The 56,802-nt window shown below is 75.5% G+C and carries 48 protein-coding genes, 1 tRNA gene and 4 pseudogenes (1 of these 53 only partly in view); 19 read left to right on the forward strand and 34 right to left on the reverse strand.

What is annotated here, in order from left to right:
- Positions 1-11 precede the first annotated feature (11 nt).
- Positions 12-548 (reverse strand): annotated as a pseudogene (locus GKE82_RS28125) (hypothetical protein); the annotation flags it as partial.
- Positions 549-1,267: 719 nt separating this feature from the next.
- Here GKE82_RS28125 and GKE82_RS08565 point away from each other — a divergent pair.
- Complete coding sequence (locus tag GKE82_RS08565; protein WP_154732995.1) at positions 1,268-1,639, forward strand: hypothetical protein; 372 nt, start codon at positions 1,268-1,270, stop codon at positions 1,637-1,639.
- A gap of 237 nt (positions 1,640-1,876) precedes the next feature.
- On the opposite strand, the gene rplL is transcribed toward GKE82_RS08565, so the two are convergent.
- The 10 genes and pseudogenes from rplL to GKE82_RS08615 all read right to left on the reverse strand — a co-directional run bounded on the left by rplL (position 1,877) and on the right by GKE82_RS08615 (position 8,856).
- Positions 1,877-2,260 (reverse strand): 50S ribosomal protein L7/L12, encoded by a 384-nt coding sequence (rplL, locus tag GKE82_RS08570; protein ID WP_107571232.1) that lies wholly within the window; start codon positions 2,258-2,260, stop codon positions 1,877-1,879.
- Between the two features lie 12 nt (positions 2,261-2,272).
- Complete coding sequence (gene rplJ, locus GKE82_RS08575; protein ID WP_154732996.1) at positions 2,273-2,992, reverse strand: 50S ribosomal protein L10; 720 nt, start codon at positions 2,990-2,992, stop codon at positions 2,273-2,275.
- A 97-nt stretch (positions 2,993-3,089) separates the two neighbouring features.
- Positions 3,090-3,815: a 50S ribosomal protein L1 gene (gene rplA / locus GKE82_RS08580; RefSeq protein WP_107571230.1), complete on the reverse strand. Its 726-nt coding sequence runs from the start codon at positions 3,813-3,815 to the stop codon at positions 3,090-3,092.
- A gap of 2 nt (positions 3,816-3,817) precedes the next feature.
- Entirely contained in the window at positions 3,818-4,240 is a 423-nt protein-coding gene (gene rplK / locus GKE82_RS08585; RefSeq protein ID WP_154732997.1) for a 50S ribosomal protein L11, read from the reverse strand.
- Positions 4,241-4,297: 57 nt separating this feature from the next.
- Positions 4,298-4,819 (reverse strand): transcription termination/antitermination protein NusG, encoded by a 522-nt coding sequence (gene nusG / locus GKE82_RS08590; protein ID WP_107571228.1) that lies wholly within the window; start codon positions 4,817-4,819, stop codon positions 4,298-4,300.
- 27 nt (positions 4,820-4,846) lie between these two features.
- The gene (gene secE / locus GKE82_RS30640) at positions 4,847-5,161 is read right to left on the reverse strand and encodes a preprotein translocase subunit SecE (protein ID WP_107571227.1); all 315 of its coding nucleotides are present in this window, start codon (positions 5,159-5,161) and stop codon (positions 4,847-4,849) included.
- Between the two features lie 15 nt (positions 5,162-5,176).
- A complete protein-coding gene (gene rpmG, locus GKE82_RS08600) occupies positions 5,177-5,341 on the reverse strand; it encodes a 50S ribosomal protein L33 (RefSeq protein ID WP_154732998.1) in 165 nt (54 codons plus the stop codon).
- Positions 5,342-5,468: 127 nt separating this feature from the next.
- The gene (locus GKE82_RS08605) at positions 5,469-6,341 is read right to left on the reverse strand and encodes a transglutaminase family protein (RefSeq protein ID WP_154732999.1); all 873 of its coding nucleotides are present in this window, start codon (positions 6,339-6,341) and stop codon (positions 5,469-5,471) included.
- Positions 6,338-7,303 carry an alpha-E domain-containing protein gene (locus GKE82_RS08610; protein ID WP_107571225.1) on the reverse strand — a complete coding sequence of 322 codons (966 nt, stop codon included), beginning with the start codon at positions 7,301-7,303 and terminating at the stop codon, positions 6,338-6,340. Before GKE82_RS08610 ends, GKE82_RS08605 begins: the two co-directional genes overlap by 4 nt.
- A pseudogene (locus GKE82_RS08615) lies at positions 7,304-8,856 on the reverse strand (circularly permuted type 2 ATP-grasp protein).
- Between the two features lie 171 nt (positions 8,857-9,027).
- Between GKE82_RS08615 and GKE82_RS08620 the strand changes: the two are divergent.
- On the forward strand, positions 9,028-10,209 hold the full coding sequence (locus tag GKE82_RS08620; protein WP_196189122.1) for an MFS transporter: 1,182 nt from the start codon (positions 9,028-9,030) through the stop codon (positions 10,207-10,209).
- On the opposite strand, the gene GKE82_RS08625 is transcribed toward GKE82_RS08620, so the two are convergent.
- The gene (locus GKE82_RS08625) at positions 10,206-11,084 is read right to left on the reverse strand and encodes a hypothetical protein (protein WP_154733001.1); all 879 of its coding nucleotides are present in this window, start codon (positions 11,082-11,084) and stop codon (positions 10,206-10,208) included. The genes GKE82_RS08620 and GKE82_RS08625 overlap by 4 nt on opposite strands.
- Positions 11,081-11,851, reverse strand: coding sequence for a FadR/GntR family transcriptional regulator (locus GKE82_RS08630; RefSeq protein ID WP_233243956.1), 771 nt, complete (start codon positions 11,849-11,851; stop codon positions 11,081-11,083). Before GKE82_RS08630 ends, GKE82_RS08625 begins: the two co-directional genes overlap by 4 nt.
- A gap of 89 nt (positions 11,852-11,940) precedes the next feature.
- On the opposite strand from GKE82_RS08630, the pseudogene GKE82_RS08635 reads away from it, so the two are divergent.
- Positions 11,941-15,529: pseudogene (locus GKE82_RS08635) on the forward strand (indolepyruvate ferredoxin oxidoreductase family protein).
- 21 nt (positions 15,530-15,550) lie between these two features.
- Here GKE82_RS08635 and GKE82_RS08640 read toward each other — a convergent pair.
- The 7 genes from GKE82_RS08640 to GKE82_RS08670 all read right to left on the reverse strand — a co-directional run bounded on the left by GKE82_RS08640 (position 15,551) and on the right by GKE82_RS08670 (position 21,812).
- Complete coding sequence (locus tag GKE82_RS08640; RefSeq protein WP_154733002.1) at positions 15,551-17,002, reverse strand: YdiU family protein; 1,452 nt, start codon at positions 17,000-17,002, stop codon at positions 15,551-15,553.
- Positions 17,003-17,005: 3 nt separating this feature from the next.
- Positions 17,006-17,572: a nuclease gene (locus GKE82_RS08645; RefSeq protein ID WP_154733003.1), complete on the reverse strand. Its 567-nt coding sequence runs from the start codon at positions 17,570-17,572 to the stop codon at positions 17,006-17,008.
- 243 nt (positions 17,573-17,815) lie between these two features.
- Entirely contained in the window at positions 17,816-18,307 is a 492-nt protein-coding gene (locus GKE82_RS08650; protein WP_154733004.1) for a carbonic anhydrase, read from the reverse strand.
- A 30-nt stretch (positions 18,308-18,337) separates the two neighbouring features.
- A tRNA-Cys gene (locus GKE82_RS08655) sits at positions 18,338-18,407 on the reverse strand.
- Between the two features lie 290 nt (positions 18,408-18,697).
- Entirely contained in the window at positions 18,698-19,783 is a 1,086-nt protein-coding gene (locus GKE82_RS08660) for a homoserine O-acetyltransferase (RefSeq protein ID WP_309233502.1), read from the reverse strand.
- Between the two features lie 9 nt (positions 19,784-19,792).
- Positions 19,793-21,100 (reverse strand): O-acetylhomoserine aminocarboxypropyltransferase/cysteine synthase family protein, encoded by a 1,308-nt coding sequence (locus GKE82_RS08665; RefSeq protein WP_154733005.1) that lies wholly within the window; start codon positions 21,098-21,100, stop codon positions 19,793-19,795.
- Positions 21,093-21,812 carry a type 1 glutamine amidotransferase gene (locus GKE82_RS08670; protein ID WP_154733006.1) on the reverse strand — a complete coding sequence of 240 codons (720 nt, stop codon included), beginning with the start codon at positions 21,810-21,812 and terminating at the stop codon, positions 21,093-21,095. The genes GKE82_RS08665 and GKE82_RS08670 overlap by 8 nt, the downstream gene beginning before the upstream one ends.
- Before the next feature lie 260 nt (positions 21,813-22,072).
- Between GKE82_RS08670 and GKE82_RS08675 the strand changes: the two genes are divergently transcribed.
- Positions 22,073-22,894 carry an ABC transporter permease gene (locus tag GKE82_RS08675; RefSeq protein ID WP_309233503.1) on the forward strand — a complete coding sequence of 274 codons (822 nt, stop codon included), beginning with the start codon at positions 22,073-22,075 and terminating at the stop codon, positions 22,892-22,894.
- Between the two features lie 39 nt (positions 22,895-22,933).
- Here the strand turns inward: GKE82_RS08675 and GKE82_RS08680 are convergent, their stop codons facing one another.
- Complete coding sequence (locus GKE82_RS08680; RefSeq protein ID WP_154733007.1) at positions 22,934-25,384, reverse strand: methyl-accepting chemotaxis protein; 2,451 nt, start codon at positions 25,382-25,384, stop codon at positions 22,934-22,936.
- Positions 25,385-25,748: 364 nt separating this feature from the next.
- Between GKE82_RS08680 and GKE82_RS08685 the strand changes: the two genes are divergently transcribed.
- Genes GKE82_RS08685 through GKE82_RS26905 form a run of 7 tightly spaced genes read left to right on the forward strand, consistent with a single transcriptional unit; the run spans position 25,749 to position 34,496 of the window.
- The gene (locus GKE82_RS08685) at positions 25,749-26,552 is read left to right on the forward strand and encodes an ABC transporter permease (RefSeq protein WP_233243954.1); all 804 of its coding nucleotides are present in this window, start codon (positions 25,749-25,751) and stop codon (positions 26,550-26,552) included.
- Positions 26,549-27,808 carry an MlaD family protein gene (locus tag GKE82_RS08690; RefSeq protein WP_154733008.1) on the forward strand — a complete coding sequence of 420 codons (1,260 nt, stop codon included), beginning with the start codon at positions 26,549-26,551 and terminating at the stop codon, positions 27,806-27,808. The genes GKE82_RS08685 and GKE82_RS08690 overlap by 4 nt, the downstream gene beginning before the upstream one ends.
- Positions 27,805-29,235, forward strand: coding sequence for an MlaD family protein (locus tag GKE82_RS08695; protein ID WP_154733009.1), 1,431 nt, complete (start codon positions 27,805-27,807; stop codon positions 29,233-29,235). The genes GKE82_RS08690 and GKE82_RS08695 overlap by 4 nt, the downstream gene beginning before the upstream one ends.
- Positions 29,232-30,512, forward strand: coding sequence for an MlaD family protein (locus GKE82_RS08700; RefSeq protein WP_154733010.1), 1,281 nt, complete (start codon positions 29,232-29,234; stop codon positions 30,510-30,512). Before GKE82_RS08695 ends, GKE82_RS08700 begins: the two co-directional genes overlap by 4 nt.
- Positions 30,503-31,801 (forward strand): MlaD family protein, encoded by a 1,299-nt coding sequence (locus GKE82_RS08705; protein ID WP_154733011.1) that lies wholly within the window; start codon positions 30,503-30,505, stop codon positions 31,799-31,801. The genes GKE82_RS08700 and GKE82_RS08705 overlap by 10 nt, the downstream gene beginning before the upstream one ends.
- Positions 31,798-33,213: an MlaD family protein gene (locus tag GKE82_RS08710; protein WP_154733012.1), complete on the forward strand. Its 1,416-nt coding sequence runs from the start codon at positions 31,798-31,800 to the stop codon at positions 33,211-33,213. The genes GKE82_RS08705 and GKE82_RS08710 overlap by 4 nt, the downstream gene beginning before the upstream one ends.
- Positions 33,210-34,496 carry an MlaD family protein gene (locus GKE82_RS26905; RefSeq protein ID WP_196189123.1) on the forward strand — a complete coding sequence of 429 codons (1,287 nt, stop codon included), beginning with the start codon at positions 33,210-33,212 and terminating at the stop codon, positions 34,494-34,496. The genes GKE82_RS08710 and GKE82_RS26905 overlap by 4 nt, the downstream gene beginning before the upstream one ends.
- A gap of 7 nt (positions 34,497-34,503) precedes the next feature.
- Here the strand turns inward: GKE82_RS26905 and GKE82_RS08720 are convergent, their stop codons facing one another.
- The gene (locus tag GKE82_RS08720) at positions 34,504-35,796 is read right to left on the reverse strand and encodes a calcium-binding protein (RefSeq protein ID WP_154733013.1); all 1,293 of its coding nucleotides are present in this window, start codon (positions 35,794-35,796) and stop codon (positions 34,504-34,506) included.
- A 39-nt stretch (positions 35,797-35,835) separates the two neighbouring features.
- Positions 35,836-36,804: a helix-turn-helix domain-containing protein gene (locus tag GKE82_RS30645; protein WP_154733014.1), complete on the reverse strand. Its 969-nt coding sequence runs from the start codon at positions 36,802-36,804 to the stop codon at positions 35,836-35,838.
- 62 nt (positions 36,805-36,866) lie between these two features.
- Here GKE82_RS30645 and GKE82_RS08730 point away from each other — a divergent pair, with 62 nt between their 5' ends.
- Positions 36,867-38,030, forward strand: a complete 1,164-nt coding sequence (locus GKE82_RS08730; RefSeq protein WP_154733015.1) for an MFS transporter — start codon at positions 36,867-36,869, stop codon at positions 38,028-38,030.
- A 22-nt stretch (positions 38,031-38,052) separates the two neighbouring features.
- Here the strand turns inward: GKE82_RS08730 and GKE82_RS08735 are convergent, their stop codons facing one another.
- The 4 genes from GKE82_RS08735 to GKE82_RS28145 all read right to left on the reverse strand — a co-directional run bounded on the left by GKE82_RS08735 (position 38,053) and on the right by GKE82_RS28145 (position 44,506).
- The gene (locus GKE82_RS08735; RefSeq protein ID WP_154733016.1) at positions 38,053-38,823 is read right to left on the reverse strand and encodes a hypothetical protein; all 771 of its coding nucleotides are present in this window, start codon (positions 38,821-38,823) and stop codon (positions 38,053-38,055) included.
- 24 nt (positions 38,824-38,847) lie between these two features.
- The gene (locus GKE82_RS08740; RefSeq protein WP_154733017.1) at positions 38,848-41,703 is read right to left on the reverse strand and encodes a copper resistance protein CopC; all 2,856 of its coding nucleotides are present in this window, start codon (positions 41,701-41,703) and stop codon (positions 38,848-38,850) included.
- A gap of 16 nt (positions 41,704-41,719) precedes the next feature.
- The gene (locus GKE82_RS08745; protein ID WP_154733018.1) at positions 41,720-44,044 is read right to left on the reverse strand and encodes a hypothetical protein; all 2,325 of its coding nucleotides are present in this window, start codon (positions 44,042-44,044) and stop codon (positions 41,720-41,722) included.
- 183 nt (positions 44,045-44,227) lie between these two features.
- Entirely contained in the window at positions 44,228-44,506 is a 279-nt protein-coding gene (locus tag GKE82_RS28145) for an HU family DNA-binding protein (protein WP_233243953.1), read from the reverse strand.
- Positions 44,507-44,726: 220 nt separating this feature from the next.
- Between GKE82_RS28145 and GKE82_RS08755 the strand changes: the two genes are divergently transcribed.
- The 3 genes from GKE82_RS08755 to GKE82_RS08765 all read left to right on the forward strand — a co-directional run bounded on the left by GKE82_RS08755 (position 44,727) and on the right by GKE82_RS08765 (position 45,967).
- A complete protein-coding gene (locus GKE82_RS08755; RefSeq protein ID WP_154733019.1) occupies positions 44,727-45,116 on the forward strand; it encodes an ATP-binding protein in 390 nt (129 codons plus the stop codon).
- Between the two features lie 62 nt (positions 45,117-45,178).
- The gene (locus GKE82_RS08760) at positions 45,179-45,538 is read left to right on the forward strand and encodes an STAS domain-containing protein (RefSeq protein WP_107571202.1); all 360 of its coding nucleotides are present in this window, start codon (positions 45,179-45,181) and stop codon (positions 45,536-45,538) included.
- 84 nt (positions 45,539-45,622) lie between these two features.
- Complete coding sequence (locus tag GKE82_RS08765) at positions 45,623-45,967, forward strand: STAS domain-containing protein (protein ID WP_154733020.1); 345 nt, start codon at positions 45,623-45,625, stop codon at positions 45,965-45,967.
- 18 nt (positions 45,968-45,985) lie between these two features.
- On the opposite strand, the gene GKE82_RS08770 is transcribed toward GKE82_RS08765, so the two are convergent.
- The gene (locus tag GKE82_RS08770; protein ID WP_154733021.1) at positions 45,986-47,818 is read right to left on the reverse strand and encodes an ATP-binding SpoIIE family protein phosphatase; all 1,833 of its coding nucleotides are present in this window, start codon (positions 47,816-47,818) and stop codon (positions 45,986-45,988) included.
- A gap of 244 nt (positions 47,819-48,062) precedes the next feature.
- Between GKE82_RS08770 and GKE82_RS26910 the strand changes: the two genes are divergently transcribed.
- The 4 genes and pseudogenes from GKE82_RS26910 (at position 48,063) to GKE82_RS29840 (ending at position 49,112) form a co-directional block, all read left to right on the forward strand.
- Positions 48,063-48,320 (forward strand): hypothetical protein, encoded by a 258-nt coding sequence (locus tag GKE82_RS26910; protein WP_107571199.1) that lies wholly within the window; start codon positions 48,063-48,065, stop codon positions 48,318-48,320.
- Positions 48,317-48,661 carry an Hpt domain-containing protein gene (locus tag GKE82_RS28150; RefSeq protein ID WP_107571198.1) on the forward strand — a complete coding sequence of 115 codons (345 nt, stop codon included), beginning with the start codon at positions 48,317-48,319 and terminating at the stop codon, positions 48,659-48,661. Before GKE82_RS26910 ends, GKE82_RS28150 begins: the two co-directional genes overlap by 4 nt.
- Before the next feature lie 9 nt (positions 48,662-48,670).
- Positions 48,671-48,928, forward strand: a pseudogene (locus GKE82_RS31305) (SRPBCC family protein); the annotation flags it as partial.
- Between the two features lie 52 nt (positions 48,929-48,980).
- Positions 48,981-49,112 (forward strand): hypothetical protein, encoded by a 132-nt coding sequence (locus GKE82_RS29840; RefSeq protein WP_255450678.1) that lies wholly within the window; start codon positions 48,981-48,983, stop codon positions 49,110-49,112.
- A gap of 30 nt (positions 49,113-49,142) precedes the next feature.
- Here GKE82_RS29840 and GKE82_RS28155 read toward each other — a convergent pair whose 3' ends face one another.
- The 6 genes in view from GKE82_RS28155 to GKE82_RS08815 are tightly spaced (at most 3 nt apart) and all read right to left on the reverse strand, a layout consistent with a single transcriptional unit that may run on beyond the window.
- Positions 49,143-50,558 (reverse strand): MlaD family protein, encoded by a 1,416-nt coding sequence (locus GKE82_RS28155; RefSeq protein ID WP_154733023.1) that lies wholly within the window; start codon positions 50,556-50,558, stop codon positions 49,143-49,145.
- A gap of 3 nt (positions 50,559-50,561) precedes the next feature.
- On the reverse strand, positions 50,562-51,833 hold the full coding sequence (locus tag GKE82_RS08790) for an MlaD family protein (protein WP_154733024.1): 1,272 nt from the start codon (positions 51,831-51,833) through the stop codon (positions 50,562-50,564).
- Positions 51,830-53,371, reverse strand: a complete 1,542-nt coding sequence (locus GKE82_RS26920; RefSeq protein ID WP_196189125.1) for an MlaD family protein — start codon at positions 53,369-53,371, stop codon at positions 51,830-51,832. Before GKE82_RS26920 ends, GKE82_RS08790 begins: the two co-directional genes overlap by 4 nt.
- The gene (locus tag GKE82_RS08800) at positions 53,368-54,801 is read right to left on the reverse strand and encodes an MlaD family protein (protein ID WP_154733025.1); all 1,434 of its coding nucleotides are present in this window, start codon (positions 54,799-54,801) and stop codon (positions 53,368-53,370) included. The genes GKE82_RS26920 and GKE82_RS08800 overlap by 4 nt, the downstream gene beginning before the upstream one ends.
- On the reverse strand, positions 54,798-56,342 hold the full coding sequence (locus GKE82_RS30370) for an MlaD family protein (protein WP_196189126.1): 1,545 nt from the start codon (positions 56,340-56,342) through the stop codon (positions 54,798-54,800). Before GKE82_RS30370 ends, GKE82_RS08800 begins: the two co-directional genes overlap by 4 nt.
- Positions 56,339-56,802: the final stretch of an MlaD family protein gene (locus tag GKE82_RS08815; protein ID WP_154733027.1), read on the reverse strand. It continues 853 nt past the right edge of the window; the window shows 464 of its 1,317 coding nt (coding positions 854-1,317); its start codon lies beyond the right edge, outside the window; its stop codon occupies positions 56,339-56,341. Before GKE82_RS08815 ends, GKE82_RS30370 begins: the two co-directional genes overlap by 4 nt.

Consider the following 56,802-nt stretch of genomic DNA (forward strand, 5'->3'; position numbering starts at 1 on the left):
CTCGCGGTCGCCGTGTTGTCGATCCGCGTGCCCGCGGGGACCGGGTCGTCCTGCAGCGCGGGGCCGTTGACGCGGACCCGGAAGGTCAGCGAGTAGGTGCGTCCGGGCGCGACGTTGCCGCCCTGCGTGGCGTTCGCGCCCGCACCCAGGCGGGCCACGACGCGGGCGTTCGCCGCGTCGTACTCGCCGCGGTCGTCGCCGGTGGCGTCGGTCGCGGCGCCCGCGGTGCTCGACGTGCCGCCGAGGACGATCGAGCCGGGCACGTAGGTCGTGTTCGCGGGGATCGGGTCGCGCAGGACGAAGTTCGCGGTGCCGTCCTGCCCGGTGTTCGTGCCGGAGACCGTGTACTCGAGCACGTCGCCCTGCTCGACCTGGCCGCCGTTGACGTCGCGGACGGTCTTCGTCTGCTCGATCTTCGGCGCGTAGATCTCGGTCGCGAAGGTGATGACGCCCGGCAGGTACTGGTCGCCGGAGGTCGTGACGCGGATCGTGGCGCTCGTGGCGCTGTTGCCGATGAAGCCGTTGGCGGGCGTGAACGAGGCGTCCATGCCCAGCGTGTTGGCGTACGCCGGGTTGCGGTCGGTGAACAGCGCGCCGTCGCGGCTGATCCGGGAGTTGAAGAAGTTCGTGGCCGGGTGCTGCGCGTCGCTCAGCACGTTGCCGTTCAGCGACGCGGAGTCGCCGACGAGGCCGTGGTCGCCCTCCCAGGTGACGAAGCCGATCTCGGTCTTGACCTGGCCGCTGGGCGGCGTGAGGGAAGCCGGACACCGGGATGTCGGTGGGCGGGTCGGTCGTGCGGATCGTCCGCAGGCCGTCGAAGACCGTGAGGTTGCGCGCCGGGGCGGTGGTGTCGCGGTAGGCGACGATCAGCGTCCAGCCGGCGTAGCGGTCGCCGCCGCGGCCCGCCTGCACGTTCGCGACGCCGTACGTGCCGTTGCCCGCGTTGGGCAGCGGGCGGACGAGCGCGGTGACGTCCTTGAACGCCTGGTAGCGCCCGATGTTCAGCGTCGAGTCGTCGACGGTGTCGGCGGTCAGCGTCTGGTACCCCGTGGCCCCGGGCAGGCGCAGGCGCACCGTGTTGCGGGCGTTGGCGTTGGGCGCCGCCGCCGTCCCCGTGCTGTAGTCGCCGCCCCAGTAGAGCCCGGCGAAGAGGACCTCGGCGCCGGCCGGGAGGCTCTGGTTCGCCGTGGAGGAGTTGAACGTCGTCGGGTCGCTGTCGACGTCGACGTACGTCATGTCGTAGTTGTTGTTGTACGAGACGTTCGCCGTGCTCGTCGGCCCGACGTTCTGGGTCGTCGCGCATGTCGTGCCGTTGGCGTTCGAGCCCGCCGGGCACGTCATCAGCGTGTTGGCGATGCCGGCGATGTCGCCGGTGTCGTTCGTCGAGAACCGCGCGGAGAACCCGCGGTCGGCCGAGGCGACGGACGTGCAGGTGAGCAGGACGGCGACGAGCAGCACCGTCGCGCGCAGGGCAGCGCGGAGCGGGAGGTGGGGAACCATGCCTCCCCCATCGGCACGACGGCTCCCGAACTGGAGTCCGCGGCGGGCGGGCGAGAACCCGGATCCGGACATCTGCGACATCGCTCCTGCCTTTGCTGTGGCCTGTCGGCCGTCTTGGGACGAGCGTCGCCGGGCGTGACTCCGGCGACGGTACGCGCAGCATCGACCGCCCGCGGCCGGCGCGGGATCACGCGGGCGCACGGTCCGCCGGGCGAACGGCGCGTGACCGATCGGACGACCCCCGGTGACCGATCGGAGGAGGGGCGACGCCTGTCGCACGAACGGCGGGACCGGAGGTGGAGCGGGACCGAGAACGACGGAGGGCGCCCACTGGGCGCCCTCCGAGACCTGCTGAAGCGTCGGGTGACGCGTCGGGCTACTTGAGCTCGACGGTCGCGCCGGCCTCCTCGAGCTCGGCCTTGAGCTTCTCGGCCTCGTCGCGCTCAATGCCCTCCTTGACGGCCTTGGGCGCCTCGTCGACGACCGCCTTGGCCTCCTTCAGACCGAGGCCGGTCGCCGCACGGACGACCTTGATGACCTGGATCTTCTTGTCGCCGGCCGCGGTGATGACGACGTCGACGGTGCTGCTCGCCTCGTCCTCGCCGCCCGCGTCACCGCCGCCGCCACCGGCAGCCGGGGCCGCCGCCGCGACGGCCGTCGCCGACACGCCGAACTCCTCCTCCAGCGCCTTGATGCGCTCGGACAGCTCGAGCACCGAGATGCTCTTCAGCTCGTCGATCCACTCCTGAGTCGTGGCCATGTGATGTTCCTCCTATGCGTCGGTGCTGTCGGCGGCAGCCGACGCATCCGTCTGGTCGTTGTCGGTGGTGCTGGTGTCGGCCTCGGCGGCCGGGGTGTCCTCGGTGGCCTCGGCCGCGGGGGCCTCGGTCTCCTCGGGGGGAGCCTCGGCCTCGGCCGGGGCGTCCTCGGCGGCCGGAGCCGCCGCGGCAGGCGCGTCGCCCGCCGGGATCTCGCCGGACTGCTTCTTCTCGAGCACGCCACCCAGCTGGATGGCGACGCCCTGGATGAGGGCGTTGAGCGTGCGCACGACGCCGGAGACCGGCGAGGCGACGACGCCGACGAGCTGCCCGTAGAGCACCTCGCGCGACGGCAGCTTCGAGATAGCGGTGATCTGCGCCGCATCGAGCGGCTCACCGTTCATGATGCCGCCCTTGAACTCGAGCAGCTGCGTCGTCTTCTGCGCGTCGGAGACGGCCTTGGCGGCCGCCGCGACGTCACCGCGGACGAAGGTCAGGGCCGTCGGGCCCGTCAGCAGCTCCTTCAGCTGCGGCGCGTCCACCTTGTCGGCGGCACGCTCCGTCAGCGTGTTCTTGACGACCCGGAACGTGGCGTCGGACTCGCGCAGCTTCCCGCGGAGCTCGGCCACCTGGGCGACCGTGATCCCGCGGTAGTCCACGGCGAAGATCGCCTCGGATTCCTGGATGTCGGCGGCGATCTCGTCGATCACCGCGGCTTTCTGTTCCCTGTTCATGGGCCTCCTGTCCTGGGCTTGTGGACCCCGATCCTCGTCGGGGTCCGGCCAGGGGTCTTCGGTGGCGCGACTGGTAGGTGAGGAGCGTCCGGGTCGCCTAGGCGGCGGTGGGCGCGGCCTCCCCGAGGATGTCGCGGGTACGGGTGGCGTCGACCTTCACGCCCGGGCCCATCGTGGACGCCATGGTGATGGTCTTCAGGTACTTGCCCTTCGCGGCCGACGGCTTCGCGCGGACGAGCTCGTCGATGACGGCCGCGTAGTTCTCGAGCAGGTGCTCGGCGGGGAAGCTCGTCTTGCCGATGACGAGGTGGACGATCGCGGTGCGGTCGGTGCGGTACTCGACCTTGCCCGCCTTCGCCTCCTCGACGGCCTTCGCGACGTCCATCGTCACGGTGCCGACCTTCGGGTTCGGCATCTTGCCGGACGGGCCGAGCACGCGGCCGAGACGGCCGACGAGCGGCATCATGTCCGGGGTCGCGATGGCGACGTCGAAGTCGGTGAAGCCCTCCTCGACGCGCTTGGCGAGGTCGTCGGCGCCGACGATGTCCGCGCCCGCGGCCTCGGCCTCGGCGGCCTTCGGGCCCTGCGCGAAGACGGCGATCGTGACCTCCTTGCCGAGACCGTGCGGCAGCGCGATCGTGCCGCGGAGCTGCTCGTCGGCGTGGCGGACGTTCAGGCCGGTGCGCACGTGGATCTCGACGGACTCGTCGAACTTCGCGCGCTTCAGCTGCTGGACCAGCGCGACGGCCTCGGCCGGCGAGTAGTCCCGCGAGCGGTCGACCTGCGACTTGACGTCGCTGTAGCTCTTGCTGTGCTTGCCCATGGCTAGACGACCTCCACACCCATCGAGCGGGCGGTTCCCGCGATGATCTTCGCCGCCTGGTCCACGTCGTGGGCGTTCAGGTCGGCCAGCTTCTTCTCCGCGATCTCGCGGACCTGCGCCTCGGTCAGCGTCGCGACCTTGACGCGGTGGGGCTCGGCGGAGCCCGAGTCGATCCCGGCGGCCTGCTTGATCAGGATCGCGGCCGGCGGGGTCTTCGTCACGAACGTGAACGAGCGGTCCTCGTACACGGTGATGACGACGGGGATGATCGTCCCCGAGTCCTGCTGCGTCTGGGCGTTGAACGCCTTGCAGAACTCCATGATGTTGATGCCGTGCTGACCCAGGGCGGGGCCGACCGGCGGAGCCGGGCTGGCCTGGCCGCCGACGGCCTGCAGCTTGATCTGGGTGAGGACCTTCTTTGCCATGCGGTGTCTCCTGCCACTGCACCGGCGGCGCCGGTGGGAGTGGTCGTAGCGGATTGCTTAGATCTTCTTCACCTGGTCGAACCCGACCTCGACCGGGGTCTCCCGGCCGAAGATGGAGACCAGGACCTTCAGCTTCTGCGCGTCCTGGTTGATCTCGGAGATCTCGCCCGAGAAGTCCGACAGCGGACCGCTGACGACCTTCACGGACTCCCCGATGCTGAACTGCGCCTTCGTCTGGACCTTCTGCGCGACCTCGCGCTTGAGCAGCCGGTCGACCTCGACCTGCGTGAGCGGGACCGGCTCGTTGGACGCGCCGACGAACCCGGTGACGCCCGGCGTGCCCTTCACGAGCTGCCAGGAGTCCTCGTTGAGCTCCATGTTCACGAGCACGTAGCCCGGCATGGTGCGCTGCTCCTTGGTCTTCTTCTCGCCGTCCTTGACCTCGGAGACCGTCTCCGTGGGCACGACGATCTGGCGCATGAAGCGCTTCTGGCCCAGCGAGACCGAGCGGTGCTCGAGGTTCTGCTTGACCTTGTTCTCGTGCCCGGAATAGGTGTTGACGACGTACCAGCGGAACATGGCGTTACCTGACTGACGGAAAGACGGTTAGAGGACGAGGTCCACGAGGTTCTCGGCGGCGACGTCCGCGAGACCCAGGTAGGCCCCCGCGACGACGACGAAGCCCAGGACCACGGCGGTGGCCTGCCCGACCTGGCGGCGGTCCGGCCACTGCACGCGCTGCAGCTCGGCCCAGGACGCCTTCAGGAACCGGCCGAACCGCGCCGGCCCGCCCTTGGTGGACTGACCCGGCAGGCTTTGCTCCCGCGGGGCACCGCTCGGCGCGGCCGCGAGGGCCTGCTGCTCGAGCTCGCGCTCGTCGGGAGCGTCCTGCTCCTGCTCGTGCTCGTCGTCGCGCGCCACGTCGGCGTCCCGCGGTTAGCGGGTCTCCTTGTGCGACGTCTGCGACCGGCACCACTTGCAGTACTTCCGCAGCGTGATGCGATCGGGGTTGTTGCGCTTGGACTTGTTGGTCTGGTAGTTGCGGCGCTTGCAGTCCTCGCAGGCGAGGGTGATGGCGATGCGCACGTCTCCGCGGGCCATGTGGCGTTCCCCAGAGGAAGAATGTTGGACAGGCTGCGACGGGCTTCCGGGCGAAAAAGAACCCGCCCGGGAGCGAGTCGACCCGGGAGGATAGCGTGCGGCGTCCGCGGGCGCGGCGCCGTGGCGCTCAGGCCCGCGCGCTGGTGGCCGGGTCCAGGCGGGTGAGCTTCACCGACGCCTCGTAGGTCGCCTGCGCGACGCCGCGGTAGACGCCCTTGATCGGCGGCACGTCGACGTAGTGGCGACCGTGCCCGATCTTCACGTGGGTCTCCCCCGCGAGCCGGCGGTTCGTCGGGTCGGCCCCGACCCACACGGGCTCGCCGCGCTCCTCCGTCGGCAGCAGCGCCTCGAGCCACGCGTGCGTGTGGACCTCCATCGAGTCGAGGCTGCCGTCCGCCGGCGCGGCCCAGAGGTACCCGCTGACGTAGCGTGCCGCGATCCCGTGGCGGCGCAGCAGCAGCAGCCCGAGGTGCACGAAGTCCTGGCAGACGCCGCCGCCGACGCGCAGCAGGTCCTCGACCGTGGAGCCGACGTACGTGGCGGTCTGGTCGTAGCGGAAGCGGTCCGGGATCAGCTCGCACAGGAGCTTCAGCGTCGCCAGCGGGGTCGTGGCGCGGGTCGTCTCGACGAGCTCGTCCAGCAGGCCCTCGGGCGGCTCCGCCGGGCCGGGCAGCAGGAACTCCCCGGCCGCCTCCTCGTAGGCGGCCGTCCCGAGCGCCTCCCAGGAGGACTCCGGCGGCTCGGCCGGCTCGGACGTCACGACGCGGGCCCGCACGTCGATCGTCAGGTGGTCGTGGATCTTGGGGATCCCGAACTCGATGACCTCGGTGCCGAAGTAGTCGCGGTGGCTCTGCACGCGCGTCTCCGGATCGGTGCGGAACTGGAAGTCGTCGCAGCGCTGCGTGCTCGTCGTCGCGGGACGCACCCGCAGCGCGTTGAGGTTGTCGGACACCGGCCCGTCGTAGCGGTACTCGGTGAGGTAGCGGATCTGGAAGTTCATGCGTTCACGTGGGTCGCGACGACACCCGGCGCGGCCGCCCCGGCGAAGTAGCGCTCGGCGATGTCCTGGTCGACCTGCGCGAGCTCCGACTGGATGAACTCGAACGTGCCGTGCAGGCCCCCGACGCCGGCGATCTCCGAGCGGCGACGGAACTCGAGGTCCGCCCCCAGGCGCGTGAGGCGCAGGACCGGCTCGCTGTTGCGCGGGTTCAGGTCGGCCTGCTCGATCGACTGCAGCAGCGACTCGACCGAGGCGGCGACGCTGTCCGGGTAGGCGCGCTCGAACAGCAGGAACCGCGCGACCGGCTGCGCGTTGGGCGGGCCCGGCACGGCGCGGCGGAACGCCTGGAAGCCGCCGACCGCCTGCAGCAGCGCGAGCGCCTGGCCGTCGCGCGCGGCGGTGTCGTCGGCGTCGGCGACCGGCAGCGCGACGCGCAGCATCCGCAGCACCATGTCGGCGGCCTCGATCCGACCGCCGGCGATGAGGAACGCGCTCGCGTCGTCGCGCAGCATCGTCCGGCGCGTGAGGCCCCAGAACAGCGCCGAGCGCTCCTTCACGTACTGGTAGAAGGAGTAGGGGCCCGTGCGCAGCCGGGCGGAGAGGTCGCCCTCCAGGAGCGTGAGGTTCGTGGTGTTGACCGCCTCCCACATCTCCGCGCTGATGACGTCGCGGACGGTGCGCGCACCCTCGCGGCCGCGGGCGACGCACGAGACGACGCTCGCCGGGTCGTCGGCGTCGAGCGTCAGCCGCTCGAGCACGTCGTCGCGTCGGGCCGGGAGCCCCTCCGGGTTGGCGCCCATGATCGCGAGGATCGAGCCCCAGCCGAGCGTCACGCCCGCCGGGTCGTCGGGGCGGCCCTGGACGTCGGCCTGGAAGACGCCGTCGAGCATCCGCGCGGTGTGCTCGGCGCGGACGAGGTTGCGCCCCAGCCAGAACAACTCGTGGGCGATGCGCGCGAGCATCTAGGCGTCCTCCCCCGCGGTCGTCGGGGCGGGGGCCTGCTGCTGCTGTTGCTGCTGGGCCTGGCCGGTCCAGCCGCCGTAGCGCAGGTCGGGCATCGTCGGCGGCAGCGGCGCCGGGATCGTCGGCTCCTCGCGCTCGGCGTCGGTACCGTCCTCCAGCACCCAGGTGTCCTTCGAGCCGCCGCCCTGGGAGCTGTTGACGATCATCGACCCCTCGACCATCGCGACGCGGGTCAGCCCCCGGGGATGATCTTGATCGTCTCGCCGAACACGGCGAACGGGCGCAGGTCGACGTGGCGCGGGGCGACGGTGCCGTCGACCCCCGCGGTCGGGACCGTCGAGAGCTTCACGATCTCCTGCGCGATGTAGCGCTCCGGCTCGGCCTGCACGTACTTCGCGACCTTCTCGAGCTCCGCCTTCGGCGTCGACGGCCCGATCACCACGCCCTTGCCGCCGGACTCGCCGGTCGGCTTGACGACGAGCTCGTCGAGGCGCCCGAGCACGTGGTGCAGCTGCTCGGGGTCGGTCAGCAGGTACGTCTTGACGTTCTGGAGGATCGGCTCCTCGGACAGGTAGTAGCGGACCATCTCCGGGACGTAGTGGTAGACCGCCTTGTCGTCCGCGACGCCGGTGCCGAACGCGTTGGCGATCGCGACGCTGCCCGCCCGGTAGGCGCGCACCAGGCCGGGGACCCCGAGCAGCGAGTCGGGCCGGAACTCCAGCGGGTCGACGAAGTCGTCGTCGAGGCGGCGGTAGACGGAGTGCACGCGCTGCAGGCCGCTGGTCGTGCGCATGTAGAGCACGTCGTCGCGCACGACGAGGTCGCTCGCCTCGACGAGCTCGACGCCCATCTGGCGGGCGAGGAACGCGTGCTCGAAGTACGCGCTGTTCATCGGCCCCGGCGTCCAGACGACGACGGTCGCCTCGTCGTCGGTCGACGGGGCCACGGCGCGCAGGGCGGCGAGCAGCAGCTGCGGGTAGTGGTCGACCGGCCGCACGCGGTAGTGCTGGAACAGCTGCGGGACCAGGCGCGTCATCGCGACCCGGTTCTCGAGCACGTAGGAGATGCCCGACGGCGTGCGGACGTTGTCCTCGAGGACCTTCCACGAGCCGTCGCTGTCGCGCACCATGTCGCAGCCCGCGACGTGGCAGTACACGCCACCGGGCGGCCGCACGCCGTGGACCGCGCGCGCGAAGTGCGAGCGGCTGACGATGAGCTTCCACGGCACGATGCCGTCGCGGACGATCTCGCGGCCGTGGTACACGTCGTCGACGAAGTGGTTCAGCGCGCGGATGCGCTGGGCCAGGCCGCGCTTGATGTGGGTCCACTCGGTCGCCGGGATCACCCGCGGGACGAGGTCCAGCGGGAACGGACGGTCCTTGACGGGCCCGTCCTCGCCGGTGGCGTCGAAGGTGATGCCCTGCTGCATGAAGATCGCGTCGCGACGGCGCCCGGCGGCGGCGAGCTGCTCCGGGCCCAGCCGGGCGAGCTCGGCGACGAGCGGCACCAGCTCGGGGTGCGGCACCCCGCCCGGACCGAAGACCTCGTCCATGAAGCCGCCGGACGGGCGGTAGACGGTGGGCTCTCTCAGGATCGTCGGCTCGTTCACGCGCTGACCATCATGCCCGGGAACGGGGTCGCTCACGCTGTGCGTTCGTCGGAACCTCCGCGGGCGCGGTTGTCCACCCGGTCGAGTCCGCGTCCGGAGCCGTACTCTCGCGGCATGCTCGGGTCGCCGCGACGCGCCGCCTTCGCCGGCGTCTTCGCCGCGACGCTCGTGGCGTTCCTCGCGATCGGGGCGGTCCTGCCGATCCTCCCGCGCTACGTGCAGGGGCCGCTGGACGGCGGCGACATCGCCGTCGGCATCGTCACCGGGGCGTTCGCGATCGCCGCGGTCGTCGGCCGCCCCGTCGGCGGCCGGCTCGCCGACCGGTGGGGGCGCAAGCCGGTGATCCTGATCGGGATGGCGCTGTGCACCGCGGCGGCGTGCCTGTACTACCTGCCGTTCGGGGTCGCCGGCATCGTCTTCGCGCGGCTGGTCCTGGGGCTCGGCGACGGCTGGGTGTACACGGCGTCCGCGACCTGGATCGTGGACCTCGCGCCCGAGGAGCGGCGCGGGCAGGCCATCGCGATGTTCGGGATGGCCATCTGGGGCGGGCTGTCGCTCGGTCCGCTGTTCGGCGAGCTGCTGCTCTCGATCGGCTCCTACGAGGCGGTCTGGGCGTTCGCCGCCGCGACGCCGCTGATCGCGGCCGCGATGGTCGCCCGGCTGCCGGAGGTGCAGCGCGCCCCGGCCCCGCCGCCACCGCGGGGCAGCGGGTGGCTGCCGCCCGGCGTCGTGCTGCCCGGCAGCGCCCTGCTGCTCGGCAACATCGGCTACGCCGCGTTCGCCGGGTTCATGGTCCTGCACCTCGACGCGGAGGGCATCGGGCACGGCTCGGCCGCGTTCGTGGCGTTCGCGGTCGCCGTCGTGATCGGTCGCCTGCTCCTGGGCGGCGTCCCGGACCGCTACGGCGCCCGGCCCGCGGCCCTGGGCGCCGGCGGGCTGGAGGCCGCCGGGCTGACGATGATCGCCTTCGCCGGATCGCTGCCGGTGGCGTTCGCGGGCGCCCTGGTGATGGGGCTGGGCTTCTCGCTGCTCTTCCCCGCCCTCGCGCTGGTGGCGATCTCCGCCAACCCGCCGGAGCGGCGCGGGGCCGCGCTCGGCGCGTTCACCGCGTTCTTCGACATCGGCGTGGGTGTCGGCGGCCCGCTCGCGGGCGCCATCGCGTCGCTGACCGGCTACACCGAGGCCTTCCTCGTCGCCGCCGCGTGCGCCGTGATCGCCGCCGGACTCGGCGTCCTCGCCGCCCGCACCCCCGCCCGCGCCCCCGCTCGCGGTCGAACAGGGAGTTCTTCGGCCTAGAGGGGAGAAACTCCCTGTTCGACGGGGTCGGGGGCCGGCGGCGCCCAGGCGCGCAGCACCTCGACGAGGCGCTCGACGGACAGCTCGTAGGCGTCGGCGTCGAGCCGCGCCTCGCGACCGTCGGCGGTCGTGAGGGTCACGCTGGTGCCACGCACGGCGTAGTGCGTGACCTCGGACCAGGGCAGAGGGGCCGCGTCGCCCACGACGAGGCCCGACGGGCCGACCGCGAAGGAGGAACCGCGCCCGCCGCGTACGAGCACCACGACGAGCATCGCGGCCAGCCCGCCGCAGAAGGTCCCGATCACCAGGCGCTCGACGAGCGGTCCGTCGTCGACGATCGCCGCGGCGAGGCCCAACAGCAGGCCCGCAAGGACCAGCAGCCCGGTGAGGGCGTCCCCGTCCCGGTCCTCCCGGTAGGCCGTCGGCCGGCGGTCGGCGACCCGTCCCACGGCGACGAACGGCTCGAGCGGCCCGCGCGGGTCGGCGCTGCCATCCGGCAGCCGGCCGAGGACGGCCCGAACCGCGTCGGTGCCGGACTGCAGCGCCACGAGGACGCCGACGAGCCACACGAGCTGGCCGGCATCCGCGCCGAGGAGCCCCGGCGGCAGGCCGACCGCCGCCTCGACGACGAGGGCACCGCCGATGCCCAGGAGCCACGCCAGTCCGAAGCCCAGCCAGCCGAGCCAGCGCGGTTCGTCCCGGCGGGCGCCGCGCGGGTGGGGCCCGGCGACCACGTCGACATAGGAGCCCGCGAGCACGCCGACGGCGATCAGCAGCAGACCGCTGCCGCCGGCCTGGGCCAGCAGCGTTCCCAGGTACATGGTCAGCAGCGGGGCGGTGACACCGGCCACCAGGATGCGCAGCCGCGCGCTCATCCCCGGTCCGCCACCGGGCGCAGGAACTCCGGGACGGGGCGGACCATCGAGCGGCCCGACTCGCGCTCCCACGTCCGCTCGAGGCCGCCGAGATGCTCGTCCATGACGGCCTCGACGCGGTCGAGGTCGCCGGAGCGGATCGCGGCGAGCGTGCGCTCGTGGACCTCGACCGACCACGCCGGGGCGAGCGGCTCGTGCAGCGTCATGTCGCGGGCGATCTCGAGGTCGCGCAGCAGCGAGCGCATGAGCTTCATGATCGAGCGGTTGCGGGTGGCGCTGGCGATGCCGAGGTGGAACTGGAGGTCGAGCTGCAGGAAGCGGTCCTCCGCGGACTGCGGCATGCGGTCGTCGCGCAGCAGCGCGCGCTGGCGCTCGATCGTCTCCTCCAGGGCGGCGAAGTCGTCCTCGGTCGCGTAGGCGGCGGCGAGCTGCGCGACGCGCGGCTCGAACAGCCGGCGAGCCTCGAGGACGCCGCCGATCTCCCCTAGGCGCAGCTGCTGGGTGCGATGGACGAGCTCGCGCGGGACGACGTCCCCGACGACGAACATCCCGCCCGCCGACCCGGGACGGACCTCCAGGACCCCGGCCTTCACCAGGACCCGGACCGCCTCGCGCAGCGTCGGGCGGCTGATGCCCATCTGCTCGGCGACGAGACGCTCGGAGGGCAGGCGGTCGCCGACCCGCAGCTCGCCGTGGCGGACGCGCTCGGCGATCTGGGCGACGGCCTCCTCGAACGTCTTGCGCGTCTGGACCGGACGGAACTCCACGCCGGTGAGTATCCCTGACCGGAAACCCGTCGGTCATCGCGGGATCGCCCTTGTATGCGGCGTCCCGCCAATGGTAAAAGCACCTGACCATGCTTGGACCGACGATCAGCACGCCGCGGACGCCGACCGGAGTGGCCTCCCGGGCCGTCGGTCGCACGGTCACCCTCGAGGACAAGTACCGGCTCGAGGAGGGCCGCATCGTCCTCAGCGGCGTGCAGGCGCTGATCCGCGCGGCGTTCGACCAGCTGCGCGCCGACCGCCGCGCCGGCCTGCGGACCGGCGGCTTCGTCTCCGGGTACCAGGGCTCCCCGCTCGGCGGCCTGGACCAGGAGCTCGCCCGCCAGCACGCGCTCGCCGCCGAGCTCGACCTGCACCTGCGGCCCGGCCTCAACGAGGAGCTCGGGGCGACCGCCGTCATGGGCTCCCAGCTCGCCACCCAGCTGCCCGGCCCGCGCGTCGACGGGGTCGTGGGCACCTGGTACGGCAAGGCCCCCGGCGTCGACCGGGCCTCCGACGCGATCCGCCACGCGAACCTCGCGGGCACCTCCCCCAGCGGCGGCGTGCTCGCCCTCGCCGGCGACGACCCCGCGTCGAAGTCCTCCACCCTGCCCAGCGCCAGCGAGCCGCTCCCTCGCCGCCCTGCACGTGCCCGTCCTCTACCCCGGCGACGTGCAGGAGACCCTCGACCTCGCGCGGCACGGCTACGAGCTGTCCCGGGCCAGCGGCCTCTGGGCCGGCCTGAAGGTCGTCACGAACGTCGCCGACGGGGCCGGGACCGCCGAGGTCCACCCCGACCGGCTGCGGATCGACCGGCCCGTCGCGGAGGTCGACGGGCGGCCGTACCACCACGTCCCCACCGCGCGGCTGCTGGCCCCCGTCTCCACCGACCTCGAGGCGTCCCTGCACGGGATCCGGCTGCCGCTCGCCGTCGAGTACGCGCGCCGCAACGGGCTCAACCGCATCACCCTCCCGACCGCCGACGCGTGGCTCGGCATCGTCGCCGCGGGCAAGACCTACCACGACGTCCGCCAGGCGCTCACCGACCTCGGGCTGTCCGACCGGGCGCTGATGCAGGCCGGGATCCGGCTGCTGCAGCTCGGCATGGTCTGGCCGCTGGAGCCCGCGATCACGCGCGAGCTCGCCCGCGGCGTCGACGAGGTGCTCGTCGTCGAGGAGAAGCAGGCGTTCCTCGAGCGCGAGGTCAAGGCCGTCCTCTACGGCGCCGGGGCGCCGCGCGTCATCGGCAAGACCGACGAGCGTGGCGCCCCGCTGCTCCCCGCCCACGGCGAGCTCGACGCCGACGACATCGCGCTCGTCGTCGCCGCCCGGCTGCGCGCCCGCGGGATCGAGCCGCCGTCGGTCGCCGCGCGCGTCGCGCGGATCGAGGCCGCCCGCGAGCGCGCCGGCGCCGTCCCCGCGCTCGGGACCGCCGGACGCACGCCGTTCTTCTGCTCCGGCTGCCCGCACAACAGCTCCACCCAGGCACCCGACGGCGCGGTCGTCGGCGGCGGCATCGGCTGCCACACGATGGTCCTGCTGAACCCCGACGGGAAGGGCGAGGTCGCGGGCATCACGCAGATGGGCGGCGAGGGGACCCAGTTCATCGGGATGGCGCCGTTCACCGCGACCGGGCACTTCCTCCAGAACCTCGGCGACGGCACCTTCCACCACTCCGGGTCGCTGGCGATCCGCGCGGCCGTCGCGGCCGGGCTCCCGGTCACCTACAAGCTCCTGTCCAACGGCACGGTCGCGATGACCGGCGCGCAGGACATCGAGGGCCGCATGGCCGTGCCCGAGCTGACGCGCTGGCTCGCGCTCGAGGGCGTCCGGCGGATCGTGATCACCACCGAGGACCCGTCGCGCTTCGCCGACGCGACGCTCGCGCCGATCACGACCGTCCGCCCGCGCGAGGACCTGCTCGCCGTCCAGGAGGAGCTCGCCCGCGAGCCCGGCGTCACCGTGCTGATCCACGACCAGGCGTGCGCGGCCGAGAAGCGCCGCCTGACCAAGCGCGGGAAGCTCGCGCCCGCCCCGTTCCGGGTGGCGATCAACGAGCGGGTCTGCGAGGGCTGCGGCGACTGCGGCAGCAAGAGCTCGTGCCTGAGCGTCCTCCCCGTCGAGACCGAGTACGGCCGCAAGACCCGCATCCACCAGGCCTCCTGCAACACGGACTTCTCCTGCCTGGAGGGCGACTGCCCGTCGTTCGTGACCGTCCGGCCCGCCCGCCGCCGCCGCGCGGCGGCCACGACCGCGCCCGCGCCCGTCGCCGCGCGGGCCGCCGTGCCCGAGCCGCCCGCGCTGCCCGCACCGCCGCCCCGCGCGCGCAGCGGCGCGACGAACGTGCGGCTCGTCGGGGTCGGCGGGACCGGCGTCGTGACCGTCGCGCAGATCATCGGGATGGCCGCGATGCTCGACGGTCTGCACCTCGCCGCGCTCGACATGACCGGGCTCGCGCAGAAGGGCGGCCAGGTCGTCAGCGATCTCGTCCTCTCCCCCGCGCCGGTCGACGGCGTCGGCAAGCTGCGCAGCGGCACCGCCGACGTCCTGCTCGGCCTCGACGTGCTCGGGACCGCCACGCCGAAGAACCTGCTCGTCGCCGCCCCGGACCGGACCACCGCGGTCGTGTCCACCAGCGCCGTGCCGACCGGCCGGATGGTCGTCGACCCCGGCACGCCGTTCCCGCGCCTGACCGGGCTGCTGCGCACGATCGAGACCGCCACGGGCGCCGACGGCAACGCGTACCTCGACGCGCAGGCGCTCGCCCAGGCCCTGTTCGGCGACCACATGCCCGCCAACGCGATCGTCGTCGGCGCCGCCTTCCAGCTCGGGGCGCTGCCGCTCTCGCAGGAGTCGCTGGAGCAGGCCTTCCGGCTCAACGGGGCGGGCGTCGAGCAGAACCTGCGCGCGTTCGCGTGGGGTCGCGCGTGCGTCGCCCACCCCGACGCCGTCGCCGCGCTCGCCGCCGACGCCGACGCGCCGGTCCCGGGGGCGCAGGCCCCGGCGATGCCCACCCCCGAGCGGGTCGACGCGCTCGTCGCCCGCCGCGCCGCCGAGCTCGTCGCCTACCAGTCGCGCCGGCTCGCGCAGCGCTACGAGGCGGCGGTGGCGGAGGTGGCGGCCGCCGAGCGCGCCGCGACCCCGGGCCGGCTCGAGCTGACCGCGGCGTTCGCCGACGGGCTGTTCAAGCTCATGGCCTACAAGGACGAGTACGAGGTCGCCCGGCTGCACCTGCTGCCGCAGGAGCGGGCGCGGATCGAGGCGGAGTTCGGCCCCGGCGCGCGCGTCGCGCTGCAGCTGCACCCGCCCGCGCTGCGCGCGCTCGGCCTGCGCCGCAAGCTGTCGCTCGGCCCGTGGTTCACGCCCGCGCTGCACGGCCTGCGGGCGGGACGGCGGCTGCGTGGCACGCCCCTGGACCCGTTCGGGCGCGCGGCGGTCCGCCGCACCGAGCGGGCGCTCGTCGACGACTACCTCGGCCTCGTCCGCGACGCGCTCGCGCACCTGGCGCCGCACACGCACGCGACGGTCGTGGAGCTCGCGGCGCTGCCGGACGTCGTGCGCGGCTACGAGGACGTGAAGCTCGCGAGCGTCGAGCGGTTCCGCGCGCAGGCGCAGGTGCTGCGCGGCCGGCTCGAGGGCGACCCGGCGGTCCCGGTCGTGCAGGTCCGCCGCTACGTCTGAGGCGCGGCGCCGTGGCGGCGATCAGGTGCCGCAGAAGGTGACGTGGCGGTCCCCGGGGGGCGCGGCGCGCGTGTAGCGCTCCCGGCCCGGGCGCTCGACGAAGGGGTCGGTGACGACCTCCAGCAGCGCCTCGTAGGGTCCGAGGTCCCCGGCGGTGGCGGCGGCGAGCGCCTCCTCGACGAGCGCGTTGCGCGGGATGTACAGCGGGTTGACCGCGTCCATCGCGTCCGCGTCGGGACCCAGCGCCAGCCAGCGGGCGGTCCACGCGTCGAAGGCCTCCCGGTCGAGCACGTGGGCGCGCGCGGCGGTCGCGTCGCCGCGCGCGGTCCGGGCGAGGTCGCGGAACAGGCCTGTCCAGTCGGGGGCGTCGGCGGTCAGGAGCTCGAGCAGGTCCTCGAGCAGGCCGTCCTGCGGCACGGCATCCAGTCCGAGCTTGCGCGCCATCCCCGTCCCCCAGGCGTCGGTGAAGCGGTCGCGGAAGCGGTCCAGGACCGGGGTGGCGAGCGCGACCGCGTCCTGCGGGTCGTCGGCCAGCAGGGGCAGCAGGCCCTCGGCGAGGCGCGCGAGGTTCCACTGGAGGACCTGCGGCTGGCGGCCGTAGGCGTAACGGCCGGCGTGGTCGATCGAGCTGTAGACCGTGCGCGGGTCGTAGCCCTCCATGAACGCGCAGGGGCCGTAGTCGATCGTCTGGCCGGAGATCGTGGTGTTGTCGGTGTTCATCACGCCGTGCACGAAGCCGACGAGCTGCCAGCGGGCGAGCAGGTCGGCCTGCACGTCGGCGACGGCCTCCAGCAGCGCGAGCGCCGGGTTGTCGGCCTGCGCGGCGTGGGGATGGTGGCGGGCGATCGCGTGGTCGACGAGCCGCCGCAGGAGGTCGCGGTCGTCGAGCGTGGTGGTGACGTACTCGAACGTGCCGACGCGCAGGTGGCTCTCGGCGATCCGCACGAGCACGGCCCCCGGGAGCGGGACCTCGCGCGCGATCGTCTCGCCGGTGGCCAGGACCGCGAGCGCCCGTGTCGTCGGGATGCCGAGCGCGTGCATCGCCTCGCCCATCAGGTGCTCGCGCAGCATCGGGCCGACGGCGGCCTTGCCGTCGCCCCCGCGGGAGTACGGCGTCCGCCCGGAGCCCTTGAGGTGCACGTCGTGGCGACGGCCGGTGGGGTCGACGAGCTCGCCGAGCAGGACGGCGCGTCCGTCGCCCAGCCGCGGCGAGAAGCCCCCGAACTGGTGGCCGGCGTACCCCTGGGCGACGCTGCGCAGGCCCTCGGGCAGCGCGCGGCCGCTCAGCGCGGCGAGGCCGTCCGGACCGGCGAGCGCCTCCGCGTCGAGGCCGAGCGCGGCGGCGAGTGCAGTGTTGAGGACGAGCAGCCGCGCGTCGGGGACGGCGTCGGCCTCCCACGGGGTGTAGAGCCCCTCGAGGTCGGCGACGTAGGTGCCGTCGGCGAACGGCAGCGGTGGTGCGGTGGCGGCCATCGGTCAGTCCAGGAGGGTCCAGGGGTCGAAGCGGTCGATCGGCACCACGCGCACGCGCGGCAGCGGGACGGTGAAGGCGCGCACGTCGTCCTCGAGGTCCAGCAGCTCGAGGCCCTCGGCGGTCAGCTCGGCGAGCTGCGTGCTGACGAGCTCGCGGAAGCCGACGACGCCGGTCCGGCGGGTGGGGTCGCGCACGAGCGGCGTGAGCGCGGGCGCGAAGTCGCCGTCGTGGCTGAGCAGCAGGACGTCGCCGCCGTCGCGCTGGGCGAGCGCCTCGAGCGTGCGCTGGATCGCGACGTCGACGACCTTGACGTCCGCGGGACCGGACAGGAGCACCGGCCGGTAGCCGATCGCGGTGACCGCTTGGACGAAGGACATCGGGAGCGTGCCGCTGCCGTTGAGGAAGAAGAGACCGCGCACGGGCTGCTCCCAGAGCGCGCGGGCGTGGTCCAGGACGCGGTCCCAGCGCGGGCGCTCCTCGGGGGTCGGGCGGCGTCCGAGCAGGCTGCCGCCGAGCGTGGCGTCGATGTTCTCGCCGTCGACGAGCAGGAAGGTCTCGCGGGCGGTCATGCCCCGCAGCCTAGCGGGCCGGTCCCGGGGTTCTGTCGACCTGGACGCCACCCGGACCCAACTCTCGACCCTGGATCGAGGGTCGTCGCGGAGCGGCCGACGACCCCGGGATCGCCCACGGGCGCTGACCGTGCGGCCGTCGCACCGACCCTCGATCTCTGGTCGAGGGTCGGTGCACGGGGTCGTCGGCGGAGAACCCCCGCGTCCCCTCCCCGACGAGCGCCGCCCGGGCCCGCCCCGCGCTCAGACGACCTCGCGCAGGCGCCCGGTCTCGACCTCGTAGACGAACCCGCGGACCCGGTCGCGATGCGGGATGAACGGGCTGGTGCGGATCCGGCGGATCGACTGGCGCACGTCGGCCTCGAGGTCGCCGAACGCCTCCGCGGCCCACGCGGGCCGCAGCCCCGTGTCCTCGAGGATCGACTCCTTGAACGCGTCGTCGGTGAACGTGAGCATGCCGCAGTCGGTGTGGTGGATGAGGATGATCTCCTCGGTCCCCAGCAGGCGCTGGCTGATCGCCAGGGAGCGGATCTCGTCCTCGGTCACGACCCCGCCGGCGTTGCGGATCACGTGGGCGTCGCCCTCCTGCAGCCCGAGCGCCCCGTAGACGTTCAGGCGCGCGTCCATGCACGCGACCACGGCGACCTTCTTCGCGGGTGGCAGCGGCAGGTCGCCGCGGTCGAAGCCGGCGGCGTAGGCCTCGTTGTTGGCGAGCAGCTCATCGGTGACGGACATCGGGGACCTCCGGTGGTGGGATGGTGCGGAACGCCCGGGTGGGAGTCGAACCCACGGTTCGCGGTGTTGCAGACCGCTGTACCCCGATGGCCTCCGGGCGAGGTGCAGGAGTCGGTGGTGCGACGGTCCCCTCGACCGTCGCACCACCCGGGCCGGGCGTCGCGCAGGAACGACACGACGTCCGAACACCCCTGCAGGGTCACGGCACGCCAGTCCCGGACGTGCCGCTGCTGGTCACGGGCGGGTGGTCCCGTGACATCGCGGACGACAGGACCGGGCCGCCGCCCGCTGGACGCGGATGGCGGATGCAGCACGGATATGCCGGGTCGTCGTTCGCAATGCGCGGTCAGCGTAGCACAAACTCGATAATCCCGACAAGCTTTATTGACTTTAGGCTGCGAGCGCGTCCGCGAGCTCCCGCGCGTACCCCGGGACGTCGAACAGGAACGCGTTGTGGCCGTGGTCGCTGTCGAGCACCAGCTCGCGGCGCACCCGTCCCCCGCCGGCCCGCAGCGCCGCGGCCAGCCGCCGCGCGTGGTCGGGGCCGAAGCGCCAGTCCGAGGAGAAGCTCAGCACCGTGCACTGCACCTGCGGCGACACCGTCCGCGGCCCCGCCCCGAACGGGTCGAGGTCGTCCATCAGCCGCGACAGGTACAGGTAGCTCCACGGGTCGAAGCGCGCGACGAACGCCGCCGCCTGCCGGTCGAGGTACCGCTCCACCGGGTGTCGCGGCGCGAGCCAGGCGCGCGCGTCCGGGTCGGGCGCGGCCGGACGACGGTGCTCCCCGAAACGGGCCTCCAGGCCCTGCTCGGAGAGGTAGGTCACGTGCCCCAGCCGTCGCGCCACCCCCATCCCGACGTCGGGGTCGCGCGCGGGACGGCCCGCGCGGAACGCCGGGTCCGCGAGGATCGCCGCGCGCGCCACCGCGGAGAGCGCGACGTTCTGCGCCGTCAGCCGCGCGGTCGTCGCCACGAGCAGGGCGCGCGCCAGGCGCCGCGGGTGCTCCAGCAGCAGCTCGAGCACCTGCATCCCGCCGAGCGAGCCGCCGACGGCCGCGTGCAGCCGGTCGATCCCCAGGTGGTCGAGCAGGCGCAGGTGCACCGCGACGAGATCCCCGACGGTCAGCGGCGGGAAGTCCAGGCCGTACGGGCGCCCCGTGCGCGGGTCCGTCGACGACGGCCCCGTCGTCCCGGCGCAGCCGCCCAGGAGGTTCGGCGTGATGACGTGGAAGCGCTCGGTGTCGATCGCCAGCCCGGGCCCGACGTGCTCGCGCCACCAGCCGTCCGGGGCGACCGCGTGGGCGTCCCCGGTCAGCGCGTGGCAGACGAGCACCGCGTTGGAGCGGTCCTGCGCCAGCGGTCCGTGCGTTTCGTAGGCGACCTCCACCGGCGCCAGCCGGCGCCCGCAGGCGAGCACCAGCGGGTCGTCCTCGGTGAAGAGGACGACCCGCCGGGTCGCGGTGAGCGCGGAGCCCACGGTCCCGGGTCAGGCGTGCGTGGGCTGCCGCGCGGCGGCCAGCGCCTGGTCGAGGTCGGCGATGAGGTCCTCGACGTGCTCGATGCCGACCGACAGGCGCACCGTGTCCTGCGTGACGCCTGCGGCGGCGAGCTCCTCCTCGGAGAGCTGCGAGTGCGTGGTCGAGGCGTTGTGGATCGCCAGCGACTTCGCGTCGCCGATGTTCGCCAGGTGGCTGAACAGCCCGAGCGACTCGATGAACGTGCGGCCCGCGTCGTGGCCGCCCTCCACCCCGAAGGTCACGAGGGCCCCGTGGCCGCCGCGCAGCACGCGACCCGCGACCTCGTGGTACGGGTCGTCCTCGAGGCCCGGGTAGAACACCCACGCGACCGCCGGGTGCTCCTTCAGCCAGCGGGCGATCGCCAGCGCGTTGGCGTTGTGGCGCTCGATCCGCAGCGGCAGCGTCTCGATGCCCTGCAGGAACAGGAACGCGTTGAACGGCGACAGCGCCGCCCCGGTGTTGCGCAGCAGGACCGTGCGCACGCGACCGATGTAGGCGGCCGGGCCCAGCGCGTCGGACCAGACCACGCCGTGGTAGCTGGGGTCGGGCTGGGTGAGGCCGGGGAAGCGGGCGCCGTGGGCGACCCAGTCGAAGCGTCCGGCATCGACGACCGCGCCGCCGATCGACGTGCCGTGGCCGCCGATGAACTTCGTCAGCGAGTGGACCGCGACGTCGGCGCCGAGGTCCAGCACGCGCGCGCCGATCGGCGTCGCGACGGTGTTGTCGACGATCAGCGGCAGGCCGTGCTCGTGGGCCGCCTGCGCCCACGCGGGCACGTCCAGGACGTTGAGCCGCGGGTTGCCGATCGTCTCGCCGAACACCAGCCGGGTGCGCTCGTCGACGTGCTGCGCCAGCGACGCCGGGTCGTCGGCGTCGACCCAGCGCACCTCGATGCCGTACTGCGGCAGCGTGTGGGCGAAGAGGTTGTACGTCCCGCCGTAGAGCTGGGAGACCGAGACGATGTTGTCGCCGGCCCGCGCGATGTTCAGGACGCTGTAGGTCACGGCCGCCTGACCGGAGGCGGTGACGACCGCACCGACGCCGCCCTCGAGCTGGGCGAGGCGCTGCTCGAGCACGTCCCAGGTCGGGTTCATGATCCGCGAGTAGATGTTCCCCGGCGTCTTCAGCGCGAAGAGATCGGCGGCGTGATCGGTGTCGTCGAACACGAACGACGAGGTCTGGTAGATCGGGACGGCCCGGGCGTTGGTGGCCGGGTCGGGCGACTGGCCGCCGTGGAGGGCGACGGTCTCGGGACGCAGGGCGGCGGGATCAGACATGGGGCTCCTTCGGGGTGACGGGTCGGGGGGCGGGTCCGCGTCCTGCGCGGGCCAGGAGGAGGTCGAAGAGCGCGCGGCCGGCGGTCGCGCTGGCGGCGGCGCGCTCGCGGGTGAGCGCGCGCAGGACGCCGGCGCGCGGTCCCGGAGCGCCTGGGCGACCGTGCTCGGGGTGCAGCCACCAGTCCACCATCCACGGCAGGATCTCCGGGTGGAACTGGACGCCGAGGTGGCGGCCGTGCGTGTAGGCGAGCGTCCCGCGCAGGCCGCGCGCGCGGATCGTCGCGCCCGGCGGCGGCACGACGAGCTCGTGCTGCCAGCACAGCCACGCCCCGGCCGGGATCGGGGCGTCGGCACCGGTGACGCCGACGCCCCAGGTGATCCAGGGCGTCGCGGCGCGGCGGGTGCGGCCCCCGAGGGCGACGGCGAGCGCCTGGGAGCCGTAGGCGATGCCCAGCAGCGGCAGACGCGGCGCGGCGGCGGCGAGCCAGGCGAGCTCCTGTCGCACCCACGGGACGTGCAGGTCGGCCGCCGAGGCGTCGGCGCCGAGCACGACCGCGGCGTCGTGGCGGGACGGGTCGACGGCGGCGAGCTCGCCGCGGTCGGCGCGCACGACGTGCAGGGCGACGTCGCGGTCGGGCGCCCACTCGCCCAGGAGGCCGGGAGGCAGGCGGTCGTCGTGCTGGACGACGAGGATCGAGGCAGGGGGTCTCACGGGACGCGGTGTCCTTCCGGGGAGCGGGCGACGGGGGCGGGCGGCGCGCGTGGGCGCCGTGTCGGTCCGGCGCTAGGCCGGTCAGGCGGCGGGGAGCCGCGACGGCGCGGGACATCGCGCCGCGCCCGGGAGGGCGGGGCGGGTCCCGATCGTGAGCGAGGTGTCGGTGGGAGCCGGCACGAGCCCACCGTAGCACAAAGCATGTAATGTCTATCTTGTTTGTTGGGATTGCCCGAACGGGTGGTCCGGCACACCACACCGTGACCTCCCCCCTCGCGATCCTCAGCGCCGCCACCGGCCCCGCGCGCCCGCGCCTCGAGCGCCTCGGCGGCATGCTCGCCCTGCTCGCCGCCAGCGTGCGCGTCCTCGCCTCGCCCGCGCGCTTCCCCACCTGGCGGACCGAGTTCGTCCTGCACAGCATCTTCATCCTGCGCGTCGCCGCGCTGCCGATCGCCATCAGCGTGGCGGCCTGGGGCTTCGGCGGCCCGGGCCTGCAGGCGGGCAACTTCCTCGTCACCTTCGGCTCGATCGACCGGGCCGGCGGCTTCATGGTCGTCGCCATCGTCCGCGAGTTCGGGACGTTCGTCACCGCGACCGTCGTCGCCGGCGTCGTCGGCACCACCATCACCGCCGAGCTCGGCGCCCGTCGTGTACGCGGGGAGCTCGACGCACTGCGCACCCTCGGCGTCGACCCGATCGCGTCGATCGTCGCCCCGCGCATCCTCGCCCTCGCGCTGATGATGATGCTGCTGGACGTGCTCGCGCTGCTGTGCGGCGTGCTCGGCGGCTACGTCGCCGCGGTCGGCGTCCTCGGCGGCACCACCGGCGGGTTCGTCACGAGCTTCTTCGCCAACGCCACGTTCCTCGACCTCGCCGCCAGCGTGCTGAAGGTCGGGCTCTTCGGCGTCCTCATCGGCGTCATCTGCAGCTACCGCGGGCTGACCGCCTCCGGCGGCGCCGCGGGCGTCGGCCGCGCCGTCAACGACGCGGTCGTCGGGTCGCTCGTGGCGATCTTCCTCGTGAACCTCCTGTACACGCAGTGGTTCCTCGCGGAGTTCCCCGAGGTCGGCGTGTTCCGCTGAGCCGCCACGGCGGCCCGGCGGACCACGCCGACCGCCGGGTCAGGCGGCGAGCTGGAAGCGCCCGACGACCGCCTCGAGGGCGTCCGCCCGGCCTGCCAGCTGCTGCGCGGCCATCGCGATCTCGTGCGCGGACGCGGTCGTCTGCTCGGTCGACGCCGAGACCTGCTGCGCCCCCGCCGAGGACTGCTCGGCGACGCTCGCGACGTCGGCGATGTCGGTGTGCAGCCGCTGCGAGCCCTCGGCGATGCGCGCCACCTCGTCGGTGATCGCCTCCACGCGCTCCCCGAGCTGCTCGACCGACCGGCCGATCGCCACGAAGCTCTCGCGCGCCTCCTCGACCGTCCCGACCCCGACCTCCGTGCGCCGCGCCCCGTCGAGCACGACCTCGCGCGCCCGCGAGGTCTCGTGCTGGATCTGCTCGATCAGCGAGCCGATCGTGGCGGCGGCGTCCTGCGCCTCCTCGGCGAGCTTGCGGACCTCGTCGGCCACGACCGCGAAGCCGCGGCCCTGCTCACCCGCCCGGGCGGCCTCGATCGCGGCGTTCAGCGCGAGCAGGTTCGTCTGCTCGGCGATCCCGGTGATCGTGTCGACGATCCCGCCGATCTCGCCGGACTTCTGGGTCAGCCCGTCCATCGCCTGCGAGACGTCGGCCGACGCCGCGCGCACCGTCGTCATCGCCTCGGTCGCCTCGACCACGGTCCGGGCGCCCCGCTCGGCGACCTGCCGGGCCTCGACGGCCGCGTCGGACGCCTCCTGGGCGCTGCGGGCGCTCGACTCCCCGGCGCGGGCCATCTCCTCGGTCGCCGCACGTGCGGACTCCACCGCGCGGACCTGCCGCTCGGCGCCGAGCGCGACCTCGCCGATCGCGGTCGCGATCTCGCCGATCGCCCGGCCCGTCTCGTCGGACGAGCCGGCCATCGTCTGGGACGCCACGGTCAGCTCGGAGGCCATCCGGGCGACCTCGCCGACGAGGCCCGAGAGCCGCTCGGTCATCTCCGCGAAGGCGTTGCCGAGCGTGTCCGCCTCGCCCTTGCTCGTCACCTGCACCCGCAGGTCACCGGCCGCGACCGCGGACGCCGTGTCCGCCACGCGGGCGAGGTCCTCGCGCATGTCGTTGTAGGCCGCGATCGACGACTGCGCGCGCGCGAGCATCTCGTTGAAGATGCCGGCGAGCGTGCCCGCCTCGGTGCCCTCCTGCGCGGTCAGCCGGGTCGTGCGCTCGCGGACCTCGACCCCGAGGTCGCCCTGACCGCTCATCGCCTGCAGCCCCGCCTCGAGGTCCGCCAGGCAGTTCGTGCTCAGGCTTCCCAGGCGATCCTCCAGGTCGGCGAGGCAGGAGTGGTCGCCCAGCGCGACGCGCAGGTCCTCCCGCATCGCGTTGTACGCCTCGATCGAGGTCTGGGCCTTGGCGAGCATGGCGTTGAAGATCTCTGCGAGCCGCCCGACGTCGGCGCCGTCGGCAGCGACCAGCGGCGTGGTCACGGGCGTCACCGTCACGGTGAGGTCGCCGCGGGCGCTCATCGCCTGCAGGCCGTCCTCCAGGGCCGTGAGGCAGTGACCGTCGAGGCTCTCCAGACGGGCCCGCAGGTCGGTGAGGCAGGACTGCGTCCCGAGCGCGTCGGCCAGCTCGGCACGCAGCGCGTCGTAGGCGGCGACCGACTCGATCGTGCGGGCGCGGATGTCGTCGACCGCGCGGCAGAGATCGCCGATCTCGTCGCGGGCGTCGGAGTCGATCGGCTGGACGTCGAAGGCGACCTCGTGTGCGTGGTCGCCGCGCTCGAGGGCCCGCAGCCCCTCGGCGAGCCCGTCGACCGCCTGGTCGCGGACGAGGCCGAGCCGCTCGCGGACCTCGCCGACCGAGGAGCTGACGTCACGGCTGATGCGGCGGGAGACGAGCAACGCGACCGCGAACGCGAGCAGGGCCGCGACGAGCCCGGCGATGATGGCGTTGCGGCTGGCGGCGCGCGCCGTGGCGGCGTCCGCGGCGCGCAGCTCCTCGAAGCGCTGCTGCGTGCGGACCGCGGCGGCGAGCACCTGCTCGGCCATGCGCTCGGCCTTCTCGAACGCGGTGCGGATCGCGGCGATGCCGGCGCGCTCGCGGACCGCGGGGAAGAGCTCCGTCCGCACGGAGGCGTCGTGCGCCTGGTCGGCCTTGTTGGCGCCCGCGGCGATCCGCGTCGCCTCGGGGTCGCCGAACGCCTCGACGCGGGCGGCGCCGCGCTCGGCCATGGCGACGCCGCGCTCGAACTCGCGGACGTAGCGCGCGTCGCCGGTCTCGGCGTAGGAGGCCTGCGCGGCCATCTGGCGGCGGGTCCCCTCGGTCTGGGTCTGGGCGGAGGAGAGGGCGCTGGAGGCGCGGTCGGCGTCGGACCACGCCGAGCCCGAGCGGGCGCCGAAGAGGATCGTCGCCGCGATGGCGAGGACGAACAGCACCACGACGGCACCGAACCCGCGGCGCAGCCGCCCGGCGATCGTGTCTGAGGAGAACATGCGCGATTTTCCTTGGTCGTGAACGGGGAAGTCCCCCGGGGTCGTCGGCCACCGGGGAGCGGTCCGCAGGGGGCGAACTACGGAGTCCGCCCCCGGACATCCGTCCATGCTCACCCTCTACCTGAGGGTGAGACAGCCCGGATCGCGACCATCGGGGCGCCGCTGACGCGGCCCTCGACCCAAAAGCATGTAATCTCTACTGGGATTATCGAGTTAGGCGTCCGGGCAGGGGTCCGCGGCGCCGCTCCCCGCGCATGACCACGCCTTCCTCCGGGACCACCACCGCCCGTGGGCACCGCCCCACGACCACGACGCGCGCACCCGCCACGCGCCGGCCGCACGCACCCCGGGCCGCCCGTCCCTCGTGAGCCGCCTCGCCTCCCGCAACCAGCGCCCCGCCGCCCGCGGCCCGCTCGAGCTGCTCGGCGAGCTCGCGTCGTTCGCCCGCGCCCTCGCCCGGGCCACGCCCGACGTGCGGCGCTACCTCGCCGAGGCCGCCCGCCAGGCCGCGATGATCGCCACCGGCTCGACCCTCGTGATCGTCGCGGTCGCGTTCCTCGCCGGCGGCTCCTGCGGCCTGGAGTCCACCGCGCTGGCGCGCAGCTTCGGCTTCGACCCGATCGCCGGCGGCTTCTCGACCTGGTGCTCGCTGCGCGAGGTCGTCCCGTTCGTCTTCGGCTACATCCTCGCCGCCAAGGTCGGCTGCGGCTTCGTCGCCGAGCTCGGCGCCATGCGCGTCCAGGAGGAGATCGACGCGCTCGAGTCGATGGGCGTGCGCTCGCTCGCCTACCTCGGCGTCACGCGGCTGCTCGCGTGCGTCGCCGTGCTGCCCTTCGCCTACCTGCTCAGCATCGGTGCCGCGTACGCCGCCGCCTACCTCATGTCGGTCGTCCGCTTCGGCGACGTGTCCCCCGGCACCTGGTCGCTGTTCTTCTTCACCTTCCAGGACGGCTGGGACCTCGTCTACTCGATGGTCAAGGGCACGGTCATCGCCGCGTGGGTGCTGCTCGTCTCGCTGTACTTCGGCTACGGCGTCCGCGGCGGCCCCGTCGAGGTCGGCGCCGCCACCGCCCGCTCGATGGGCGTCTCGATCATCGGCGTCACCGTCATCTCGATGGCCGGGACGCTCATCTTCTGGTCGGCCAACCCGCGGATCCCGGTGGGATGAGCAGCCGGTCGCTCGCCGCCGCCGCCCTCGGAGCGGCCGTGCTCGCCGTCGCCGTGCTGCTGCTCGGCCCCGGCGGCGGGGCCGACGGCCAGCGCGTCGTCGCGGTGTTCGACGGCGTCAACGGCCTCGTCCGCGGCGCCGAGGTCCGCATGGGCGGACTGCGGGTCGGGCGCGTCCAGGACATCGCGCTGCGCGACGGCCGGCCCCGCGTCACGCTGCGGCTCGACGACGACGTGCGCCTGCGCCGCGGCGCCCGCGCCGACCTGCGGCTCGGCTCGCTCAGCGGCACCGTCAATCGCTACGTCGCCGTGGCCCCCGGCGACGGGCCGCTGCTCGCCGACGGGGCCACCCTCGGCCTCGCCCGCACCGACCAGCCGGTCGAGGTCGACGACGTCCTCTCCACGCTCGACCCCCGCACCCGCGGCGAGGTCCGCGCCGTCCTGACCGGCCTGCGCGGCGCCACCGACGGCCGCGGCGACGCGCTCGCCGGCGCCCTGCGACGCAGCACGCGGGCGCTGCAGGGCACCGCCGACGCGCTCGGCGAGGTCACCGCCGACGGACGCGCCCTGCAGGAGCTCGTCCGCTCCGGCCGGCGCGTCACCGGCGCGCTCGCCGCGGACCCCGGGGCCACCGGCGCCGCCGTCGACGAGGTCGCCGCGCTGCTGGCGGACACCGCCGCCGAGCAGGCCGCCCTCGGGGACGCGCTCGCCGGCCTGCCCGCCGGGCTCGCCGCCCCCCGGCGCGCGCTCGAGCGCGTCCGCACGGCCACCCCGACCCTCCGCGCCCTCGTGCGCGAGCTGCGCCCCGGCACCCGCGAGCTGCGCGACGCGGCCCCCGAGCTCGCCACGGCGCTGCGCGACGCCCGCCCGGTGCTGCGCGACGCCGCCGCGCTGACCCGCACCGCCCCCGGCGACCTCGACGCCCTGCGCGCCGTCCTGCCCACCGCCCGCAAGGTCCTGCCGCGGCTCGACGACGTCCTGCGCGTCGCCGGGCCCGTGCTCGACGAGACCCGCGTGCGGCTCCCCGACTTCTTCTCGTTCTTCTCCGGCTGGGCGGACTTCACGAGCAACTTCGACGCCAACGGGCACGCCGCCCGCGTCGGGCTCGTCCTCCCGCCCGCGCCGCTGAACCAGATCGACGGCAGCACGAACGCCGCCGGCCACCTGCGCGCCCCGTTCGTGCGCGAGCCCGGCGTCCTGCAGGACGAGCCGTGGACCGACTACCGCGACAGCTACGTCGGCGGGGACGGCCGATGAGCCGCCGCGCCGCCACCGCCACCACCCTCCTGCTCCTCGGCGCCGCCGCGGCCGTCGCCGCCGTCCTGCTGCTGCGCGGCGGCCCCGACGTCGACGTCCGCGCCGAGTTCACGAGCTCCCGCGGGCTCGTCCCCCGCGCCGAGGTGCGGCTCGGCGGCGCGCCCGCCGGGTCGGTCGCGGCGATCGAGCTGAGCGACCGCGGCACCGCGCGTGTCGAGCTCGACCTCCACGACGGCCTGCCCGCCCTGCGCGCCGACGCCACCGCGGCGATCCGGCCCGTCGACCTGCTCGGGGACGTGTACGTCGAGCTCACGCCCGGCACCTCGACCGAGCCGCTGCGCGGCCCGATCCCGGTCGCCCGGACGAGCAACGCGCCGCGCCTGGACGAGCTGCTCTCCACCTTCGACGCCCCGGTCCGCGCCGGCCTGCGCGCGCTGCTGGCCGAGTCCGGCCGCGCGCTCGGCGCCCGCGGGGCCGAGCTGGGGCGCGCCGCGATCGAGCTGCGTCCCGCCCTGCGCGCGAGCGACGGCGTCCTGCGCGAGCTCGACGCCCAGAACGCGGCGCTCGGCGCGCTCGTGCAGGACGCCGACCGCGCCGTCGGCTCGCTCGCCGCGCGCCGCGGCGACGTCGCCGGGACCGTCGACGGGCTCGACCGCCTGCTCGCCACCACCGACCGCCGCGGACGCGACCTCGACCGCGGCCTGCGAGACCTGCCCGCCACGCTCACCCGGATCTCCGGCACCGCCCGGCGGCTGGACGCCACCGCGACCGCCGCCGTGCCGCTGGCCCGCGAGCTGCGTGACGCCGCCCCCGGCGTCGCCGGGGCGCTCGCCGAGCTGCCCCCGTTCCTGCGCGGCCTGCGGACCGCCGCGCGCGACCTCACCCCGACGCTCGCCGCCCTGCGCAGCACCCTGCGCGACGGGACCCCCGCGCTGCGCTCGCTCGCCTCCGGGCTCGGCGCGCTGACCACGGTGGCCCCGCAGGTCCGGGAGCTCGCCGCGATCGCGCGCGACGCCGCGCCCGACATCTCCGAGGGGTTCTTCGTGAACTTCGCCGACCAGGGCTCCGAATCCGGGAGGCAGCCGTTCGACCCGTTCGCCGACCCGCGGCGCACCTACTGGCGCGGCGCCGCCGTCCTCTCCTGCGAGGCGTTCGGCGTCAAGGTCGCGCCCGGCTGCCTCACCCGCTTCCTCGGCGGCGCCGCCGGCGACGGGACGCGCACGACGGCCCGGCCGCAGCGCGACCGCACCCCGGCCCCGACCGTCCCCGCGGCCGTGACCCCCACGCCCGCCGACGGCGACCGCCCGGCCTCCGCCCCCGGCCCGCTCCTGCCGTCGCTGCTGCCCGACGTCCGCGAGGCGCTGCAGGACCTGCTCGGCCCGTCGTCGCGGACCGGCTCCACGCTCCAGGAGCTGCTGCGCCCATGAGCCGCCGACGCACCCGCCTGCGCGGCCACCTGGCCGTCAACGACGAGGCCCCCCGCGGCAACGGCCTGCTCGCCCTCGGGCTCGTCGTCGTCACGCTCGTCGCACTCGTCGCGTACCTCTCCACCGTCGCGATCGACGGTGGGCCGCTGGAGCGCGCCTACGAGGTCCAGCTGCGCGTCGACGCCGCCACCCCGGGCGCGCCGCCGCTGAAGGACGGCGACGAGGTCCGCATCGGCGGGCAGCGCGCCGGCGAGGTGCGCCGCGTCGAGGTCGACCGCGCCGACCCGACCGGCGCGCGGCTCACGCTCGCGCTCGACGGCACGGTCGGTCGCGGCGTCGCCCGCGACGCCACCGTGCGCGTGCGCATCCGCGGCCTGGCGGGCGCCACCTACCTCGACCTCGACCCCGGGACCGGACCGGTGCTGCCCTCCCCCGCCCGGCTCCCGGACACCGCCGCCAGCGCCGCACCCGATCTCGCGGACGTCGTCGAGACCTTCGACGCGGCCACCCGTGCGGCCAGCCGCTCGGCGCTGACCGGCTTCGGCGGCGGTCTCGCCGGCCGCGGGCGCGAGCTCGGCGAGACCGTCGCCACCCTCGGTCCCGCCGCCGCGCGCCTGACGCCGCTGGCCCGCGCGATGACGCCGCGCCCGGGCGAGCTCGCCGCGCTGCTCGGCGACCTCGGCACCACGGTCCGGGCGGCCGACGCCGACGGCGCGCTCGCCGACGCCGTGCCCGCCGCCCGCCGCACGCTCGACGCCGTCCCGTCGCCCGCCGTCGACGCGACCCTGCGGACCCTGCCGGCGGCGGAGCGCTCCGTCGCCGCCGTCCTCCCGCAGGCGGACCGGCTCCTGGAGGACCTCCGGGTCGCCGCGGTCGACCTGCGCCCCGCGGCCGTCTCGCTGCGCCGCGCCGTCCCGTCGCTGCGCGCGGCGCTGCGCCGCGACGAGGCGCTCGACGACCTCGCGCGCGTCGGCCGGGCCGCGACGCCCGTGCTCCGCGCCGCCGCCCCGCTGCTGCGCGAGCTGCGCGTCCCGACCGCGCTCCTGCGCCCGCTCGCCACGCCGCTGGGCTCGCTGGCCACCTCCCTCGTCCCGTACCGCCGCGAGATCCTCCTCGCCCCGGAGGGCTTCACCACCTGGGGCGGGTTCCGCTTCGCCGAGGGGCAGGCGTCCGGGGCCCGCGCCGTGCGCTTCAGCATGGTGCTGACCTGCCACCGCGCCCGCGACGCCTACCCGGCTCCCGGCGAGGCGCTCACGCAGGAGGCACCGTGCCGCTGACCCGCACCGCCCTGCGCGGCGCCCTCGTCGCCCTGCTGCTCGTCGCCGGCGTGCTGCTCGCGTGGCTGCGCCCGAACCCGTTCGCCGACCCGACGGAGGTCCGCGCCGTGTTCGCCGACGGCGGGGCGCTCCAGCTCATCGGCGCCGAGGTCCGCATGGCCGGCACGCCCGTCGGCCGGGTGACCGGCAAGCGTCGCGTGGGCTCCGTCGCCGAGGTGACGATGGAGCTCGACGACGCCGCCGGGACCGTCCGGCGCGACGCGACCGCGCAGCTGCGCCCGCGGCTCGCGTTCGAGGGCACCGCCTTCATCGACCTGCAGCCCGGCAGCCCGCGGTCCGCGCCGCTGGGCGACCGCGTCCTGCCGCTCGCGCGGACGACGACCTTCACCTCGCTGGACACGGTCCTGCGGCTCGCCGACGCCCCGACCCGCGCACGCGTCCGCGGGACCGCCGCCGGCCTCGCCCGTGCGCTGGAGCCCGGCGCACGCGCCGCCGTCAACCGCCTGCTCGGCGACGCCCCCGCCCTGCTGCGCGACACCGCCTGGGTGACCGAGGCCGCCCAGGGGCCGCGTCCGGCCGCGCTGCAGCGCACCGTCGCGCAGCTGGCGACCACCACGTCGGCGCTCGCCGCCCGCGAGCGGGACCTCGCCCCGCTGATGCGCGACACCGCCGCCACCGCGGCCGCGCTGCGCGGGCGGGTGGCCACCGGCCGCGCCGCGCTGCGCCGCACGATCGCCGCCCTGCCCGCCACCGCCGTCGCGCTGCGGGACCACGGCCGCCGCCTCGACGCCACCGTCGCGCGGCTGCAGCCCGTCGCCGCCGCGCTGCGGCCCGGCGCCCGGCGGCTGGCCCCGACGCTGCGGACCGCACGCCCGCTGCTGCGCGACGCGTCGAGCGCGCTCGTGGCCGCCCGGCCGCTCGTCGCCGACCTGCGGGTCGCACTGCCCGCCGGTCGCCGCGCCGCCACGCCCACCCGGCGTGTCCTGCGCGCCACGACGCCGACGCTGCGCACGCTCGACGCGACCCTGCTGCCCGCGCTGCTGCGCGAGACCGGCCTGGGCATCCCGGCCTACCGCGCGTTCCTGAACATGTTCGCCGGCGGCGGCGGCGCCTCGCGCGCCTTCCAGACCCCGGCGCAGGGCGGCAGCACCGGGGCCGGGCACTTCATGCGCTTCGGCTTCCGCTTCCTCACCGGGATCGGCCTGCCCGCTGCGCCGTGCACGCTCCTCGAGCGCCTGCGCCCCGAGCTCGCCGGTGCGTTCGCCACCGCGGGAGCGTGCACGCCGTGAGCCGCCGTCGCCGTCCCGTCCCCGCCGGCCGCGCGCTCGCCGGGCCGCGCCCGCGGCTCGGCCGCCTCGCGGTCGTGCTGCAGGCCCTCGTCGCCCTCGCGCTCGCCGCCTTCCTGCTCGCCCAGCAGGACCCGCGGATGCCGTGGGACGACTCCTACGAGGTCCGCGTCGAGCTGCGCGACGCCTCGGGCCTGTCGACCGAGGACCGCAACCGCGTGACCATCGCGGGCGTCCCCGCCGGACGGGTCGACGAGGTCCGCCACGACCCCGAGCGCGGCGTCGCCGTGGCGACCCTGCGCCTCGACGGCGACACCGCCGGCCGCCTGCACGCCGGGACCCGCGCGACCGTGCAGCCGCGCTCGGCGCTCAACGACCTCGTGCTCGACCTCACCCCCGGCCGCCTCGACGCCCCCGCCCTGCTCGACGGGGACCGCATCCCGGTGACCCGGGCCGCCGGCGCCACGCAGCTCGACCAGGTCCTCGAGACGCTCGACGCCGACACCCGCTCGCAGCTGCAGCTGCTCCTCGCCGGGCTCGACGAGGGCCTCGGCGACGCCCGGGGCGGACGCGTCGCCGCCGCCCTGCGCCAGCTCGACCCGGTGCGCGTCTCCGGCGGGCGGGTCGCGCGCACGCTCGCCGAGCGCCGCGTGCTGCTGCGCCGTCTCGTCGGCGGCCTGGACACGCTCACCGGGGCGCTCGCCGCCCGTGCCGACGCGCTCGAGCGCGCGGTCGGCGCCGGCCGCCGGACCGTCGCGGTGAGCGCCGCCCGCGACGCGGAGATCGCCGCCGCCGTCGACCGGCTGCCCGGGACGCTCGCGGACGTCCGGGCGGCGCTCGACGGCATCCAGCGGCTCGCCGAACCGCTCGACCCGGCGCTCGTGCGGCTGCGCCCGGTCGCCCGCGCGCTCCCCGGGGCGCTCGACGCGCTGCGGGACAGCACCCCGGCGACGCGCGCCCTGCTCGGCGAGCTGCGCCGCACCGCCCGGCAGACCCGCACCGCCTCCCGCACGCTGCGCGTGACCCTCCAGCGCCTCGGACCGGCCGCGACCGCCCTGGAGCCCGCCGTCCGCGACGCGGCCCCGACCGTGGCGGCGATCGACCGCAACCGCGACGGGATCGGCCTGCTCGGCGAGCGCTTCACCGGCATCTTCTCGACCAACGACGTCAACGGCCCGATCCTCCGCGGCCTCGGCTTCTTCGAGACGTTCAACCCGGCGAACTTCGGCTTCAGCGCCACGACCCCCGCCGCCCGGCTGCGCGCCGGCACGCAGGTCGTCGCGGCGCTCACGAAGGTCTGCGCCGAGCAGAACCCGCTCGCCTGCCTCGTGCGCTACCTCGTCCCCGGCCTCCCCGGGGCCGTCCGCACCGCCGCCGACCCGCTCGGCGCGCTGCCCCGGAAGGACCGGCCGTGAACCTCGAGATCCCGCGCGGCGGCGCCCTGGCCCTCGTCGCCTTCGTCGTCGCGTCCGTGACGGTCCTGCTGATCCTGACCGCGCGCTTCGGCGGCCCGTCGATCCGGCTCGACGACCCGTACGAGCTGCGCGTGACGCTCGGCGACACCCAGGGGCTCACCGAGCGCAGCGACGTCCTCGTGCGCGGGGTCAAGGTCGGCCGCGTCACCGGGCTGCGCGTGCGCGGCGGCGTCGCCCGCGCGCGCCTCGTCCTCGACGCCGAGCCGGTCGACGTGCACCGCGGCGCCACCGTGCGCGTCGGCAGCAAGACGCTGCTCGGGGAGGCGTACGTCGATCTCGTCCCGGGTCCCGCGGGCGCCGCGCGGCTGCCGTCCGGCGCCACCCTGCCGGCGAGCGCGGTCCGCGACACGGTGCAGGTCGACGAGGCGCTCGCCGCCCTCGGCCCCCGGGCCCGCGAGGACCTCGCCGCCACGGTGCGCGAGGCCGGCCGTGGCGCGGCGGCACCCGAGACCGCCGAGCGGGTCTCGGGCACGCTCGGGGAGCTGCACCGCACGGTGCAGGAGCTGCACGTGCTCGGCACGACGCTGCGCGACCAGACCGGGGACATCGCCGCCTCGGTCGGGGCCGGGCGCCGGGTCGTCGGCGAGCTCGCCGTCCGCGACGGGCAGCTGCGCCGTCTCGTGACCGGCGCCCGCACGACGCTGCAGGCCACCGCGCGGCGCGACCGCGCGCTGCGCGCGACGCTCGCCGAGACGCCGCGGCTGCTCGCCACCACCGACCGGACGCTGCGCACCGCCCGGCCGCTGCTGACGCAGGCGCGCCCGCTCGTCGCCGACCTGCGTGCGACCGCCCGGCCGCTCACCGGGGCGCTCGACGCCCTCCCGGCCGCCGCCCGGGACCTGCGCGTCGTGCTCGACCGGGCCGCGCCCGTGCGCGCCGCAGCACTGCCGCTGCTGCGCGCCGCGGGACCGGTGATCGCCGCCGCCCGGCCGGCCGCCCGTCGGCTCGACCCGACGCTGCGCAACGTCGTCACCGCCGTGCGCTACCTCGAGCCGCGCAAGGATGCGATCGCCGCCTGGTTCGCGAACACCGCGGCGCTCGGGCGCCGCGGCGACGCCAAGGGCCGGTGGGCGCGGTTCTTCATCTTCGCCGACCCGGCGCAGCTGCTGTCGCAGCGGTCCTCGCTGCCGACCAACGCCTACCCGCAGCCCGGGGACGCGGCCGACAACCGCCCCTACGAGCGCGGCCAGACCCCGCGGCTGCGCCCCGCCGAGCTGCCCTGAGCCGCGGTTAGCGGGCGGCGCGGCGCCCGCGCTCGCAGCCGCGGACGACGTCGAGGCGGTCGGCCTCGACGCGGTCGCGTCCCGGGCCGCAGTCGACCACGTCGCGCTCGCCGTCGACGCTGCGCAGGAGGTCGTCGCCGGGGCCGCCGCGGAGCACGTCGGCGCCGTAGCCGCCGGTGAGCGCGTCGCGGCCCGCGCCGCCGTCGAGGCCGTCGTCGCCGCGGGCGCCCGCGAGCCGGTCGTCGCCGTCGCCGCCGAGCAGCACGTCGTCGCCGCGGCGCCCCTCGAGCCGGTCGGCGCCCGGTCCACCGTCGAGCCAGTCCCCGACCGCGGACCCCTCGAGGTGGTCGGCGCCCTCGCGGCCGTGCAGCGGCCCCACGTACCCGGCGGCGCGCAGGGCGGTCATGCTGAGGTAGTCGTCCCCCAGGGTCGCCCAGGGGGTCGAGGTGATGCCGTCGGCCGCCCGGATCGCCTCGAGCGCGGCGAGTGCGGCCGCCGGCGCCCGACGCAGCCCGGCATTGACCCGCGCGCGCACCACGTCGCCGGGCTCGATCCACGGGGCGCCGGCCACCCGCCGGGCGACGAGCCGCTCGCAGTCGGCGAAGCGCGCGCCGTGTGCGCCGAGCACCTCGGCCGGGGTGCCGACGGCGCGAGCGCCGTGGTACGGCCAGTAGACGGTGTCGGTGCCCGGGCCGCACACCACCGTCTGCACGGTGCGGCCGAGCCAGATCGCGTCGTCCCCCGGGCCGCCGTCGAGGACGTCCGCGCCGCTGCCGCCGATCAGGAGGTCCGCTCCCGCGCCCCCCGTCACGCGGTCGGTCCCGGGACCGGCGTCCAGGAGGTCGTCGCCGTCCCCGCCCGCCAGCACGTCCGGGCCGCGCCCGCCGCCGAGGACGTCGTCGCCGGCGCCGCCGAGCAGCAGGGCGTCACCGCCCCGGCCGCCGAGCACGACGTCGTCGCCGGCCCCGCCGTCGAGCCGGCGGTCGTCGCCGAAGCCGCGCTCGAGCAGGAGGTCGTCCCCGTCACCGCCGCCCAGGTCGTCGTCCCCGTCACCGCCGTCGAGCCAGTCGTGCCCGGCCCCGCCGGACAGGCGGTCGTTCCCGGTGCCACCGTCGAGGACGTCGTCGCCCGCCGCACCGCGCAGCACGTCGTCGGCCGACCGACCGTCGAGGCGGTCGGGGCCCGGGCCCCCGGCGAGGGTCTGGCTGCCGTAGCCGCCGACGAGCTCGCGCGCGGGCGCGGCGGCGGGCAGCAGCGCGGCGGCGAGGAGCGCCGCGACGAGCGGGGAGCGGGACGGCACACCTGCCCATCGGCAGCCGGGCGGCGGGGCATGAGCGGCTCACGCCGCGCCGCAGAGCACGTCGCCGCGTCCGGTGCGCGCGTAGATGACGCGGTGCCCCTCGCGGCGGCCGGTCACGAGCCCCGCGCGGCGCAGGACCTGCAGGTGCGCGCTGACGCCGCCGGCGCTGACCTCCAGGCGGCGCGCCAGCTCGTCGGTCGCGGCGGGCCGCTCGAGCGCCAGGAGGATGCGGGCGCGGCCGCGCCCGAGCAGCGCGCCGAGCGCCTCGTCGTCGGTCTGCGCGGGCGCCCAGAGGTCCGCGACCCCGGGCGGCGGGTAGACGAGCGTCGGCTGCCACGGCGCGTCGACGAGCGGCCACACCGCCGGCCAGGAGAAGGCCGCCGGGACGAGCAGCAGGCCGCGGCCGCCGAGCGGCAGGTCGACCGCGCGGCGACGGCCGCTGAGCTCGACGGCCCCGTCGGTCCAGCGGACGGTGTCGTGCAGGCCCGCGAACGCTGCCTGCGGTCCGACGGCCGCCAGTCGCCGGGCGCGCCAGGCGATCTCCGTCTCGACCAGGGCGAGGACGCGCGGCCAGACGTCGGCGAGCGCGAGGTTCCAGAACACGCGCATCTGGTCGGCCAGGCCGGGGATCGCGGTCGACGGGCGGTCGATCAGCGGCCGGGCGTGGGCGGGCACGCCGTCGGGGTAGGCGCGCGCGATCTCGAGCGCGACCTGGGCCGGCGGGGTGCGGCAGACGCGGTCGAGCTCCTCGGCGAGGACGGCGTGCGGGGCGTTGGGCGGCGGGGAGACGAAGTCGGGGTGCCAGTCGCTCTCCAGCGGGACGGCGGCCTCGAGCAGCGACAGGTCGACGCCGGTCAGCCGCGGTGCGACGCGGGCCGCCCACGGGGCGTGGACGGCGTAGCGGCGCGGGTCGCGGACGGCGTCGTAGGCGCCCGCGAGCTCCATCAGCGGGGCGATCGCGAAGCGCGTGCGCAGCAGGTCGTCCTGGCCGAAGCGGTACCGGAACACGTTCGATTCAGTCTAGAGCGAATCACTCACGGGAACCGCGGGCGGTGTCGCACCCTGAGCGCATGCAGGTCATCACCCAGTCCCCGGGCGCGCTGCGCCTCTTCGCCCTCTCCCTCCTGGCCCGGCTGCCGCTCGCGATGATGAGCGTCGGGCTGCTCGTCCACGTCGAGGGGCTCACCGGCTCCCTCGCCCCCGCCGGCCTCGTCGCCGGCACCTTCGCCGCCAGCAACGGCATCGGCGCCCCGCTGCTCGGCCGCGTCATCGACCGCCGCGGCCAGACGCGCGTGCTGCTCGCCGGTGCCGCCGTCGCGGGCGGCGCGCTGCTGACGATCGCCGCGCTGCCCGCCTCCGCCCCGCTCGGCGCCCTGGTGGCGCTCGCCGCCGCGCTCGGCCTCGCGTTCCCGCCGGTCGGCGCCTGCCTGCGCGCGCTGCTGCCCACCGTGCTGCCCGACGAGGCGTCGGTCCGCGCCTCCTACGCCGCCGAGTCCGCGATCCTCGAGGTCACCTGGATCGCCGGCCCGCCGCTGGTCCTGCTGCTGGGCTCCGCCTGGTCCACCGGCGGGGCGATGGCGCTCGCCGGGCTCGTGCTGCTCGCGGGCACCACCCTGTTCGCGGCGCACCCCGCCTCGCGCGGCTGGCGCCCCACCGGGCAGCCGCGGCCCGCGGGCGGGGCCATGCGCAGCCCCGGCATGCAGACGCTCGCGCTCGTGCTCTTCGCCGCCGGCTGGCTGTTCGGCTCCGTCGAGGTGTCGGTCGTCGCCGCCGCCGACGAGCTCGGCCACCCCGGCGTCTCCGGGGTCCTGCTCGGCATCTGGGGTGCGGGCTCGCTGCTCGGCGGCCTCGTCGCCGCCCGGCTCGGCGGCGGCGCGCGCACGGCCGCCGGCCTCGCCGTCATCCTCGCGGTCCTCACCGTCGGGCACCTGGCGCTCGCCGGGGCGTCGGGCAACCTGCTCGCGCTCGGCCTCGTCCTGCCGCTGGGCGGCGCGCTGATCGCCCCGATGTTCGCAACCGTGTTCAGCATGGTCGACGCGGCCACCCCCGCCGGAACCGTCACCGAGGCGTTCGCCTGCCTGAACACCGCGGTCGCGGTCGGCGCCGCGCTCGGCGCCGTCTCCGCGGGCACGGTCGCCGACCAGGCCGGCGCCGGCACCGCGTTCGGCCTCGCGGCGGCCGCCGGGCTCGCTGCCGCGCTCGTCGCGACGGTGCGGGCCCGCACGCTGGCCTGAGCGCGCGGCGCGCTGGCCCGGCTCAGATCAAGCCGAGGTCCGCGGCGGCGTGCTGCGGGCTGAGGCGCCGGGCGCGCTCGCGGGTCGCGCCGCGCCAGTAGCCGCCGCAGGTCGGGCAGCGCCAGATGCGGGCGGTCCCGTCGGTCGTCGGGCCCGCGTCCGCGCTGCGCCACGAGACCTCGACCGTGCACGGGCAGTGGTCCAGTAGCTCCCCGACCAGGGTGGCGGCGACCGCCATCGCGGCGTCCGCAGCCGCCGCCGGGGCCTGCGCGCTGACGACGAGGCCGAACGGGAGGATGTGGTGGCGCTGGCGCCAGGTGGCGCCCTGCGGGTCCGCGTAGGCGAGCTCGAGCCAGTGCGCGCCGCCCGCGTCGCCGCGATCGGCGACCGCCTGCCCCGGGGCGACCATCTGCCCCTCGGCGGGCGGCGGGTCGAACGGGCCCTGCACGAACAGCGACGACCCGTCGGGCCCCCAGAGCTCGAACGGCACCCCGGGCAGCTCCGAGCTGGCCAGGGCGTGGTGGTTGGGCCAGCGCACCGCGAACGACCCGCCGGACGCGGCGCCCGGGATCTCGACGAGCCAGCCGTCGGGCGTCGGGCCGTCGGCGAGCAGCAGCTCCGCCACCGCCTCGAGCTCCGGCGACCCGGGCGCGCGCGGGTCGAGCGTCGCCGCGACGTCCCCGTGCTGGACGGCGACGCGATCGTCGCGGCCGTCCCCGATCCGGCGCAGCACGAACGGCGCTCGTGGGGTGAGGACGAGGCCGTGGCCTCGCAGGCGTGCGGTCGCGTGCACGCCTGCGAGGGTACCCCGCGGCCGTCAGCGGGCCAGCTGCGGGGCCGGCCCGGTCTGCGGGCCGACGCCGAGCAGGCCCGACGTCGCGGTCCACGTGCCGTCCGGGAAGTACGCCGCGGCGCGCGGCGTGCCGCCCGCGGACGGCGGCGTGACGGTCGGCGACAGGAACAGCGGCTGCACCGCCAGCGTGGCCGGCGAGCCGGCCCCGGGCTGCCGTGCGGTCCACGGCGCGAGCAGGGCGCTGGTGAACACGCCCGGGTCGCGCAGGGCGTCGATCACGCCGTCCGCCCCGATCCCGCCGCGGCGGACCGCGTCGCGCAGCGCCAGGCCGCTGACGTAGCCGCGCAGCCCGTCGAGCGAGGCGAGGTCGCCGCGGTACAGCAGCGGCACGGACTGGCGGTAGAGGATCCCGTCGGCGGTCGTCGGCGAGACCTCGCTGACGCCCTGCAGCGCCCCGATCCGGCCGAGCGACCCGGCGGAGCGGATGACGCGCTCGGACAGGACGCGCTCGGAGAGCAGGACCGGGGCGGGCACGATGCCCTCCCGGTCGCGGCCCAGCGCGGTGAGCGCGTCGACGTCGCGGCGCTCGGTCGACGGCACGTCGATCACCGTCGCGAGCACCTCGAGCTGGCTGATCGCGTCCTCGCGGTCGTCGAGCGACCGTCGCGCGAGGTCCCCGGGTCGCCGGACGTCGAGCCGCGCCTCGCTGCCGGCGAGACCGCGGCGCAGGCCGGCCAGGAGCCGCTGCGACGCCTGGTCGCTGCCGAGGATCACCGGGATGCGCCGGACGCCGACCGGGGCGGCGGGCAGCACGCGCTGCGTGACGATCTGCGCGAACGAGATGCCTTGCGCGTACGGGTCGGCGGCGGTGCGGAAGACGCCGGAGCCGGCGACCGGCCCGACGGTCGGGTCGCCGATCACGACCGGGACGCCGGCGCGCTGGAGCACGCGGACGGCCTGCTCGCCGCCGCTGCCGCAGCTGCCGACCGCGGCCAGGGGTCGCCGCCCGTCGGCGACGGCCCCGCGCGCGAGCGCGACGGCCCGGGCGGGATCGCTGCCGCTGTCGAGGACCTTCGACGCCACCTTGCGGCCGCCGTCGAGCCCGCCCTCTCCGTTGAGCCGGGCGATCGCCAGGCCGGCGCCGAGCACGTGCGCGCGGCAGCGCTCGGCGTCGGGACCGCTGAGGTCGGCGACGGCGACGACGTCCAGCGGCGTCGAGCCGGGCGCCTGCGGGACGCCGACCCCGAGCTGGACCGGGGAGGTCGACGCATCCCCGTCGACGGTCACGTACGCGAACCAGGTGCCGTCCTGCGGCAGCTCGACGGGCGCCGACCAGGCCGGCCCGTCACCGCGGCGCAGCGTGACGCGGATGTCCTCGCCGGGAGCCCCGGCGCGCGCCAGGCGGACGCTGATGCGCTGCGGGGTGCGCTCCTCGGGCGGGAGCATCGTCGTGAGCACGTTGCTCCCGCGCCGCGCGGGCGCGAGCGTCAGCTGCGCGCCGCCGTCGGCCAGCAGCGCCGTCCCGAACGCGGGACCGGCGAACAGCGTGCCACGCTCGGCGGGGAGCGGCTGACCGCGGCCCTGGGCGATGCCCGAGAGCGCCGCGGCGAGCCCGACGATCGCCACGACGCCGACGGCCTCGACGCGCACGAGCCGCGAGCCGCGCCCCGTGGGCGCGGCCCCGGCCTCGGCCCCGGCGCGGCGCGCCCGCCAGAAGACGACGGCACCGGCGACCGCGACGAGCGCGACGAGCGCGGACTTCACGAGCACGACGCGCCCGTAGTCCGACCAGCGCAGGAAGTACCAGGCGTCGACCTCGCGCACGGCGGCCAGGACGCCGGTGACGATCGCGACGCCGAGCGCCCCGGCGGCGACCGGGGCGAACGCCCGGGCGGCACTGACGGCGGGGACCGCGTTGCGGACGGTGAGCAGCACGATCGCCAGCACGCCCCCGAGCCACAGGCTCGCGGTCAGCACGTGCACGGTCTGGTCCAGCACGGTCCACGCCGACGGGTCCGACAGGACGTGCCCGGACAGGGCGTAGGTGAGCAGGATCGCGACGGCGCCGCCGGCGAGCAGCCGGCCGCGGAGCGGATCGCGGCGCTCGCCGAGCGCGAGCAGCGCCACGGTGACGAGCGCGAAGAGGACGAGCCGCAGCAGGTCGGCGCGCGCGGTCGGGGCGGCGGTCAGCAGCCCGAGGTCGACCTCGCCGCCCGTGCCGGAGGTGGCGGCGGCCAGGACGCCCTCGACGGCCGCGAAGCCGACGAGGATCCAGGTGAGCGGCGCGGCGGCGCGGACACGCGCCCGGGCCGCGTCGAGGGACGGGTCCTCGCGGCGGCGCAGGAGCGCCAGCAGCACGAAGGCGCCGAGCAGCAGCGCGGCGGCGGCGACGCCGAGCCAGCGGCCGAGGACGGCGACGACGCCGTCGCTGACGGCGTTCTCGCCGCCGCGGCCGCCGGCACCGGTGCCGCCGAGCTTCTCGGCTCCGGGCGGGGCGGCGCCGCCGGCTCCCGCCACGCCGAAGTCGAACGTGCCGCGGACGAGGTGGCCGTCGTTGCCCAGGACGCTCCAGCGGACCGTGTAGACGGCGCTGGGCAGCGTGCGACGGGGGGTGACGGAGAAGGTGCGGTTGCCGGCAGAGGCGACCACCGGCGAGGTGGGGACGCGGCGTCCGCGGGCGTCGAGCAGCTCGATGCGGGAGCCGCGCGCGACGCCGGACTCGCTGAGCGCGAGACGGACCGCGTCGGGAGCCTGGGGGCTCACGAGTCCGGCCTGGGGGGCGGACTGCAGCAGGAGGGGATGCGCCAGCGCCGTCGCCGGCCCGGTGCCCATGAGGGCACCGAGCGCGGCGAGCGTGCCGACGACGAGGCGTCGGACCATCAGGGTGCGACGAGGACTACGCCTTGCGCACGCACGGGTTGTACGTGCGGGTGCGGGTGATCGTCCGGGTCTTGCCGGTCTTCAGGTTGCGGACCTTGATCCGCAGGGTGACCTTGACCTTGTTCTTCGTGAACGAGCGCAGGTCGACAGTGGTCGTGTAGCGACCGGTCTTCGCGTTGCGCTTCGTCGCCTTGGCCTTCTTGCCCGAGACCGTCACGGTGCCGCCGAGGACGCGGTGGCCCTTGACCTTGTCGAGGCGGATCGTGAAGGTCCGGCGGCTGGCGCAGGACTTCGCGGCGGCCACCTGGCGAACGGCCGGCTTGGCGTCCGTCGGGCAGATGCCGGGCGGGCAGACCCAGATCTCCGAGTGCGGCTTGTAGAAGCCCGCGTCGGGGTTGCCGGGCCAGTTGCGGCGGTTGAAGTTGACGCCCAGGGCGCCGGTCTTCTCGTCCCGCCATGCGTCGTCGTAGGAGAGCTTGCCCTCCGGCGAGACGTCCACCGCGTAGAGGCGGTGGTCACCGTCGACGCCCGTCCGCGACACGAAGTAGTTCGAGAACGTGAGACGCCACGGGACGCCGTTCTGGTCGATCGAGTGGTTGTCGAAGGCCGCCCAGTGCGGGCCGCCGGACGTCACGTCGTTGACCTTCAGCGCGTCGACGAACTTCGGGCAGTCGGCGACGACCTCGCCCTTGGCGAGCTTGTTGAACACCTGGATGCCCGTGAGGTTCAGGCGCTTGATGCCCCGCGACAGGTCGCACTCGACGGTGCCGTCCTGCGCGGACTCGATCACCGGCGAGATGTCGATGTCGTAGATGAGCTTGGCCTGGCCCTGGTCGAAGTAGTTGTCCGACGCGGGGTTGCGGCCCTGGACGGCCCGGAACAGCAGCTTGTTGTTCGGGGTCACCTGGTGCCACGCACCGCCGGCGCAGCCGCCGGGCTCGTCGGAGAACTTCTGGTTGCCGCCGTCACCGCTGCGGATGATCGACAGACCGTCGTTCCAGACCTGCACGACCTGGTCGGAGAAGTCGCCCTTCGCCTTGGTGATGTCCGGGACGAAGAACACGCCGCCACCGCACATCGAGCCCGCGAAGAAGCCCTTGGAGTCGATGCCGCCGTACTTCTTCTTGGCGTCGGGGTAGGTCTTGGCGTTCTCCATGATCCCGTACTGCTCGTGCGCGCGGTTGGCGGGCTCGAGCGGGCCGTCCGGCACGTTGGCGACGCCCTTGAGCACCGGCGAGCCGGCCTTCGAGGTGTCCCACGAGCGGATCGTCGGGCGGAACGCGTACTTGTCGACCGTCTTGACCGGGTCGAGCACGATCTCGCGCGGCTCGGCGTAGTCGGAGGTCAGGCCCCAGCCGAGGTCGTTGCGGATCTGGATGCCGTGCGGGTTGGCGCAGGTGCCCAGCGGGCGGGCCTCGCGGACCGAGCAGGGCTCCGGGACGCCACCGGCATTGCCGGAGAGCACGCCGCCGATGTTGCCGGCGGAGACCGCGGACTCGACGACGACGCCCTTCTCCTTGTCGGGCTTGAACGTGACGAGCTGGCCCGGGGAGCCGCCGAAGTTCGCGAGCGGACCGCCCATGAGCGTCAGCAGGAAGCGGCCGTCGGGCCCCTTCTCGTACGCGTCGGCGATCGTGCCGCCCGGGTACTCCGTGGGCGCGATCTCGTTGAGCAGCTTCAGGTTCGGGATGTCGTCGGCGCCGAGGACGTGCGTGGTGCCGATGAACAGCGAGCCGGCGAGGATCGGGTCCCCGTCCTCCCACTCGTACTGCATGTGGTGCGCCTCGTTCTCCAGGCCCCAGGGCAGCGGGAGCTGGACGAAGTTGACGACCTTGCCGTAGTCGGGGTTCTCCGACCCGTCGAGGTTGATCTTGCGGGTGTCGATGACCTGGAAGCCGTCGAGGCCCGGCAGGAACTGCGGGTTGAGCAGGTCGGCGAGGCCCTGCGGGTTGACCGTCGCGTTGGTGACGAGCTTGCTGATGACGTCGGCGTGGACGTCGGCCACGTTCTGCTTGGACGACCAGACGACGTTGTAGGTCGGCTTGGCCAGCGGGCTGGGCTGCTTGCCCTTGCCCTGCTCGAACGCGGTCTGCGCGGCCTTCCACTCGGCCACCGCCTTGTCGCGGCGCTCGATGGCGCCGGGGATCGTGTTGTTCTTGACCTGGCCGATGTTCGTGGCGTTGCCGAGCGTGTTGGCGAGCCACTGGGGGTTGATCGGCAGATCGTTGTCGCCGGTCAGCTGCGAGGACGCAGTCGACGGGACGAGGACGCCGGCGGCGAGGACGGCGGCGGCGGCCGCGGCCCATCGTCTCCCGCGTCGTGCGGGGGTGTTCCCTGCCATGTGCGAACGTCTCCTGGGGGTTCCGAGATGTGGTGAAGCGGTCCCTCCCAGGACCGCGGGCGCAAACTCTACAAAACATGTCGAGTTTGTGTTGTTTTAGCCGGTCGGAACGTCCGGAAACGCGACGGGGCCGCCACGCACGACGGCGTGACGGCCCCGCGGAACCGCGGTACGACGGGGGGACTAGCGCCCGTTGACCGCGTCCTTCAGCGCCTTGGCGGCCGTGAACTTCGGCGCCTTGGAGGCCTTGATCTGGATCTTCTCGCCGGTGGCCGGGTTGACACCCGTGCGGGCACCACGCTCGGCGACGGTGAACTTCCCGAAGCCGGCGATGTTGACCTCGCCACCGCGGGCCAGCGTCTCGGACAGGATCGCGGTCAGGCCGTCGACCGCCGCCTTGGCGTCGCCGGCACCCAGGTCGGTCTTCTCCGCCAGGTGCTGCGCGAGCTCAGTCTTGTTCACGTTTCTTCCTCCTGCTGATGGGTTCCCTGCGCCAGATTGGTGCCCAGGGTGTGTGCGTGGAAATCCCGTCTGGCCGGGACCGGTGGAGCACCCTAGACCGTTCCGCGGACGGACCACGTCCCGGAAAGGCAGGCGCCATCGGCACTTTCGCGGGTTTGGGGCCGCTCGCAGGGGGAATCCCGAGGGTGTGCAACGACCCGTCGGCGACCACGATCTCGAGATGCGGCTCCGTGCCGTGCCCGAGAACGTGCCGGTCGTGCGCCACGCGCTCGGCGGCATGGCCGCCACCCGCGGCGCCGACAAGCGCACCCGCGGCGCGATCGCCCTGGCGGTCACGGAGGCGGTCGCGAACGTCGTCGTGCACGCCTACACGGACCGCACGGACAGCGTCGGCCTCATGGAGGTCCACGCGACCGCCGACGCCGACGAGATCGACGTCGTCATCCGCGACGAGGGCGGCGGGCTGCGCCCGGACTCCCCCGGGGCGGGCCTCGGCGCCGGCCTGCGGCTGATCGGCGCGATGGCCCAGCGGTTCGACATCACCCGCCGGGACGGCGCGACCGAGGTCCACATGGCGTTCAGCCTGCATCCGGCGCAGCTCGCGGCATGAGCGCGCAGCCCGCCGACACCCGGTTTGCCCCTGCCGCCCCTCGGGTAGGTCGGGGCGGTCCGATGTTCGACTTCGCCCTCCGCTCCGAGGTGCTCCCCGACGACGTCCACGTGCTCGCCGTGGCCGGGGAGATCGACCTCTTCACCGCTCCCGACCTCAAGCACGCGGCCGCCGAGGCGATCGAGGGCGGCGCCCGCCGCATCGTCATCGACCTCACCGACACGCGCTTCCTGGACTCCACCGGTCTCGGCGTGCTGATCGGCATCGCCAAGCGCGTCCGGCCCGCCGGTGGTGACGTCGCGATCGTCAACACGGAGCCCACGACCGCGAGCACGTTCGCGATCACCGGCCTCGACGGGGTCCTGTCGGTCGTCCCCACGCGCGACCTCGCGCTCGAGCAGCTGCGCGCCACGCAGGCCTGAGCGCCGTCACCGGCGCGGACCGCCGACCGTCCGGGTCCCCGCTATGCTCGCCCGGCGGGCACCGGACGCCCGCGCGCTCGACCGATGTCCCTGCCGCCGCACGAACCGCCCCCGTTCTCCCTCGAGCAGCGCCGCGCCCAGGATGGAAGTCGCGTCGTCACCGTCCGCGGCGAGATCGACCTCGCGACCGCCCCGGAGGTGCAGCAGGCCCTCGGCGCCCGCCAGGACGGGGAGATCGCCCTCGTGCTCGACCTGCTCGGCACGTCGTTCCTGGACTCCTCGGGGATCCGCGTGCTCGTCGAGGCGCACCGCCACGGGGCCGCGCAGGGCGTCCCGTTCCGCGTCGCCGGGTCGCGCCCGGTCCGCGAGCTGCTCGAGACCACGGGCGTCGCCGCGCACCTCGAGCTCGTCGACGCGCCGCCCGCCTAGGGCACGCGCGCCGGTCGTTCAGCGGTCGAGCTCGAACCAGACCCGCGTGCCGCCGTCGCGGTCGACGCCCCAGCGGGAGGCCAGGCGCGCGACGAGCGCGAGCCCGTAGCCGCCCTCGGTGGGCTCCTCGACCGGCGCGTCGAGGTCGCGGTCGGGCGGCAGGAAGCCGCTCCCCGGGTCGACGACGATCGCCCGGACCGCGCGCGTGTCGCAGCCGAGCGTCAGCTCCGTCGGCCCCCGCCCCCCGTGGCGGACCGCGTTGGACGCCAGCTCGCTGACGAGCAGCCGCACGTCCGCGAGCTCCGCGTCGGTCAGCCGCGGGCCGAGGTGCGCCTCGACCGCGCGCCGGGCCGCCGCGACCGAGCTCGGCGTCCCGTCGAGCACGAGCTGCAGATCGTCGGGCCCGAGCGGCCGCGGGCGCGGCGGCGTCGCGGCCGGCCCCGGCCCGACGACCACGGCGACGACCGCGGTGTCGTCGCGCTGCGTGCCGACCGTGTGGCCGTCGATCGCCGCCCGGACGCGGTCGAGCACCGCGTCGGCGGACGCCGGACGCAGCCCTTCCAGGGCGGCGTGCAGGCGCTCCTCCCCCAGGCGCCCGTCGGCCCCGACCGCGTCGGTCACCCCGTCGGTGCGCAGCACGAGCGCGTCGCCCTCCCGCAGTTCGACCTCCTCCACCCGCCAGCGCGGATCCGGGAACGCGCCGGGCAGCGACCCGGGGTGCCCGACCGGCCGGACCGCCCCGTCGCGCAGGAGCAGCACGGGCGGGTGCCCCGCCAGGAGCACCTCGGCGCGTCGGCGGGCGTCGCAGAGCCGCAGGTGCACGAGCGCGACCGAGCACAGCGACAGCTCCTCCCGGCGCCCGAGGAGCGCATCGAGCCGCGCGACCGCCTCCAGCGCCGAGCCCGTCTGGGTGGCCGCCGCCTCCAGGGCGCCGCGCGCCAGCGCCGTCACGGACGCGGCCGCCGCGCCCTTGCCGGTGACGTCGCCGATGACCAGCAGCCAGCCGTCCTGCAGCGGGTAGGCGTCGTAGAAGTCGCCACCGACCTGCGTCGCGGCCCCGACCGCCCGGTAGTAGGCGCCGACCTGCGCGCCGGGGATGTCCGGCACCTCGGGCGGGCGCAGGCTGTGCTGGAGCGCCTGGGCGACGTGCCGCTGCTCGGCCTCCGCGGCGGTCAGCTGGCCGACGAGGCGGGCGTTCTCGATCACGAGCGCGGCGCGGGCGGCGAGCGCCCGGCCGAACCGCTGGTCGGCGCGGCCGAAGCGCGCGCGGCGGCCGCCGCGCACGAGCTCGAGCGTGCCGACGTGCCTCCCGGCGGCCGACAGCGGCAGCACGAGCGTCGGCCCCGGGTCGTCGGGGCTCCGGCCGCGCTCCACCACCGTGCGGGTCGTGCCGGTCGTCGCGGTCTCCACGAGCGTGACGCGCGCGAGGTCGGCGTAGGACGGGGCGAGCGCCTCGAGCAGCACGCCCGCCGCCGACTGGGGGCCGTCCCCCGGCCGGGCGTCGCCGACCGCCGCCAGCAGCGCGAGCCGCGCGACGTCCCCCTCGAGGCGCATCCGCGCCTGCGACGCGAAGCCGGCGAGCACGCAGACCGCGGTCACGGTCGCCGCCCGGACGACGTTGGAGGCCTCCAGGAACGTGCCGTCGACCGCGCCCCCGAGGAGGATCAGCACGACCGCGATCGCCCCCAGCGCGAACGTCGCGCGCGGGCCGCCGAGCAGGGCCATCACGAGCACCGGGACGCTCGTGACGCCCGTCAGCACCACCGGCGCGTCGATCACCACGTCCGCCGCGAAGACGAGCAGCTGGGCGAGGACGAGCAGGGTGAAGCGCAGGGCGGGGCCGCGGAGCACGGCGCCCATCATCGCGCGTGGTCCGGCGCGGCGCACGCGGGAGGGGGCGGGGCGCCGGCGCACCCGCCGGTCCGGGCGCACACCGTTCCGAGGGCCGCCGGCGCCCCGCCCCCTCGGGCGTATCGGCCGGTCGCTCCGTGGTTTCCCGCTCGCCAGGGCGACCAAACCCGCGTCGCCGGACGCAGTTTCCGGCGGGTGGACGCCCGCGGTTGCACCCGGCGCCCCGGCACGGTTGACTCCCCCCATGACCGAGCATCCGATGAGCGGGGTGTCCGACGCCCTGGAGGCCCGCCGCCGCGAGGAGCGGCGCGCGGTCGAGGAGGCCGGCGGCGGCGAGGCCGAGGGCTTCGAGCTCGCCGAGGCGCTGCTCGTGGAGCACGCCAGCCACGGCGACCAGCACACGACCTCGCAGATCGGCCGGCACGCCGGCCGCAGCGACGAGGCCGCCGCGGCCCTGGACCCCGACGTCTACGGCGAGGCCGACCGCGAGCGCCACGCGTGACCCAGGACATCGCCGGACTCCCGGTCCTCGACGACGGACGCTTCGGCGAGCTCGAGGCGGACTTCGGCCCGGAGGGCGCCCGCGAGATCGTCGACGGCTTCGTGCAGGAGACCGACCGGCAGCTCGGTGCGATCGTGGCCGCCGTCACGGCCGGCACGATCGACGAGACGCTCGTGCGCGAGGCGCACGGCGTGAAGGGCGGGGCGATGCTCGTCGGAGCGACCCGTCTGCAGCAGGCCGCCTACGACCTCGAGCGCACGGCCCGGGCCGGCGTCGATCCCGCGCACGCCGCCGCCGTCCTGCGCGACGCGTGGGCCGCGACCCGCGCCCGCCTGGCGTAGGCTGCGCCCGTGATCACCGGCTCCCGCACGATCGAGATCGCCGCCGACGCGACGGCCGTCTACGAGCACCTCGCCGACGCCGCCGGCTTCCCGGACTGGCAGAGCACCGTCCGCGCCGTGGAGGTCCGCGAGACCGGCCCGGACGGGCGCCCGCTCGCGACCCGTCAGACCATCGACGCGAAGGTCCGCACGGTGTCGGTGAACCTCCGCTACCGCTACGACGCGCCCCGCTCGCTGAGCTGGACCTCCGAGAAGGGCAGCGACGTGAAGAAGCTCGAGGGGGAGCTTCACCGTCGAGCCGACCGAGAGCGGCTGCCGCGTGCGCTACGACCTCGCGGTCGACCCGGGCCGCACGCTCGGGCTGCTCGCCCGCGGACCGGTCGTCGACCAGGTCCGCAACCGCGTGCTCGACGGCACGCTGGACGCGCTCGCGCGCGTCTTCGCCCCCTGACGCGCGGCCGGGTCGCCGGCCCCGCGCGCGCTACTTCGACAGCGGCTCGACCCGCGGGAACTGCGACGTCCGCCCGTCGACCGTCCACGGCTCGGACTGCAGGCACGGCGCGGCCTGCGCACCGGCCGACTGGGCGTTCGCCGGGTTGGACGTGTGCTTGCAGCTGAACGAGGCCAGCGGCCCGTCGATGATCTTCCCGAGCCCACCGGGCACGTGGTACGGGTTGTAGCGGTTGGTCGGCGAGCGCTTCTCGGCCCCGAGCAGCCCCTCGCTCCAGATCGGGGAGAGCACGCGCAGCGCCCGGTTGGGGCGGCCGCCCGGACCGGGGACCGTGTAGTTCGTCGCGGCCGCGACGGTCGCGGCGCCCGCCACGAGGTCCTCGCGGTAGGCGTCGACGAAGCGGATCACCGGCACGAGGTCACGCCCCGCGCGGTCGAGCACCCCGACGAGCGGGCGCGCCGCGTCCACCACCCGGGTCAGGGCGGGCAGGCCGCGCCGGGCGGCGGTCACCACCGGGTCGATGCCGCGCGCGAGGCGCTGCAGGCTCGGCCCGAGGCGGATCGCCTCCTGCAGCGACGGGCGCAGCTGCCGGGCGACCGGGCGCAGGGTCCGCAGCGTCGGCGCCGCCTCCCGCGCCGTGTCCTCCACCGCCCCGGAGAAGCTGCGCACGTCGCGCAGGAACCCCGGGAGCTCGCGGATCGTCGCCGTCAGCTGCGCGTTGCGGTCGGCGGTCGCGTCGAGGACCTCGTCGCCGGCGACGACGAGCTCGCGCAGGTCGCCCTCGCGGTCGGCGATCGTCTGCAGCGTCGTCGCCGAGTCGCGGATCAGGGCGCGCAGCGCGGGACGCTGGGCGTCGAGCACGTCGAGGGTGCGGCGCAGGTCGCGCGCCGCCGGGGCGGCGTTGCCGAGGACCGCGCTGATGTCGTCGGCACGGCCGTCCAGCGCGGTGTCGACGTCCCCCAGGAAGTCCTTGAGCGCCTGCCGGGTCGGGGCGTCGAAGCTCGCCAGGACGTCGTCCAGGCCCTCCGCGGCCTGCACGTTGCCGGCCGGGAGCGTGCCGCCGTCGGGGACCGGCGTGCGGCCCTTCGTGCCCGGGGTCAGCTCGATGAACGTCTCCCCCAGCAGCGTCTTCGCCCGGACGATCGCGCGCGCGTCGGCGGGCAGCGGCGCGTAGCGGCGCTCGAGGTCGATCGTCGCCCGGATCCGGGTCCCGACCGGCTCGGTCCGCACGACGCGGCCGACGGGGACGCCCGCGATCCGCACCGACGCGTTGGACGTCAGCTGCGCGGCGTCGCGGCCGAACAGGACCTGCACCTCGTAGCCCTTGGGCTCCAGCGGCACGGTGCCGCCGAAGCTCTTCCAGACGAACAGCGTGAAGCCGAACACCGAGAGCGCGAAGACGACGGCGACGGCGATCTGCGAGAGGGCTGGCGGTCGGGTTCCCATGGGCTACTTCGGGCAGAAGGGGGCGAGGTCGCCGAGCTGGGACAGCAGCGGCCCGATGCCGTCGAACGCGTAGAGGGTGGCGCAGTCGAACAGCAGCATCCCGCGCCAGGCGGCGCCGTTGGCGTCCTCGTTGCTGATGAACGACATGCCGTTGTGGGCGAACCAGGCGATCCAGAACAGGTAGCCCTCGTCCTTGCCCTCCGGGTTGTGGGCGAGCGTGTTGACGATGTAGTTCAGGCCGCGGAACGCGGTGGTCAGGGACGGCGTGACGGCGCTGAGCGAGCGGGTCGCGGGCGCCAGGTCCCGGGCCAGGGGCTGCGACTCGCGCACGAGCGGGCGCAGCCGGTCGCGCAGGATCGGGACCGCCTCGCGGACGAGCGGCTCGGCGGCCTTCAGCGCCCCCGGGGCGCGCGCCGCCACGGGCCCGAGGGCGCGGGCGGCCGGCTCGAGCTCGGCGCTGAAGTCCCGTGCGGAGTCCAGCGCGCGCCGCGTGGTGCGCAGGGTCGCGGGGAGCTTGCGCACCGAGGCGCGCAGCGCCCGCTCCTCGGCGGCGAGCGCCGTGACCGTCGCGTTGCCGGACTCGACGAGCTTCGCGAGCTCGACGTCGCGCTCGCCGACGCGGCGGGTGAGGATCGCGAGGTTGCCGACCAGGCGGCGCAGCTGGCGGCGCCGCTCGGCGAGCGCGCCGCTGACGGTCCGCAGGTCCTCGGCCGTCGGCCCGAGCGACGCGAACAGCCGGCGCAGGTCCTCCCCGCGGCCCGCGAGCCCCTCGTCTGAGCCGGCGACGAGCACGTTGAAGAAGCGGCGGGTGTCGAGGTCCAGCGCGTTGGTGAGCTCGTCGCTGTCGATCGGCGGGGACGTCCGCGCGATCGGCACGAGACCGCCGTCGGGGAGCTCCTTCGCGGGCGGTCGGCCCGGGAACAGCTCCATCTGCAGGTCCTTCAGCGGCGAGTTCGGGACCATCGTGGCGAACGCGTTGTCCCAGACCCGCGGGAGCTTGTCGCGCTCGATCTCCAGCGCGACGATCGCGCGCCCGTTGCGCAACTCGACGCCCTTGATCATGCCGACGCGCACCCCGGCGACGTTCGCGGGCTGGCCGAGTCCGGGGGCCAGCCCGGGGACGGTCGCCATCTCGACCTTGACCGTGTACGTGTCGCGGAACGGCAGGCTGAGCCGCTGGTTCACGAGGATGTAGCCGGCGCACACCGCGGCGATCGCCATCAGCACGCCGATCGCGATCAGCCAGCGGCCGTAGCGCTCCAGCTGGCGCCTCATCGTCCCGCCTCCCGGCGCGTCTGCGCGGCCCGGCGCAGCCGCTGCTCGGTGCGCCGCAGCTGGGTCGGCGTCGCACGGCGCGTGGCGCGACGGGCGGCCGCGGCCCGGCGCAGCTCGGCCGCGGTGGCGGACCGCGCGGTCATCGCCGTCGGCGCGGAGGCGGGGGCGCGCAGGTCGGGCGCGGGCTGGTCGCGGCAGGGCAGGTCCGGGCGGAACGGCGGGAACTTCCCGGGCCCGTTCCAGCGCGGCCGCACACCCTGGATCGGCTCCGGCCCGACACCCAGCAGCGGCCCGAGGCCGGGGATGTCCCCGCTGCCGATGACCTGGTCGCCGATGCCCGCGAGGTAGCGGACCTGGTGGCCGTTGCCGTCGAAGGTCGACGCCGCGCTGTTGAGGCCGACCATCGCGTGCACGAGGTCCTGCCACAGCGGCCGGCCCGAGCTGAGGGCGCCGTCGTCGAGCTTCGTCTCGAGCACGGGCGTGACGCGCTCGCGGACGCAGTCGCTGACCGGCGTCACCAGCGGGAACAGGGTCTGCAGCCGGTCGGTCAGCCGCGGCAGCTCGGTGAGGGCGGGCCGCAGGGTGGCGATCAGGCCCGGCAGCTCGGCCGGCCGGGTCGCGCGCTCGAGCTGGTCCAGCAGCCGCACGGTGCCGCGCAGGACGGGCGGCGCGACGCGCAGGCCGGGCCGCAGGTCCTGGGCGAGGCGCCCGGTGGGCGGCAGCGCCCGGTCGATCGCGCGCAGCGCGGGCGGCGCCGTGGTCAGGACGGTGTCGAGCTCGCGGATCCCCTCGCCGAGCGCGCGGCTCTCCGCGGCGAGCGCCCCCGACGTGCGGGCGAAGCCGGTGACGAGGCCGCCGAGCGCGTCCTCGTTGGCGGCCAGCGCGCCGGTGATCCGCGACAGCGAGCGGATCGTCGTCGACAGGTCGTGGGTGCGCTCGCCGCGCGCCGCCTTCGACACGATCGCGATGTCGCGCAGGGCGGGCACGGCGGGGCGGAACGAGCGGCCGAGGTCGCGGGCGCCCCCGTCGGCCAGCGCGGTCCCCGCCTCGTCCAGGACGTCGGCGAGCGCGTCGCGCGAGGGCCGGTCGAACGCGCCGCTGAGGATCTGGTCGAACTGCACCGGCAGCTTCGTCGCGCTCAGCGGGATCGTGCCGCCGTCGCGCATCTCCGGGGCGCTCGGACTGCCGGGACTGAGCTCGACGTAGAAGCCGCCCTCCAGGAACAGGCGCGGGCGGATCCGCAGCTCGGCGTCGGTGTGCACCGGGCGGCCGCGGTCCTTGAACTCCATCGTGATGATCGCGGTCGTCCCCGGCCCGTGATCGAGGTCGACGACCTTCGCGACGTCCACGCCCGCGATGCGGACCGGGGAGCCCTTGCGCAGCTCGTTGGAGCTGTGCAGGACGGCCTTGACGCGGTACCCCTCGACGAACGGGACGCGCTTGGTGAAGGCCCCGTACACGCCCGCGAGGAACAGCACGACCGCGATCGCCCCGAGAACGGGCGTCGGGATCCGGTGGTCCGGTCCGTAGCGCCTCACTTCTCGACCTCCAGCAGGCCGGCCGCGCGCGCCCGGTCGGTCGCCTCCTGCGGGGCGGCGGTCAGCTCGGTGCGGGCGGGCTGCCGGCCCTCGGGGTTGCCGATGTGGCGGCCGGGCCGGTAGGGCTCGTTGCCGGACTCGCACTCGGTCGCGTCGTTGATCGGCCGCGGGTTCGCGTTGAGCGTCGCGGCGGGACCGGCGCTCTGCAGCTGCTGGTCGAGCCCGAGCATGAACAGGGCGTTGAGGCCGGAGCCGTCGGCGTTGCCGTTGGCGACGACCTCGCCGAGGTTGCGCAGGACGATCGCGAGCGTGTTGCAGGTCTGCTGGGCGGGCAGCAGCGTCTGCAGCGTGCCGTCGAGCGTCGAGACGGTCGTGGTGAGCTTGCGGACCGCGGAGGGCGTCGACGGGTCGCGCGAGAGCCGGTCCAGCGCGACGAGCGTCGTGCGCAGCCGTCCGGCGAGGTCGGGGACGCCCCGCAGCACGGGGGTGGTGGTGCGCAGCGCCGCCGTCAGGCTGCGGGCGGCGGGGCGCAGCAGCTTCGTGCCGGGACGCAGCGCGGTGCTGATCGCGGCGGCGTCGTCCAGGACGGGACGCGAGACGCGCAGCGCCCGGGTCGCGGCGATCTCGGTGCGGGGCAGCTCGACGATCGCCTGCTCGAGCTGCGGGCCGGCGGCCTCGAGCGCGTCGAGCGTCGTCGCACCGTTCAGCAGCAGCGACACGAACCGCGGCGCGACCGGCTCCAGCGCGCGCGACAGGCCGGACACACCGCGCACGAGGCCCTCGAGGTCGGTGTCGCGCGCGGCGAGCACGCCGAGCACGCGCTGGGCGGGCGGCAGCAGCTCGCCGGTCTCCGCGATCGCCTCGTTCATCGCGGTGCCGCGGCCCGCGAGCGCGTCCCCGAGCACGGTGATCGTGCCGCGGATGCCGCGCGAGGTCTCGTCGTCGAAGACGTTGAACGCCTCGTCGAGCTCGACGATCGGCTGCGCCTGCTGCAACGGGATCTCGCCGCCCGCGGGGATGCCGCGCGCCGAGCGGCCGGGGATGACGTCGAGGTACTTCGCGCCGAGGATCGACCGCGGCCGCACGCGGACCTCGGAGTCGACCGGCAGGCCCTCCTGGTCCTTCTGCAGCTCGAGGTCGAGCTTCGCGCGCGCGGGCAGCCGGCCGTCGGCGGGCAGCGCCTCGATCTTCTTGATGATCCCGATGCGCGCGCCGCCGATCCGGACCTCGCTGCCCCCCGCGGTGAGCTCGGCGGCGTCCGGCACGATCGCGGAGATCTGGTAGGCGGGGACGTACGGCAGGCCCTTGTTGGCGTTGTAGGACAGCAGCACGCCGATGACCGTGACGATGAGGATCATCGACCCGACGAGGATCGGGTTGCCGAACAGGTCGCCCGGGCTGAACGTCGTGTTGGAGGGCTTGCGGGTCATCCCAGCAGGTAGTCCAGGAGGCTCTCGGTGGTCTGCTGGTCGGTCCCGCCGCCGGACCCGGACCCCTTGCCGCCGCCGAGGATGCCCGGGAGCAGCTCGGGCAGCTTCTCGAGACCGGGCACCTGGATCGGCGGCAGGCCGGGCAGCTCGATCGCGGGCGTCGTGGGCTTCGGGGTCGCGGTCGGCTGCGGGGGCGCGGGCGCGGCGGCGGGGGCCTCCCCGGTCTGCGGGCGCGCGGCGGGCCGGCGGGCGCCGTCGCGCGTCGGCGCGGTCTTCGCGGCACGCTGCGGCGTGGTGGTCGTGTACGTCGCGCGGCACGTCTCGGTCGGCGTGGTGGCGAAGAACGCGCAGCTGTTGAAGAACGCGTGCGCGGGCGCGATGTGGCCGTAGGAGTCGTAGCGCCCGGTGAAGCCGACGGCGTTGTACGCGTACTTCGCGAGGAACTCGGTGGCGCCGCGCTCGCGCAGGTTCGTCACGAGGCTCGCGAGCTGCGTCCCGGTCGGTCCGGCGGCGGCCGCGAATGTCCGCAGCAGCCGCACGACGGGCCGGGCGCTGCGGACGGCCGTGCGACCGGTCACCGCGGTCTGCCCGAGCGCGCGCAGCGCGGGCCGCCCGGCCGCGGCCGCGGGGGCGATCTGGTCGAGCAGCCGCACGAGCTCGGGCGCCGTCGTGCGCGCCTCGCGCAGCAGCGGCGTCGTCTCGCGCGCGAAGGTCTCGAAGCGGCGGACGGTCGGCTCGGTCTCGTCCAGCAGCGCGGGCAGGCGGCGGATGCCCTCCTGCAGCTCGCTGCGACGGTTCGCGGTCCGCTGCGTCACCGCCGCGGCGCGGTCGACGAAGTCGCCGACGCGCTCCGGCCGCCGGGCGAGGTCGGCGACCACGCGGTCGGTCGCCGAGACCGCGTCCTGCAGGTCGCGACGGTCGCGGTCGAGCCGGTCGAGCACCTGGCGCAGCAGCCCGAGCGTCGGGTTCGCGCGGCGCAGCACGTCGTTGACGTCGGTGCCGCGGCCGGCGAGCCCGAGCCCGAGCGAGCTGACGACGATCGAGAACCGCTGCCGGACCGGGAGGTCGAAGATGTTGAAGAGGTCGGTGAACGCCACCGGCACCTTCGTGCGCGTGACCGGGACCGTCGGGACCCCGTCCTCCTCGCCGAGCTCGCGGCCGTCCGGGGAGCCGGGGTCGCACTGCACGAACCGCTCGCTGATCAGGCCCTCGGGCTGGATGTCGCAGGCGGCGTCGCTGCGGAACGGCGCGAAGCGGCCGTCGACCGACATCTCGATCCGCGCGCGGTAGTCGTCGGTGAGCGTGACGTCGTCGACCGTCCCGACGCGCGCGCCGGCGATCTTCACGACCTGTCCCGGGATGATCCCCTTGGCGGTGTCGAAGATCGCGTTGACGCGGTACTGCGCCCCGTCGGCCGCTCCCGAGCGGGCGGGACCGAGCGCGAGCGCGACGCCGACGGCGGCGAGCGCCGCGAGCAGCCCGAGGGCGAGCAGGCGCCGCGGGCCCGTGCCGGCCGCGATCGTGCGGGCGAGCGCGCTCACGGCCGGGTGCTCCGGGGGTCGCAGATCGACTCGTCGGGCACGTACGGGCTCGAGCCGTCCGGGGCGGCGTCGGCGGCCGCGCCCGGGCAGCGGGCGGTGACGCCGGAGCGCACGCCGGGCGCCCCCATCCCGGGACCGGGGCTCAGCAGGCCCGTGAGCGTCGGCCCGCCGGTCGCGAAGCCGATGCGGGCGAAGTGCCCGTTGGCGTCGTAGCTCGTGGCGGCCTGCCCGCCGAGGCCGTTGAAGAGGCCGAGCACGAGGTCGGGGGTGTACGGGCGCAGGCCGGTGAAGATCGGGGCGGCGCCGCGGACCGCGGTGGTCGTCGAGTCGACCGCGGGGACGGCGACGGACGCGAGCGCGGGCGCGGCGCGCAGCACGGTGCGCAGCGACGGCAGCAGCGCGGTGAGGTCGTCGAGGACCGGGCGGGCCTGGCGCGCGGTGCCGGGCAGCTCGCGCAGGA

The organism is Conexibacter sp. W3-3-2 (genome assembly GCF_009707605.1).
Taxonomy (GTDB): domain Bacteria; phylum Actinomycetota; class Thermoleophilia; order Solirubrobacterales; family Solirubrobacteraceae; genus Paraconexibacter; species Paraconexibacter algicola.

Bases quoted from the DNA above. Each gene is read 5' to 3' on its own strand.
- GKE82_RS08605 (WP_154732999.1), bottom strand. From the start codon at position 6,341: ATGAACTTCCAGATCCGCTACCTCACCGAGTACCGCTACGACGGGCCG.
- GKE82_RS08745 (WP_154733018.1), bottom strand. From the start codon at position 44,044: ATGGCAGGGAACACCCCCGCACGACGCGGGAGACGATGGGCCGCGGCC.
- GKE82_RS08800 (WP_154733025.1), bottom strand. From the start codon at position 54,801: ATGACCCGCAAGCCCTCCAACACGACGTTCAGCCCGGGCGACCTGTTC.
- GKE82_RS08730 (WP_154733015.1), top strand. From the start codon at position 36,867: ATGCAGGTCATCACCCAGTCCCCGGGCGCGCTGCGCCTCTTCGCCCTC.
- GKE82_RS26910 (WP_107571199.1), top strand. From the start codon at position 48,063: ATGACCGAGCATCCGATGAGCGGGGTGTCCGACGCCCTGGAGGCCCGC.
- GKE82_RS08790 (WP_154733024.1), bottom strand. From the start codon at position 51,833: ATGAGGCGCCAGCTGGAGCGCTACGGCCGCTGGCTGATCGCGATCGGC.
- GKE82_RS08625 (WP_154733001.1), bottom strand. From the start codon at position 11,084: ATGAGCGCGCGGCTGCGCATCCTGGTGGCCGGTGTCACCGCCCCGCTG.
- GKE82_RS08690 (WP_154733008.1), top strand. From the start codon at position 26,549: ATGAGCAGCCGGTCGCTCGCCGCCGCCGCCCTCGGAGCGGCCGTGCTC.
- GKE82_RS28155 (WP_154733023.1), bottom strand. From the start codon at position 50,558: ATGGGAACCCGACCGCCAGCCCTCTCGCAGATCGCCGTCGCCGTCGTC.
- GKE82_RS08755 (WP_154733019.1), top strand. From the start codon at position 44,727: ATGCGGCTCCGTGCCGTGCCCGAGAACGTGCCGGTCGTGCGCCACGCG.
- nusG (WP_107571228.1), bottom strand. From the start codon at position 4,819: ATGTTCCGCTGGTACGTCGTCAACACCTATTCCGGGCACGAGAACAAG.
- GKE82_RS08765 (WP_154733020.1), top strand. From the start codon at position 45,623: ATGTCCCTGCCGCCGCACGAACCGCCCCCGTTCTCCCTCGAGCAGCGC.
- GKE82_RS08740 (WP_154733017.1), bottom strand. From the start codon at position 41,703: ATGGTCCGACGCCTCGTCGTCGGCACGCTCGCCGCGCTCGGTGCCCTC.
- GKE82_RS08665 (WP_154733005.1), bottom strand. From the start codon at position 21,100: ATGTCTGATCCCGCCGCCCTGCGTCCCGAGACCGTCGCCCTCCACGGC.
- GKE82_RS08650 (WP_154733004.1), bottom strand. From the start codon at position 18,307: ATGTCCGTCACCGATGAGCTGCTCGCCAACAACGAGGCCTACGCCGCC.
- GKE82_RS08760 (WP_107571202.1), top strand. From the start codon at position 45,179: ATGTTCGACTTCGCCCTCCGCTCCGAGGTGCTCCCCGACGACGTCCAC.
- GKE82_RS08640 (WP_154733002.1), bottom strand. From the start codon at position 17,002: ATGGCCGCCACCGCACCACCGCTGCCGTTCGCCGACGGCACCTACGTC.
- GKE82_RS08645 (WP_154733003.1), bottom strand. From the start codon at position 17,572: ATGACCGCCCGCGAGACCTTCCTGCTCGTCGACGGCGAGAACATCGAC.
- rplK (WP_154732997.1), bottom strand. From the start codon at position 4,240: ATGGCAAAGAAGGTCCTCACCCAGATCAAGCTGCAGGCCGTCGGCGGC.
- GKE82_RS08610 (WP_107571225.1), bottom strand. From the start codon at position 7,303: ATGCTCGCGCGCATCGCCCACGAGTTGTTCTGGCTGGGGCGCAACCTC.
- GKE82_RS08620 (WP_196189122.1), top strand. From the start codon at position 9,028: ATGCTCGGGTCGCCGCGACGCGCCGCCTTCGCCGGCGTCTTCGCCGCG.
- GKE82_RS08700 (WP_154733010.1), top strand. From the start codon at position 29,232: ATGAGCCGCCGACGCACCCGCCTGCGCGGCCACCTGGCCGTCAACGAC.
- GKE82_RS08695 (WP_154733009.1), top strand. From the start codon at position 27,805: ATGAGCCGCCGCGCCGCCACCGCCACCACCCTCCTGCTCCTCGGCGCC.
- rplL (WP_107571232.1), bottom strand. From the start codon at position 2,260: ATGGCCACGACTCAGGAGTGGATCGACGAGCTGAAGAGCATCTCGGTG.
- GKE82_RS08680 (WP_154733007.1), bottom strand. From the start codon at position 25,384: ATGTTCTCCTCAGACACGATCGCCGGGCGGCTGCGCCGCGGGTTCGGT.
- rplA (WP_107571230.1), bottom strand. From the start codon at position 3,815: ATGGGCAAGCACAGCAAGAGCTACAGCGACGTCAAGTCGCAGGTCGAC.
- rpmG (WP_154732998.1), bottom strand. From the start codon at position 5,341: ATGGCCCGCGGAGACGTGCGCATCGCCATCACCCTCGCCTGCGAGGAC.
- rplJ (WP_154732996.1), bottom strand. From the start codon at position 2,992: ATGAACAGGGAACAGAAAGCCGCGGTGATCGACGAGATCGCCGCCGAC.